General features: G+C 75.7%; 51 protein-coding genes (2 of these 51 running past the window's edge). 30 read left to right on the top strand and 21 right to left on the bottom strand.

Annotation, left to right across the window (positions count from 1 at the left end):
* From ACFPK1_RS23550 to groL, 8 genes are all read left to right on the top strand, one after another.
* On the top strand, positions 1 to 548 hold the end of the coding sequence (locus tag ACFPK1_RS23550; RefSeq protein WP_378023383.1) for an NAD(P)H-hydrate dehydratase. The gene continues 916 nt to the left of window position 1, outside the view; 548 of the gene's 1,464 nt are visible here — the last part of the coding sequence; the start codon falls outside the window, past its left edge; the stop codon is at positions 546 to 548.
* Entirely contained in the window at positions 545 to 1,699 is a 1,155-nt protein-coding gene (gene alr, locus ACFPK1_RS23545) for an alanine racemase (RefSeq protein WP_378023382.1), read from the top strand. The genes ACFPK1_RS23550 and alr overlap by 4 nt, the downstream gene beginning before the upstream one ends.
* A complete protein-coding gene (locus ACFPK1_RS23540; protein WP_378023381.1) occupies positions 1,696 to 2,895 on the top strand; it encodes an alpha/beta fold hydrolase in 1,200 nt (399 codons plus the stop codon). The genes alr and ACFPK1_RS23540 overlap by 4 nt, the downstream gene beginning before the upstream one ends.
* On the top strand, positions 2,892 to 3,416 hold the full coding sequence (tsaE, locus tag ACFPK1_RS23535; protein WP_378023380.1) for a tRNA (adenosine(37)-N6)-threonylcarbamoyltransferase complex ATPase subunit type 1 TsaE: 525 nt from the start codon (positions 2,892 to 2,894) through the stop codon (positions 3,414 to 3,416). The genes ACFPK1_RS23540 and tsaE overlap by 4 nt, the downstream gene beginning before the upstream one ends.
* 11 nt (positions 3,417 to 3,427) lie before the next feature.
* Positions 3,428 to 4,087: a tRNA (adenosine(37)-N6)-threonylcarbamoyltransferase complex dimerization subunit type 1 TsaB gene (gene tsaB, locus ACFPK1_RS23530; RefSeq protein ID WP_378023379.1), complete on the top strand. Its 660-nt coding sequence runs from the start codon at positions 3,428 to 3,430 to the stop codon at positions 4,085 to 4,087.
* Positions 4,084 to 4,572: a ribosomal protein S18-alanine N-acetyltransferase gene (gene rimI, locus ACFPK1_RS23525; protein WP_378023378.1), complete on the top strand. Its 489-nt coding sequence runs from the start codon at positions 4,084 to 4,086 to the stop codon at positions 4,570 to 4,572. Before tsaB ends, rimI begins: the two co-directional genes overlap by 4 nt.
* Positions 4,573 to 4,700: 128 nt before the next feature.
* A complete protein-coding gene (gene groES, locus ACFPK1_RS23520; RefSeq protein ID WP_116709688.1) occupies positions 4,701 to 5,012 on the top strand; it encodes a co-chaperone GroES in 312 nt (103 codons plus the stop codon).
* Between the two features lie 89 nt (positions 5,013 to 5,101).
* Entirely contained in the window at positions 5,102 to 6,721 is a 1,620-nt protein-coding gene (gene groL / locus ACFPK1_RS23515) for a chaperonin GroEL (protein ID WP_378023377.1), read from the top strand.
* Positions 6,722 to 6,785: 64 nt separating this feature from the next.
* Here the strand turns inward: groL and ACFPK1_RS23510 are convergent, their stop codons facing one another.
* The gene (locus tag ACFPK1_RS23510; RefSeq protein ID WP_378023376.1) at positions 6,786 to 7,076 is read right to left on the bottom strand and encodes a WhiB family transcriptional regulator; all 291 of its coding nucleotides are present in this window, start codon (positions 7,074 to 7,076) and stop codon (positions 6,786 to 6,788) included.
* Positions 7,077 to 7,711: 635 nt separating this feature from the next.
* On the opposite strand from ACFPK1_RS23510, the gene ACFPK1_RS23505 reads away from it, so the two are divergent.
* The 3 genes from ACFPK1_RS23505 to ACFPK1_RS23495 all read left to right on the top strand — a co-directional run bounded on the left by ACFPK1_RS23505 (position 7,712) and on the right by ACFPK1_RS23495 (position 10,080).
* Positions 7,712 to 8,308 (top strand): response regulator transcription factor, encoded by a 597-nt coding sequence (locus tag ACFPK1_RS23505; protein ID WP_116709579.1) that lies wholly within the window; start codon positions 7,712 to 7,714, stop codon positions 8,306 to 8,308.
* A gap of 323 nt (positions 8,309 to 8,631) precedes the next feature.
* Complete coding sequence (locus ACFPK1_RS23500) at positions 8,632 to 9,210, top strand: sigma-70 family RNA polymerase sigma factor (RefSeq protein ID WP_285648660.1); 579 nt, start codon at positions 8,632 to 8,634, stop codon at positions 9,208 to 9,210.
* Entirely contained in the window at positions 9,211 to 10,080 is an 870-nt protein-coding gene (locus tag ACFPK1_RS23495; protein WP_378023375.1) for an anti-sigma-D factor RsdA, read from the top strand.
* 61 nt (positions 10,081 to 10,141) lie between these two features.
* Here ACFPK1_RS23495 and ACFPK1_RS23490 read toward each other — a convergent pair whose 3' ends face one another.
* Entirely contained in the window at positions 10,142 to 10,528 is a 387-nt protein-coding gene (locus ACFPK1_RS23490) for a DUF5319 domain-containing protein (RefSeq protein WP_378023403.1), read from the bottom strand.
* 87 nt (positions 10,529 to 10,615) lie between these two features.
* On the opposite strand from ACFPK1_RS23490, the gene guaB reads away from it, so the two are divergent.
* From guaB to ACFPK1_RS23460, 6 genes are all read left to right on the top strand, one after another.
* Positions 10,616 to 12,121, top strand: a complete 1,506-nt coding sequence (gene guaB, locus ACFPK1_RS23485; protein ID WP_378023374.1) for an IMP dehydrogenase — start codon at positions 10,616 to 10,618, stop codon at positions 12,119 to 12,121.
* Between the two features lie 28 nt (positions 12,122 to 12,149).
* Positions 12,150 to 13,283 carry a GuaB3 family IMP dehydrogenase-related protein gene (locus tag ACFPK1_RS23480; RefSeq protein ID WP_378023373.1) on the top strand — a complete coding sequence of 378 codons (1,134 nt, stop codon included), beginning with the start codon at positions 12,150 to 12,152 and terminating at the stop codon, positions 13,281 to 13,283.
* Positions 13,284 to 13,407: 124 nt separating this feature from the next.
* A complete protein-coding gene (locus tag ACFPK1_RS23475; protein ID WP_378023372.1) occupies positions 13,408 to 16,140 on the top strand; it encodes an AAA family ATPase in 2,733 nt (910 codons plus the stop codon).
* A gap of 83 nt (positions 16,141 to 16,223) precedes the next feature.
* The gene (locus ACFPK1_RS23470; RefSeq protein WP_378023371.1) at positions 16,224 to 16,385 is read left to right on the top strand and encodes a hypothetical protein; all 162 of its coding nucleotides are present in this window, start codon (positions 16,224 to 16,226) and stop codon (positions 16,383 to 16,385) included.
* Positions 16,382 to 17,092 (top strand): hypothetical protein, encoded by a 711-nt coding sequence (locus ACFPK1_RS23465; protein WP_378023370.1) that lies wholly within the window; start codon positions 16,382 to 16,384, stop codon positions 17,090 to 17,092. The genes ACFPK1_RS23470 and ACFPK1_RS23465 overlap by 4 nt, the downstream gene beginning before the upstream one ends.
* A complete protein-coding gene (locus ACFPK1_RS23460; RefSeq protein WP_378023369.1) occupies positions 17,089 to 20,340 on the top strand; it encodes a bifunctional cytochrome P450/NADPH--P450 reductase in 3,252 nt (1,083 codons plus the stop codon). The genes ACFPK1_RS23465 and ACFPK1_RS23460 overlap by 4 nt, the downstream gene beginning before the upstream one ends.
* A gap of 52 nt (positions 20,341 to 20,392) precedes the next feature.
* On the opposite strand, the gene ACFPK1_RS23455 is transcribed toward ACFPK1_RS23460, so the two are convergent.
* From ACFPK1_RS23455 to ACFPK1_RS23440, 4 genes are all read right to left on the bottom strand, one after another.
* Positions 20,393 to 21,559: an RtcB family protein gene (locus ACFPK1_RS23455; protein ID WP_378023368.1), complete on the bottom strand. Its 1,167-nt coding sequence runs from the start codon at positions 21,557 to 21,559 to the stop codon at positions 20,393 to 20,395.
* Between the two features lie 85 nt (positions 21,560 to 21,644).
* Complete coding sequence (locus ACFPK1_RS23450) at positions 21,645 to 22,436, bottom strand: IclR family transcriptional regulator (RefSeq protein ID WP_378023367.1); 792 nt, start codon at positions 22,434 to 22,436, stop codon at positions 21,645 to 21,647.
* Between the two features lie 22 nt (positions 22,437 to 22,458).
* A complete protein-coding gene (locus tag ACFPK1_RS23445) occupies positions 22,459 to 23,715 on the bottom strand; it encodes an MFS transporter (protein WP_378023366.1) in 1,257 nt (418 codons plus the stop codon).
* 40 nt (positions 23,716 to 23,755) lie between these two features.
* On the bottom strand, positions 23,756 to 25,357 hold the full coding sequence (locus ACFPK1_RS23440; protein ID WP_378023365.1) for a bifunctional 3-(3-hydroxy-phenyl)propionate/3-hydroxycinnamic acid hydroxylase: 1,602 nt from the start codon (positions 25,355 to 25,357) through the stop codon (positions 23,756 to 23,758).
* A gap of 93 nt (positions 25,358 to 25,450) precedes the next feature.
* On the opposite strand from ACFPK1_RS23440, the gene ACFPK1_RS23435 reads away from it, so the two are divergent.
* Positions 25,451 to 26,410 (top strand): amidohydrolase family protein, encoded by a 960-nt coding sequence (locus ACFPK1_RS23435; protein WP_378023364.1) that lies wholly within the window; start codon positions 25,451 to 25,453, stop codon positions 26,408 to 26,410.
* A gap of 29 nt (positions 26,411 to 26,439) precedes the next feature.
* Complete coding sequence (locus tag ACFPK1_RS23430) at positions 26,440 to 27,504, top strand: maleylacetate reductase (protein ID WP_465252227.1); 1,065 nt, start codon at positions 26,440 to 26,442, stop codon at positions 27,502 to 27,504.
* A gap of 24 nt (positions 27,505 to 27,528) precedes the next feature.
* Here the strand turns inward: ACFPK1_RS23430 and ACFPK1_RS23425 are convergent, their stop codons facing one another.
* A complete protein-coding gene (locus ACFPK1_RS23425; RefSeq protein WP_378023363.1) occupies positions 27,529 to 28,131 on the bottom strand; it encodes a TetR/AcrR family transcriptional regulator in 603 nt (200 codons plus the stop codon).
* A 73-nt stretch (positions 28,132 to 28,204) separates the two neighbouring features.
* Here ACFPK1_RS23425 and ACFPK1_RS23420 point away from each other — a divergent pair, with 73 nt between their 5' ends.
* A complete protein-coding gene (locus ACFPK1_RS23420; RefSeq protein ID WP_378023362.1) occupies positions 28,205 to 29,374 on the top strand; it encodes a cytochrome P450 in 1,170 nt (389 codons plus the stop codon).
* A 50-nt stretch (positions 29,375 to 29,424) separates the two neighbouring features.
* Here ACFPK1_RS23420 and ACFPK1_RS23415 read toward each other — a convergent pair whose 3' ends face one another.
* Both ACFPK1_RS23415 and ACFPK1_RS23410 read right to left on the bottom strand, forming a co-directional pair.
* On the bottom strand, positions 29,425 to 30,756 hold the full coding sequence (locus ACFPK1_RS23415) for an FAD-dependent oxidoreductase (RefSeq protein WP_378023361.1): 1,332 nt from the start codon (positions 30,754 to 30,756) through the stop codon (positions 29,425 to 29,427).
* A complete protein-coding gene (locus ACFPK1_RS23410) occupies positions 30,753 to 31,367 on the bottom strand; it encodes a PadR family transcriptional regulator (RefSeq protein ID WP_378023401.1) in 615 nt (204 codons plus the stop codon). Before ACFPK1_RS23410 ends, ACFPK1_RS23415 begins: the two co-directional genes overlap by 4 nt.
* A 78-nt stretch (positions 31,368 to 31,445) precedes the next feature.
* On the opposite strand from ACFPK1_RS23410, the gene guaA reads away from it, so the two are divergent.
* From guaA to ACFPK1_RS23390, 4 genes are all read left to right on the top strand, one after another.
* Entirely contained in the window at positions 31,446 to 33,008 is a 1,563-nt protein-coding gene (gene guaA / locus ACFPK1_RS23405; RefSeq protein ID WP_378023360.1) for a glutamine-hydrolyzing GMP synthase, read from the top strand.
* Positions 33,009 to 33,063: 55 nt separating this feature from the next.
* Positions 33,064 to 34,185, top strand: a complete 1,122-nt coding sequence (locus tag ACFPK1_RS23400) for an aminotransferase class I/II-fold pyridoxal phosphate-dependent enzyme (RefSeq protein ID WP_378023359.1) — start codon at positions 33,064 to 33,066, stop codon at positions 34,183 to 34,185.
* Positions 34,186 to 34,205: 20 nt separating this feature from the next.
* Positions 34,206 to 34,355 (top strand): hypothetical protein, encoded by a 150-nt coding sequence (locus tag ACFPK1_RS23395; protein ID WP_378023358.1) that lies wholly within the window; start codon positions 34,206 to 34,208, stop codon positions 34,353 to 34,355.
* 102 nt (positions 34,356 to 34,457) lie between these two features.
* The gene (locus ACFPK1_RS23390) at positions 34,458 to 35,681 is read left to right on the top strand and encodes an FAD-dependent monooxygenase (protein ID WP_378023357.1); all 1,224 of its coding nucleotides are present in this window, start codon (positions 34,458 to 34,460) and stop codon (positions 35,679 to 35,681) included.
* A gap of 49 nt (positions 35,682 to 35,730) precedes the next feature.
* Here the strand turns inward: ACFPK1_RS23390 and ACFPK1_RS23385 are convergent, their stop codons facing one another.
* The 4 genes from ACFPK1_RS23385 to ACFPK1_RS23370 are packed head-to-tail and all read right to left on the bottom strand — an operon-like array spanning position 35,731 to position 40,996.
* Positions 35,731 to 37,059 (bottom strand): MFS transporter, encoded by a 1,329-nt coding sequence (locus ACFPK1_RS23385; protein ID WP_378023356.1) that lies wholly within the window; start codon positions 37,057 to 37,059, stop codon positions 35,731 to 35,733.
* Positions 37,056 to 38,717, bottom strand: coding sequence for an amidohydrolase (locus tag ACFPK1_RS23380; RefSeq protein WP_378023355.1), 1,662 nt, complete (start codon positions 38,715 to 38,717; stop codon positions 37,056 to 37,058). The genes ACFPK1_RS23385 and ACFPK1_RS23380 overlap by 4 nt, the downstream gene beginning before the upstream one ends.
* Positions 38,718 to 38,720: 3 nt before the next feature.
* The gene (locus ACFPK1_RS23375) at positions 38,721 to 40,409 is read right to left on the bottom strand and encodes an urease subunit alpha (RefSeq protein ID WP_378023354.1); all 1,689 of its coding nucleotides are present in this window, start codon (positions 40,407 to 40,409) and stop codon (positions 38,721 to 38,723) included.
* On the bottom strand, positions 40,406 to 40,996 hold the full coding sequence (locus tag ACFPK1_RS23370; protein ID WP_378023353.1) for an urease subunit gamma: 591 nt from the start codon (positions 40,994 to 40,996) through the stop codon (positions 40,406 to 40,408). The genes ACFPK1_RS23375 and ACFPK1_RS23370 overlap by 4 nt, the downstream gene beginning before the upstream one ends.
* A 98-nt stretch (positions 40,997 to 41,094) precedes the next feature.
* On the opposite strand from ACFPK1_RS23370, the gene ACFPK1_RS23365 reads away from it, so the two are divergent.
* The gene (locus ACFPK1_RS23365) at positions 41,095 to 42,252 is read left to right on the top strand and encodes a PucR family transcriptional regulator (protein ID WP_378023352.1); all 1,158 of its coding nucleotides are present in this window, start codon (positions 41,095 to 41,097) and stop codon (positions 42,250 to 42,252) included.
* A gap of 78 nt (positions 42,253 to 42,330) precedes the next feature.
* Here ACFPK1_RS23365 and ACFPK1_RS23360 read toward each other — a convergent pair whose 3' ends face one another.
* Both ACFPK1_RS23360 and ACFPK1_RS23355 read right to left on the bottom strand, forming a co-directional pair.
* A complete protein-coding gene (locus ACFPK1_RS23360; RefSeq protein WP_378023351.1) occupies positions 42,331 to 43,059 on the bottom strand; it encodes an IclR family transcriptional regulator in 729 nt (242 codons plus the stop codon).
* The gene (locus tag ACFPK1_RS23355) at positions 43,056 to 44,534 is read right to left on the bottom strand and encodes an APC family permease (RefSeq protein WP_378023350.1); all 1,479 of its coding nucleotides are present in this window, start codon (positions 44,532 to 44,534) and stop codon (positions 43,056 to 43,058) included. Before ACFPK1_RS23355 ends, ACFPK1_RS23360 begins: the two co-directional genes overlap by 4 nt.
* Before the next feature lie 328 nt (positions 44,535 to 44,862).
* Here ACFPK1_RS23355 and ACFPK1_RS23350 point away from each other — a divergent pair, with 328 nt between their 5' ends.
* A complete protein-coding gene (locus ACFPK1_RS23350; protein WP_378023349.1) occupies positions 44,863 to 46,266 on the top strand; it encodes an APC family permease in 1,404 nt (467 codons plus the stop codon).
* A 37-nt stretch (positions 46,267 to 46,303) separates the two neighbouring features.
* Entirely contained in the window at positions 46,304 to 48,238 is a 1,935-nt protein-coding gene (locus tag ACFPK1_RS23345) for a primary-amine oxidase (protein WP_378023348.1), read from the top strand.
* Positions 48,239 to 48,309: 71 nt separating this feature from the next.
* On the opposite strand, the gene ACFPK1_RS23340 is transcribed toward ACFPK1_RS23345, so the two are convergent.
* Together ACFPK1_RS23340 and ACFPK1_RS23335 are read right to left on the bottom strand one after the other, a co-directional pair.
* Positions 48,310 to 48,576 (bottom strand): hypothetical protein, encoded by a 267-nt coding sequence (locus ACFPK1_RS23340; protein WP_378023347.1) that lies wholly within the window; start codon positions 48,574 to 48,576, stop codon positions 48,310 to 48,312.
* Complete coding sequence (locus ACFPK1_RS23335; RefSeq protein WP_378023346.1) at positions 48,569 to 49,801, bottom strand: PspC domain-containing protein; 1,233 nt, start codon at positions 49,799 to 49,801, stop codon at positions 48,569 to 48,571. Before ACFPK1_RS23335 ends, ACFPK1_RS23340 begins: the two co-directional genes overlap by 8 nt.
* Before the next feature lie 156 nt (positions 49,802 to 49,957).
* Here ACFPK1_RS23335 and ACFPK1_RS23330 point away from each other — a divergent pair, with 156 nt between their 5' ends.
* Together ACFPK1_RS23330 and ACFPK1_RS23325 are read left to right on the top strand one after the other, a co-directional pair.
* A complete protein-coding gene (locus ACFPK1_RS23330) occupies positions 49,958 to 51,325 on the top strand; it encodes a PspC domain-containing protein (RefSeq protein WP_378023345.1) in 1,368 nt (455 codons plus the stop codon).
* Complete coding sequence (locus tag ACFPK1_RS23325) at positions 51,322 to 52,005, top strand: response regulator (RefSeq protein WP_378023344.1); 684 nt, start codon at positions 51,322 to 51,324, stop codon at positions 52,003 to 52,005. Before ACFPK1_RS23330 ends, ACFPK1_RS23325 begins: the two co-directional genes overlap by 4 nt.
* A 7-nt stretch (positions 52,006 to 52,012) precedes the next feature.
* On the opposite strand, the gene ACFPK1_RS23320 is transcribed toward ACFPK1_RS23325, so the two are convergent.
* The 4 genes from ACFPK1_RS23320 to ACFPK1_RS23305 form a co-directional block, all read right to left on the bottom strand.
* On the bottom strand, positions 52,013 to 53,698 hold the full coding sequence (locus tag ACFPK1_RS23320) for a serine/threonine-protein kinase (RefSeq protein ID WP_378023343.1): 1,686 nt from the start codon (positions 53,696 to 53,698) through the stop codon (positions 52,013 to 52,015).
* Between the two features lie 100 nt (positions 53,699 to 53,798).
* Positions 53,799 to 55,754 carry a hypothetical protein gene (locus ACFPK1_RS23315; protein ID WP_378023342.1) on the bottom strand — a complete coding sequence of 652 codons (1,956 nt, stop codon included), beginning with the start codon at positions 55,752 to 55,754 and terminating at the stop codon, positions 53,799 to 53,801.
* 256 nt (positions 55,755 to 56,010) lie between these two features.
* Positions 56,011 to 56,328 carry a hypothetical protein gene (locus ACFPK1_RS23310; RefSeq protein ID WP_378023341.1) on the bottom strand — a complete coding sequence of 106 codons (318 nt, stop codon included), beginning with the start codon at positions 56,326 to 56,328 and terminating at the stop codon, positions 56,011 to 56,013.
* A 90-nt stretch (positions 56,329 to 56,418) separates the two neighbouring features.
* Positions 56,419 to 56,691: a chorismate mutase gene (locus ACFPK1_RS23305; RefSeq protein ID WP_378023400.1), complete on the bottom strand. Its 273-nt coding sequence runs from the start codon at positions 56,689 to 56,691 to the stop codon at positions 56,419 to 56,421.
* 542 nt (positions 56,692 to 57,233) lie between these two features.
* On the opposite strand from ACFPK1_RS23305, the gene pcrA reads away from it, so the two are divergent.
* On the top strand, positions 57,234 to 57,483 hold the beginning of the coding sequence (pcrA, locus tag ACFPK1_RS23300; protein WP_378023399.1) for a DNA helicase PcrA. It continues 2,081 nt past the right edge of the window; the window shows 250 of its 2,331 coding nt (coding positions 1-250); it begins with the start codon at positions 57,234 to 57,236; its stop codon lies off the right edge, out of view.

Here is a 57,483-nt window from a genome sequence, read left to right as displayed (position 1 = left end):
GCCCCGGCCTCGGCACCGACGACGCCGGCGCGCGGACGCTGGGCGACGTCCTCGACGCCGGCCTGCCCGTGCTCGCCGACGCCGACGCGGTGACGCTGCTCGGGACGCACGCGGAGCTGCGGGAGCGCGCGCGGAACGCCCCGGTGCTCATCACCCCGCACGCCGGCGAGTTCGCCCGCGTCGCCGAGCTGACCGACGACCGCGTCGCGTCCGCGCAGCGCGCCGCCGCCGACCTCGGCGTCACCGTGCTGCTCAAGGGCAACGCGACGATCGTCGCCGCCCCCGACGGGCGGACCCTCGTGCACCCCGCGGGGAGCGCCTGGCTCGCCACCGCGGGCTCCGGCGACGTGCTCTCCGGCGTCGCCGGGGCGCTGCTCGCCGCCGGGCTCGACCCCTGGTGGGCGGGCGGCTGCGCCGCGTTCGTCCACGCGCGGGCCGCCGACATCGGGGCCGGCGCCGCCGACGGCCCCGGCTCGCCGGTGCCGGCGTCGTTCGTGCAGCAGGCCCTGCCACGGGCCATCCGCGAGGTCCGGGAGGCCGTCCGGTGACCAGACCACGGGTCGAGGCCCTCATCGACCACGACGCCCTGGCCCACAACGTCGGCCTGCTCGCCGGCCTCGCCCGCGCCTCGGGCGCCGCGACGATGGCGGTGGTCAAGGCCGACGGCTACGGGCACGGGGCCGTCGAGGCCGGTCGCACCGCGCTGGCGTCCGGGGCGACCTGGCTCGGCGTCTGCACCCTCGAGGAGGCCGCGCAGCTGCGCGCCGCCGGCATCGACGCGCCCGTGCTGTCCTGGCTGCACCTGCCCGACGAGGACTTCGCCCCCGCCGTCGCCGACGGGGTCGACCTCGGTGTCTCCTCCCGCGCGGAGCTCGGCGGCGTCGTCGCCGGGGCCGGGCGCGCGGGGCGGCCGGCGCGCGTCCACCTCAAGATCGACACGGGGCTGAGCCGGAACGGCTGCCCGCCCGCCGCGTGGTCGGAGCTCCTCGACGCCGTCGAGGCGGCCCGCGCGGCCGGCGACGTCGAGGTGGCCGCGGTGTGGTCGCACCTCGCGCACGCCGACGCCCCCGACCACCCCACGATCGACGTCCAGGCGAAGCGCCTCGAGGAAGCCTGGCGGATCGCGGGCGAGCGTCTCGGCGGGCCGCGCCCGTGGCGGCACCTCGCGAACTCCGCCGCCACCCTCACCCGTCCGGACCTGCACCTCGACCTCGTGCGCCCCGGGATCGCGGTCTACGGGCTCGACCCCCTCGAGGCGCCCGACGGTCACGGTCTGCGCCCGGTCATGACCTTCCGCACCCGCGTGGCGCTGGTCAAACGGGTGGCCGCCGGGGAAGGTGTGTCCTACGGGCACGAGTGGGTGGCCCCCGACGAGCGGGTGCTGGCGCTGGTGCCGACGGGATACGCCGACGGGGTGCCGCGACGGCTCGGAGGGACGATGACAGTGCAGCTCGCCGGCCGGCGCCGACCGGTCGTCGGTCGCGTGTGCATGGACCAGGTCGTGGTCGACCTCGGTCCCGCCGCCGCGTTCACCGACGACGTCGCCCCCGGCGACGAGGTGCTGCTCTTCGGCCCGGGCGACGCGGGCGAGCCGACCGCGCCCGACTGGGCCCGCTGGCTCGACACGATCCACTACGAGGTCGTCACCGGTGTCGGCTGCCGCCCGCGCGTGACGCGGACGAGGGGGTCGACGGCGTGAGCGCCGACCACCGGCCCCGCCAGCCCCACCACCTCTCGCCCGGCGCCGTCGCCGGGGCCGTGGCGGGCACGGTGCTGGGCGGCGCGGCCGCGGCCGGCGCCGTCGGGGCGGGGCGGGCCCGGTCGCGGATCCTGCGCCAGCGCGAGCGCCTCTCCGAGGAGGAGAAGGCCCATCCCTCGATGCTCGGGCTCGTCCCGGCCGGGCGCGAGTCGTCGGTGGCGGCCGACGACGGGGTGCGGCTCTCGGTGGAGGAGGTCGACCCCGTCGAGGGCGGGACGCCGGAGCTGACCGTGGTGCTCGTGCACGGCTTCGCGCTCGACCGCAAGTGCTGGCACTTCCAGCGCCGGATGCTCTCGGAGCTCACCGAGCCGACGGTGCGCACCGTCCTCTACGACCAGCGCCGCCACGGCCGGTCCGCGCAGGCGAGCGCGCGGTCGTGCACGATCGCCCAGCTCGGCGCCGACCTCGACGCGATCCTGCGCGCCGTGGTGCCCGAGGGGCCGATCGTGCTCGTCGGCCACTCCATGGGCGGCATGACGATCATGGCGCTGGCCGAGCGGAACCCGAAGCTCTTCCGGGAGCGCATCGTCGGGGTGTCGCTGCTGTGCACGTCGGCGGGCGACGTCATGGCCGGCGGGCTCAAGCAGGCCGTCCTGTCGCACCGCAACCCGACGGTCAACGTCCTGGGCCGCATCGCGCACTGGCAGCCCGCCTTCGCCGACCGCGTGCGCCGCGCCGCCGGCAACGTCATCTGGGCGTTCGTGCAGGGCCTGTCGTTCGGCGACCGCTCCACCGACCCCGCGCTGGTCGACCTCGTCGACCGCACGATCGCCGCCACGCCGCTGGACGCGCTCACGTCGTTCGCCAACACCCTGTCGACCCACAACCGCCGCGCCGCGCTCGCCGGCCTGTCGCAGTGCGAGGTGCTGGTCGCCGGCGGCACGCGCGACCGGATGATCCCCTACGAGCACTCCGAGCTCATCGCCGCGGAGATGCCGCACGCCGAGCTGCTGCCCCTCGAGGGCGCGGGGCACATGGCGATGCTCGAGCAGCCCGGCGAGTACGACGCCGCCCTGCTGGAGCTGCTGCGCCGCTGCACCCACCGCAGCCAGGTCCTGCGCCGCCTGCGCCCCGGCGGGGCCCCGCGGACCGACCGCCCCCGCCGCGGGCTGCGCCGACCCCGGCGGCGGGCATGACCGCGGGCCCCGAGGTCGTCACCGACCGCCGCGTCGACCTGCCCACCGCCGCGGACACCACCGCGCTGGGACGCGAGATCGGCACGCGCCTGCGGCCCGGGGACCTCGTCGTGCTCGCCGGCCCCCTGGGCGCCGGCAAGACCTGCCTCGCCGCGGGCATCGGGGAGGGCCTGGGCGTCGAGGGCCCGGTCACGTCGCCGACGTTCGTCATCGCGCGCGAGCACCCGCCGCTGCCCGGGGCGCTCGGCGGGCGCGGGGTCGTCCTCGTGCACGTCGACGCCTACCGGCTCGGGGTCGGCACCGCCGCCACCCCGGACCCGCGCGAGGTCGCCGCGCAGCTCGACGACCTCGACCTCGACACCGACCTCACCCGCGCCGCCGTCGTCATCGAGTGGGGCGAGGGCGTCGCCGAGCACCTCGTCGCCGAGCACCTGCTGGTCCGGCTCGACCGGTCCGGCCCCGACGAGCGGCGCGACGCCCACCTGCACGGCCCCGCCCGGCTGGTCGGCGGGGGTCCGTAGGGTTCACGGCCGTGCTCGTCCTGGCCCTCGACACCGCGACCGCCCGCATCACGGCGGGTGTGGTGCACCTGTCCGACGACGGCCCGGTCACCCTGGCCGCCCGCGACGCCGAGGGTGCCCGCGCGCACGCGGAGCTGCTCGCGCCCGCGGTCGCGGAGGCCCTGGCCGAGGCCGGGCGCACCCGCGCCGACCTCGACGCCGTCGTCGCCGGCCTCGGCCCCGGACCCTTCACCGGCCTGCGGGTGGGACTGGTGACGGCCGCGGCGATGGGCGACGCCCTCGGGCTGCCCGTGCACGGCGTCCCGACCCACGACGCGCTCGCCGCCGGGGTGCCCGGGCGCCTGCTGGTGGTCACCGACGCCCGCCGCCGCGAGGTCTACTGGAGCCGCTACGCCGACGGCGTGCGCACGCACGGGCCCGAGGTCGTCGCGCCCGCCGAGCTCGCGGCGCGCGTGGACCGTGACCTCGGTCCGGTCGACCGCGTCGTCGGCGACGCCGCCGAGAAGGTGGGCGCGCCGGCCGGCATGCCCGGTCCCCGACCCGGCGGCCTCGTCGCCGTCGCCGCGGCGGCCCTGCGCGCGGGCACCGTCCCCGGCCCGCTGGTGCCGCTCTACCTGCGCCGCCCCGACGCCGTGCCGCCCGGGGCGCCGAAGGCCGTGACCCGCGCGTGAGCGCCGTCGTCCTCGACGCGCTGACCGAGGCCGACGCGCCGCGGTGCGCCGAGCTCGAGGCGATCCTCTTCCCCGGCGACGACCCCTGGAGCGCGCGGGCCTTCCGCGAGGAGCTGCGCGCCGGGCACCGCTACCTCGCGGCCCGCGACGGCGCCGAGCTCGTCGGCTACGGCGGGGTCGCCCTGCTGCCCGGACGCCTGGGGCAGCAGGCCGAGGCCGAGATCCACACCATCGGGGTCGACCCCGCCCACCAGCGCCGGGGCATCGGGCGCGCCCTGCTCGACGGCCTGCTCGCCGCCGCGGACGCGATCGGTGCGACGACCTACCTCGAGGTCCGCGTCGACAACGCGCCGGCGCGCGAGCTCTACCGCGCCGCCGGTTTCGAGGTCGTCGGCACGCGCCGCCGGTACTACGCGTCGGGCGCCGACGCCCACACGATGCGGCGGTTCCCCCACGGCGAACACGCGGGCGACGCCCCTCGTTGATGCCTTGGCACTCTCGGCGCTAGAGTGCCAATCAGCACGGCGCCGGAGCCGCCTCGGCTCCCGCGACGGCGGGGCGGACCCCCGGCGCCGTGAGGACAACAGGACGCATCCGCTCCGACCGCAGACAGGTGGAGGTCACCGACGTGGCCAGCGTGAACATCAAGCCGCTCGAGGACAAGCTCGTGGTGCAGGCCAGCGAGGCCGAGACCACGACCGCTTCCGGCATCGTCATCCCGGACACGGCGAAGGAGAAGCCCCAGGAGGGCAAGGTCCTCGCCGTCGGCCCGGGCCGCGTGGACGACAACGGGAACCGCATCCCGCTCGACGTCGCCGTGGGTGACGTCGTCATCTTCTCGAAGTACGGCGGCACCGAGGTCAAGTACAACGGCGAGGACTACCTGATCCTCTCCTCCCGCGACGTGCTGGCGGTCGTCAACTAGGACCCCGCGCACGAGCACAGCGATCGCCGCCCCGGTGGCCCCACGGGGCACCGGGGCGGCGTCGTTCCCGCGGGACAGGAAGGAAGCCAGTGCCCAAACAGATCACCTTCGACGAGACCGCCCGCCGCGCCCTCGAGCGCGGGGTCGACCAGCTGGCCCACGCGGTCGTGGTGACCCTCGGGCCGCGGGGCCGTCACGTCGTGCTGGAGAAGAAGTTCGGTGGTCCCACGATCACCAACGACGGCGTCACCATCGCTCGCGAGATCGAGCTCGACGACCCGTTCGAGAACCTCGGCGCGCAGCTGGCGAAGAACGTCGCCACGAAGACCAACGACGTCGCGGGCGACGGCACGACGACGGCCACCGTCCTCGCGCAGGCGCTCGTGTCCGAGGGCCTGCGCAACCTGGCGGCGGGCGCCAACCCGACCGCGCTCGGCGCGGGCATGGTCGCCGCCACCGAGAAGGTCACCGAGATCCTGCGGTCGAAGGCCACCCCGGTGAACGGCCGGCAGGGCATCGCCGCCGTCGGCGCGGTCGCCTCGCGCGACCAGACGATCGGCGACCTCATCGGCGAGGCCATGGAGAAGGTCGGCGAGGACGGCGTCATCACGGTCGAGGAGGCCTCGACGCTGGCCACCGAGCTGGAGATCACCGAGGGTCTGCAGTTCGACAAGGGCTACATCTCGCCCTACTTCGTCACCGACAACGACTCGATGGAGGCCGTGCTCGAGGACGCCCAGATCCTCCTGCACCGCGAGAAGATCAGCTCCATCCAGGACCTGCTCCCGCTGCTGGAGAAGGTCGTCGAGTCGGGCAAGCCGCTGCTGATCGTCGCCGAGGACGTCGAGGCCGAGGCCCTGTCGACCCTGGTCGTCAACTCGATCCGCAAGACGGTCAAGGTCGCCGCGGTCAAGGCGCCGTTCTTCGGCGACCGCCGCAAGGCGTTCCTCGACGACCTCGCGGCCGCCACCGGCGCCACGGTGGTCAACCCCGAGGTCGGCATCAAGCTCGCCGAGTCGGGCCCCGAGGTGCTCGGCAGCGCGCGCCGCGCGGTCATCACCAAGGACGCCACCACCCTCGTCGAGGGCGGCGGGCGACGGGAGGACGTGGACGCCCGCGTCACCCAGATCCGGCGGGAGATCGAGGAGACCGACTCCGACTGGGACCGCGAGAAGCTGCAGGAGCGGCTGGCGAAGCTCGCCGGCGGCGTCGCGGTCATCAAGGTCGGCGCGGCCACCGAGACCGAGATGAAGGAGCGCAAGCACCGCATCGAGGACGCCATCGCCGCCACCCGCGCCGCGGTGGAGGAGGGCATCGTCCCCGGCGGCGGCAGCGCGCTGCTGCACGCCTCGGCCGAGCTCGCCGACGGCCTCGGCCGCACCGGCGACGAGGCCACCGGCGTGGCCCTCGTTCGTCGCGCACTCTCGGCGCCGCTCAAGGCCATCGCCCGCAACGCGGGGCTCGAGGGTGCCGTCGTCACCGCCCGGGTCGCCGAGGCGGGCTGGGGCCACGGCTACGACGCCGCGAGCGAGCAGTACGGCGACCTCATGGCCACGGGGATCATCGACCCGGTGAAGGTGACGCGCTCCGCCCTGGAGAACGCCACTTCCATCGCCCGCATGGTGCTCACCACCGAGAGCGCCGTCGTGGACAAGCCCGAGGACGAGGAGCCGGCGGCCGCCGCCGGTGGCCACGGGCACGGCCATTAGCCGGTAGAACGCGCAACGGGCCCCCAGCCGGCCGGCTGGGGGCCCGTTCTGCGTCCTGCGTGGCTCAGCCCAGGCGGCGGGGGCGGCCGGTGGCCACCGCGACGCGCTCGGACTCGGACATCCCGCCCCAGATGCCGTAGGGCTCCCCGGCGGCGATGGCGTGCCGGCGGCAGGGCTCGATGACGGGGCAGTCGCGGCAGACCGCCTTGGCGCGCCGCTCCCGGTGGGCCCGGGCCGGGCCGCGCTCACCGTCGGGGTGGAAGAAGAACGTGCTGTCCATGCCGCGGCAGGAACCGAGTCGCTGCCAGTCCCACACGTCTGCGTTGGGCCCCGGCAGCCGGCGGACGTCCGCCATGTGCCACCTCCACGTCGCGAGGACCCGCGGGTCCGGCTCCACGCACGTCCCGTGCGGACCGCGACCGGCTCCGCAGCGCGCCGTGCACCTGCGGATGGTCACCCTGTGTACGCACCTCGGCGCGTACCGCGACCACCCTCGTGGACCCTATGGCGGTTGTGCACGACCCGACAAGGACATGCGACGTGCGCCATTCCCCGATGTATTCATCGGCGAGCGGTTCCCTACATGTCGGGGTGCTTGCCGAACCGGCTCCGATCCGTGATCATTCCCCGCACGCGGAGTACACGGGAGTGTCGCCGGACGGTCGTATCCGGTGGATCTCCGGTCGTCACCGTAGGGTCGCCCGCACGTTGAACAGGGGGAGGGTCGCCACATCGGCCGGTCGGTCCGCCGACCGGCGCCGACACGGCCGTGGAGGCCCTCGGCCCCATCGAGGCGTGGCACGTCCTGCGCCCGTCGACCAAGGAGAGCGCATGGACCGGCACGCCGAGCGGCCGGCCGACCGCGGACGCGAACCGGCCGGACGTCGTACCGAATTCGCTCCGGGCGGCGGGTCAAGCTCGTCGGTCGGCGCGCCGATGGGGGAGAGTGCTCGCTCATCGGCTGCAGGGTCGCTGCAGAAAGGAGCTCCCGTGACCACGGTGCTGATCTGCGACGACCGTCGCAGCGTCCGTGAAGGCCTCACCAGGGTGATGTCCGCGGTCCCGGGTGTCCACCGCATCGACTGCGTCGCCCACGGCGACGAGCTGCTCACCCGCTTCTCGCGGCAGACGGTCGACGTCGTCCTGGTCGGCACCCAGCGCGCCGTGCCGACCGGCGTGGAGGCCACCCGGCGTCTCGTCGCCGCGCACCCGCAGGCCAACGTCATCGTCTTCGGCGCCCCCGACGACTCCGGCAGCATCGCCGCGGCCATCGCCGGCGGCGCGCGCGGCTACCTGCGCTGGGACGCGTCGCGGCCCGAGCTGGTCGCCGCGCTCGCCCACACGCTGGCCAGCACCTCGGTGCCCGCGCCGCGCACCCCCGCCGACTCGGGCGTCCAGCTCACCGAGCGGGAGCTGCAGGTGCTGCGCGGCATGGCGCAGGGCAAGAGCAACGGCCAGATCGGGCGCGAGCTCTACCTGTCCGAGGACACCGTGAAGACCCACGCGCGCCGGCTGTTCCGCAAGCTCGGCGTCCGCGACCGTGCGCAGGCCGTGGCGCACGGCTTCCGACGGGGCCTGGTCTCCTGACCGCCTCCCGGAACGACGGCCGTTCGGGGGGTCCGGCCGGCGCCCCCCACGGGGTCCACGCCGACGACGTCCCGACGCCGGTGATCGGCATCCCGCGGGCGGTCCACCGTGCCGCGGACCGGTGGCGGGGCCCGGATCGGGCGAACGTCGCCCCTCCGGCCTCCTGGCCCGCGCCGGGTCCCGGGACCGCCCGCTACGCTGAGACGACCTTGTCGGCGCCCGGCCCCCTCACCTCGGCCGGCGTGCCGGACCGTCCGGCGGTGGCCCCGACGCCGATGCACGCGTCGCCACCGCCCCGCGTAACACCGGGGCCACGTGGAGCGATGACCGACGCAGGGAACGATCTCGAGGGACTCGTGGCCGCCGCCAACGACGGCGACCGCTCGGCCCTCAACCGCGTTCTCGCGATCATCCGGCCGCTGGTCGTGCGGTACTGCCGCGCGCGCATCGGCCGGCAGGAACGGTCGTCGGTCTCCGCCGACGACGTGGCCCAGGAGGTGTGCTTGGCCGTGCTCACCGCGCTGCCGGGATACCGCGACCAGGGCCGCCCGTTCCTCGCCTTCGTCTACGGCATCGCGGCCCACAAGGTCGTCGACGCGCACCGGTCGGTCGCGCGCAGCCGGTCCGAGCCCGTGGAGGAGCTCCCCGAGGAGCTCGATCCCCGGGACGGACCCGAGCAGCGAGCACTCAACGGAGCGTTGTCCGTCCAGATGGGTCAACTCCTCGACACACTGCCGCCCAAACAGAGGGAAATCCTCGTGCTGCGGGTCGTCGTTGGACTGTCGGCGGAGGAAACCGCGGAAGCGGTCGAGTCCACCCCCGGAGCGGTGCGGGTGGCCCAGCACCGGGCGTTGTCAAAGTTGCGGACCGCGGTGTCCGCGATCTCGGAAGAGGTGAGTTGAGTGGGCGGCCACCGGGCGTCGGGCGGGTCCGAGGGAGACCTCGTCGACGGCCCCGTCGACCTCGCGGCGGTCCGGGCGGACGACGCCCTGATCGACGCTCTCGCCGGCGGTGCCGGCGCTGCGGGTGACACCGGCGCGTACGGCTTCGGCGGCACCGATGACGACCGCCTCGCGGCGATCCTCGCGGCGTGGCGGGCCGACATCGAGTCCGATCCGATGCCCGAGCTCGTGACCCTCGACGAGGCGGCCGAGGCCGTCACGGCGGGCCACGAGAGCCGCGACCGGCTGCGCTCGCGCGGGCGCCGGCGGATGCCGTTCGCCATCGCCGCGGTCGCCGCCGCGGTCGCGTGCGCGGGGCTCACGGTCGCCGTCCACGGCGCCATGCCCGGCGACACGCTCTGGGGCGTCTCCAAGGTCTTCTTCTCCGAGCGCGCGGCCGGTGTCGAGCGCGTGGAGGAGGTCCGCAACCGGATCGAGGCCGCCAACGGCGCCCTCGCCCGCGGCGACACCCAGGCCGCGCGCAACGAGCTGGCCCAGGCCAACGTCGCCATCCCGCAGGTCGCCCCCGAGCAGCGGGCCCCGCTGGTGGCCGAGCGCGACCGGGTGCAGACCTCCATCGAGAGCGACCCGTCGCCCTCGAGCCGCGAGCCCTCCTCGGGGTCGTCGCAGCGCACGTCCGAGCCGTCGGGCGCGGCGCAGACGCCGGAGGAGACCCCGGCCCCGAGTCCCGCGGAGCCCGCGGCCCCGCCGGTCGAGGAGTCCCCGGCCCCGGAGCCGCAGACGGTCGAGCCGACGACGCGTGGCGACGACGGCACGACCACCAACGGCCAGTCGTCGTCGACCGGCCCCACGTCGCCCACCACGGGCTGACACCCGCAGAACGCCGAACGGCCCGGTCCCCGAGGGGGCCGGGCCGTTCGTGTGAGTCGTGCTACTCGGCGAGCGTGGCGTCCGCGAAGCCCCGGCAGTACTCCCACGTGACGTAGGCGGCCGGGTCCGGGTCGAACGGGGGCTCGTGCGGGCGCATGTGGCCCTCGTCGAGCAGCTGCTGCAGGCTCGCCCGCAGCAGGTCCCAGTCGTGGTAGTGCTGCTCGGAGCAGTCCTCGCAGTCGACCACCACGCCGCGGATGCCCCGGGGCGCGAGCAGGGCCTCGAACACCGCGAGGTCGCCGAGGTCGGCCACCACCTCGTCGCGCTCGGCGTCGTCGAGGGGGGCGTCGTCGGGGGCGTCGCCGTCCGGTCCCCCCAGCGCGCGGGCAGGGTCCGCGGGGTCTCCCGCGAACGGATCGGGCGGCAGCGCTTCGTAGGCCACGACCAGCAATTTACCCGTGTCGCGACGCGCGACACCCAGCGGCGGTGTGCGCGCCCGGGGGACCTCGTCGGAGGGCGGACTACGATTGGTCCCATGGTGCTGACGGAGCCCGGTCTGCCCGAGAAGTTCGCGTTGCTGGGACTGACCTTCGACGACGTCATGCTCCTGCCGGGCGAGTCCGACGTGGTGCCCTCCGAGGCGGACACGTCGGCGCGCCTGACGCGCCGGGTCACGCTGCGGGTCCCGCTCGTCAGCTCCGCGATGGACACCGTCACCGAGTCGCGCATGGCGATCGCGATGGCGCGCCAGGGCGGCATGGGCGTGCTGCACCGCAACCTCCCGGCCGAGGAGCAGGCGGCGCAGGTCGAGGTGGTCAAGCGGTCGGAGGCCGGCATGGTCACCGACCCGGTGACGTGCTCGCCGGACGACACGCTCGCCGAGGTCGACGCGCTGTGCGCGAAGTTCCGCATCTCGGGGCTGCCCGTCGTCGACGAGGGCGGGCACCTGGTCGGGATCATCACCAACCGGGACATGCGCTTCGAGGTCGACCACTCGCGCCGGGTGCGCGACGTCATGACCTCCGAGGACCTCGTCACCGCCCAGGTCGGCGTCACCGCGGAGGCGGCGCTCGGGCTGCTGCGCCGCCGCAAGATCGAGAAGCTGCCGCTGGTCGACGGCGCCGGCATCCTGCGCGGCCTCATCACGGTCAAGGACTTCGTCAAGACCGAGCAGTACCCCCTCGCGACCAAGGACCCCGACGGCCGGCTGCTCTGCGGCGCGGCGGTGGGCGTCGGCGACGACGCGTGGTCGCGGGCGATGGCGCTGGTCGACGCCGGGGTCGACGTGCTCGTCGTCGACACCGCCCACGGCCACTCGCGGGCGGTCACCGCGATGGTCGCCAAGCTCAAGCAGGAGCTCGGCGAGCGCGTCGAGGTCGTCGGCGGCAACGTCGCCACGCGCGCGGGCGCCCAGGCGCTGGTGGACGCGGGCGCGGACGCGGTGAAGGTCGGCGTCGGCCCGGGCTCGATCTGCACCACGCGCGTCATCGCCGGCGTCGGCGTCCCCCAGATCACCGCGATCCACGAGGCCGCGGCCGCCGCGCACCCGCACGGCGTGCCGATCATCGGCGACGGCGGCCTGCAGTCGTCCGGAGACATCGCCAAGGCGCTCGCCACCGGCGCGGGCACCGTCATGCTGGGCTCGCTGCTCGCCGGCACGGCCGAGACGCCCGGCGACCTGGTGCTGCTCGACGGCAAGCAGTTCAAGACCTACCGCGGCATGGGCTCGCTCGGTGCCATGCGCAGCCGCGGCCAGCAGGGCTCGTACTCCAAGGACCGGTACTTCCAGGACGACGTGCTCTCCGACGACAAGCTGGTGCCCGAGGGCGTCGAGGGCCGCGTACCCTTCCGGGGGCCCCTCGCCCAGGTGGCCCACCAGCTCGTCGGCGGACTGCGGGCGGCGATGGGCTACACGGGGTCGCGGACCATCGACGAGCTGCAGCGTGCGCACCTCGTCCGGATCACCGCGGCGGGGCTCGCCGAGTCGCACCCGCACCACGTCACGATGACCGCCGAGGCGCCGAACTACGGCGCGCGCTAGCCGTACGAGCCAGGGAAGGGACCGCCGCGTGCGCGAGCAGGTCGAGATCGGGCGGAACCGCAGCGCCCAGCGCAGCTACGTCTTCGACGACCTCGACATCGTCCCGTCGCGGCGCACGCGGTCGTCGTCGGCGGTCTCGACGGCCTGGCAGCTCGACGCCTACCGCTTCGAGCTCCCGCTGCTGACCCACCCGACCGACGCGGTGGTCAGCCCGTCCACCGCGGCGCGCGTCGGCGAGCTCGGCGGCCTGGGCGTGCTCAACGCCGAGGGCCTGTGGGCCCGGCACGCCGAGGCGGAGAAGGCGCTGGGCGAGGTCGTCGCCCGCGCCGCCACCGACCCCGCCGAGGCCGTCGCGGAGCTGCAGCGCCTGCACGCCGCGCCCGTGCAGCCGGCGCTGCTCACCGAGGCGCTCGACCGCGTCCGGACCGCGGGGGCGACGGTCGCCGCGCGCGTCAGCCCCCAGCACGCCCGCGAGCTCACGCCCACGCTGCTGGCGGCGGGCGTCGAGGTGCTGGTGGTGCAGGGCACGATCATCTCGGCGGAGCACGTGGGGCCGGACGAGGGCGGTGAGCCGCCGCTGGACCTCGAGGACTTCATCGAGGGGCTCGACATCCCCGTCGTCGCCGGCGGTGTGGGCGACTACCGCACCGCCATGCACGTCATGCGCACCGGCGCCGCCGGCGTCATCGTCGGTTACGGGCAGTCGGCGGCGACGTCGACCGACGCGGTGCTCGGCATCGGCGTCCCGATGGCCACCGCGCTCGTCGACGCGGCCGCCGCGCGTCGCGACTACCTCGACGAGACCGGCGGGCGCTACGTCCACGTCATCGCCGACGGCGCGATGAGCACCTCCGGCGACATCGCCAAGGCCATCGCCTGCGGCGCGGACGCGGTGATGCTCGGCGAGCAGCTCGCCGCGGCGGAGGAGGCCCCGGGCGGCGGCTGGTACTGGACGCCGTCGGCGGCGCACCCCTCGCTGCCCCGCAGCGGCATCACGCGCGTGCCCACCGTCGCGACCGACCTCGCGACCGTGCTCACCGGCCCCGCCCGCTCCGGCGCCGGGACGATGAACCTCTTCGGCGCGCTGCGCCGCGCGATGGCCAAGACGGGCTACTCCGACCTCAAGGAGTTCCAGCGCGTGGGGCTCTCCGTGCGGCGCTGACCAGGCCCGACACGCACCGCGACCGGGCGGTGTCCCACGGAAGTGTTCCTGGACAGACCGCGAACGGTGCGCTTCGTTCTGGACCATGACGTCGCGCCCCGATCCGGTGTGGTCGCGGCGTGCCGTGACCGGCCCGGTCTTCGTGGGGCGCCGGGGCCCGCTGGCCGTCGTCGAGCAGGCGTGGGAGGACGCGCGGACCGGCCGTCCGGCCGTCGTGTGGGTCGAGGGCGAGGCCGGGGCGGGCAAGACGGCGTTCCTGGCGCGGGCCGCCGCCGGGCGGCGCGCGGCCGCCGTGCTCACCGCCACCGGCGACGCCGCCGAGAGCGGGCTCGCGCACGGTCTGCTCGACCAGGTGGTCGCGGGCCTGCCGTCCGGGATCCTCGAGCGCTTCCCGCTCCTGCGCCCCGACCGCGCGCCGCGCGCCGACCCGCTCGCCGTCGGCGCGGACCTGCTCGGGGCGCTGGGCGCGGTGCCCGACGACGACCCGGTGCTCGTCGTGCTCGACGACGTGCAGTGGGCCGACCCGGCGTCGGTGCGCGCGCTGGTGTTCGCGCTGCGCCGCCTGCGTCACGACCGGGTGCTCGTCCTCGCGGGCATCCGCCACCCCGCGGCCGGGCCGGGCGACACGGCCGACGACCGGTCCGTCGACGCGTGGTGGGAGCGGCTGCCCGCGACCGGGGAGACGGTGCGCCGGGTGCGTCTCGAGGGCCTGGACCCCGGCGAGCTCTCCGAGCTGGCGGCGGCGCTGGGCCGGCCGCTGGGCTCGACGGGCGCCGCCGAACGGCTCTGGCGCCACACCCGCGGGCACCCGCTGCACGCACGCACGCTGCTCGAGGAGCTCCCGCCCGAGGTCCTCGCCGGCACCGCCGACGTCCTGCCCGCCCCGCGCAGCCTGCCCTCGGTGCTGCTCGTGCGGCTCGCGCGGGCGGCCCCGGGCACCGAGGCGCTCGTGGTGGCCGCGGCCGTGCTGGGGGAGAGCGCCCCGCTCGCGCTCGCCGCCGCCGTCGCGGGCCTCGAGGACCCCTCCGATGCGCTCGACGAGGCCGTCGGGCTCGGGCTCGTCGAGGAGCTCCCAGGCGGGCCGGCGGTGCGGATCGGGTTCGTGCACCCCCTGGTGCGCGCCGCCGTCCGCGGCGACCTGCCGCCGGCGCGGCGCCGGGCCCTGCACGCCGGCGCGGCCGCGCGCCTGGCGGGACGGGTCGCCCTCGACCACAGGATCGCGGCCGCCGCCGGCCCCGACCCGGCGCTCGCCGCCGAGATCGAGGAGCTGGTCGCCACGCCGGGCGCCGCCCTCGCCGGCGCGGAGGCCGCCGACCTGCTGCGCGCGGCGGCGGACCTGAGCACCGACCCCGACGACCGCGAGCGCCGGCTGCTGGCGGCGACGTCCCGGCTGATCGGCGACGGCGAGATCGCGCGGGCCGTGGCGCTGGCCGACGCGGTGGAGGGCTGCCGGCCGGGACCGTGGCGCTCGGCGGTGCTGGGCCAGCTCGCCCTGTTCACGGGCCGGTTCGGCGTCGCGCGGGAGTGGTTCGAGGCGGCCCAGGCGACGGAGCCGGGTGCGCCCGGCGAGGAGCGCCCCGGCGACCGGGCCCGCGCGGGCGCCGCCGCGCACCTCGCGATCCTGCACCTGCTGCACGGCGACCCGGAGCGCGCCGTGGCGACCGCGGGCGTCGCGCTGTCCCAGGGCGCGCGCGGGGACGACGTGCGCCTGCCGGGCGGGCTCGCGCTCGTCCTCGGGCTCGCCGCCCTGGGCCGGGGCGCCGACGCCCGCGCGGTCCTCGACCGGGCCACCAGCGGCGACGGCCGCCCGCCCCTGGTGGACGCGCTCATCGTGCGCGGCGTGCTCGCGGCGCTCGCCGGCGACGACCCGGCGGCGGCGGTGGACCTCGACGAGGCCGTGCAGCGGGCGCGGGCGGGCGAGCCGGTCCGGGGCCTGGCGCTCGCGCTGGCGTTCCGGCCCGCGGTCGCCGACCGCACCGGCGCGCCCGACGGGGTGATCGAGGGCTTCGAGCTGGCCGTCACGCTCGCCCGCGACGGGGGCACCGCCCTGCCCGGGGCGCTCGCCCACGCCTTCGCCGCCGAGGCCCTGGCCGTGCGCGGACGCGCCGACGAGGCCCGCGCACACCTGGCGTCGGCGGCGGCGTCCGGGCCGCGCTGGTGGGGGATCGACGTCTGCGCGGCGATCGCGGCGGCGCGTCTCGCCGAGGTGTCCGACGACCCCGCCGGCGTCCTCGAGGCCCTCGCGCCGACCCGCGCCCCCGGCGTCCGCGCGCTGGCCGACGGGCTGGGGATGCTCGCGCCGCGGGTCCTCGAGACCGAGGCGCTCCTGGCCCTGGGGCGCACCGACGAGGCGGCCGCGGCGCTCGCCGCGCTCGAGGAGCAGGCCGTCGGGCGGCACCGCGTCGACGTCGCCCGCCTGCGGCTGTGCCTCGACGGCGGGCGCCCGCACGCGGTGGCCGAGCTCGGCGTCGCGGACGTGGCGGCGCCGCACGCGACCGCCCGGCTCGAGACCGAGATCGGGCGCCGCCTGCTCGCGGCCGGCGAGCGGCGGGCGGGCGTCGACCTGCTCCGCGGCGCCCGCGACACCCTCGCTCGGCTCGGCGCGGCCCCGTGGCGGGCGCGCTGCGAGGCCCTCCTGCACGGCGCCGGCCTCACCCCGGCGGCGGCGGACGAGGCGCTCGGCCTCACCCCGCACGAGGAGGCCGTCGTCGCCCTCGTCGCCCGCGGTTTGACCAACCGCGAGATCGGCCGGGACCTCTACATCACCCCGCGCACCGTCGCCTACCACCTGTCCAACGTCTACGCGAAGCTCGGCGTCGCCTCCCGGCGCGAGCTGGTCCGCCTGCGGGAGCACTGACTGGAAACCGGACTGGAAGGTCCGGACGGGGTGCCCGACCCCTCCCGCGGCGCACGCTCGACGGCGTCGAGGAGGAGGTCCCCATGCACCTGTCGGTCGATCTCCTCCGCACGTCCGACGGACGGCTGGAGGGCACCGTGATCACCGAGACCGGCCGGGAGCAGGCCTTCTCCGGCACGCTCGACCTGCTGCGGATCCTGGAGGACCTGCAGCCCGAGCCGTCCGACGAGTGGTGGTCGCGGTGAAGCCGGCGACACCGCGCGTCGCCGCGGTCCTGGGCATCGTCTTCGCCGCCCTGTTCGTCGCGGCGCTGGTGACCGTCAACGGCGTCCCGCACCTGGACGACCCGGTCGCCGACTACGGCGCGTTCTACGACGGCCCCGGCGACACGCTCGTCACCGCCGTCGCGATCTACCTCGTGCCGCTGGCCGGGATCGCGTTCCTGTGGTTCGCGGTCGCGCTGCGCTCGGTGATCGACGGGCTGGGGGCCGCGCCGTCGGCGATGGCCCACGGGCTCAACCTGCTGTCCGGCGTGCTGTTCGTCGGGCTGCTGTTCGCCGGCACCGCGGCGATGGCGACCCCGGTGCTGCTGACCACGATCGGGGGCGGCGCGCCGCTCGACCCGGAGATCGCGCGCGGGCTCTCCGCGCTGGGCTACGGCCTGGTCTTCCTGTTCTCGGTCCGCGGCGCCGGCATGTTCGCGCTGACCACGACGACGATGCTGCGCGGCGCGGGCGTCATGCCCCGCGGCGCCGCCGTCGTCGCCTACCTCTTCGCGACCTGGCTGCTGCTGACCGCGACCGACCACCCCGCGAGCCTGCTCGTGCTGCCCGCCTGGGTGCTGCTCGTCGCCGTCGTCCTGCTGCGCCACGACCGCCGGCAGCGCCGTGCTCCGACCGAGCCGTCCGAGGCGCCACCGACCCCCGTCCTGACCCCGAGGAGCGAGCCATGACCACCACGCCGGACGCCCCCGCCCGGTCCCTCGCGGACGTCCCCGGGCCGAAGCCGCTGCCGATCCTCGGCAACGCCCGCGACATCGACACGCACCGGCTGATCCAGAGCATCATGGAGCTCGCGGACCAGTACGGCCCGATCTTCCAGCTGCACACCCCCGGCGGGACGACCTACGTCGTCTCCGGCCTGGAGATGGTCCAGGACCTCTGCGACGACAGCCGCTTCGACAAGCTCGTCGGCACCGGCCAGCGCGAGCTGCGCAAGACCCACACGAGCGCCGGGCTGTTCACCGCGGACACCGCCGACCCGCTGTGGAAGTCGGCGCACGACATCCTGCTGCCCAGCTTCTCGACCTGGGCGATGAAGGGCTACCTCGACCCGATGGTCGACATCGCGCAGCAGCTGATGCTCAAGTGGGAGCGGCTCAACCCCGACGAGCCGATCGACGTGGCGGGCGACATGACCCGGCTGACGCTCGACACCATCGCGCTGTGCGGCTTCGGCTACCGCTTCAACTCCTTCTACCGCGACACCCAGCACCCCTTCGTCGAGGCGATGATGGAGTCGCTCTCGGAGAGCCTCAAGCGCCAGCAGATGCTCCCGATCCAGGTGAAGATGCGCCGGGGAGCCCAGCAGCGCTTCCTCGCGAACGCGGAGTACATGGACAGCACGATCGACAAGATCGTCAAGGAGCGGCGGGCGTCCGGGGATCCGGGCACCGACCTGCTCGGGCACATGCTCGTCGGCACCGACAAGCAGGGGAACACGCTGCCCGACCACAACATCGTGGCGCAGTGCGGCACGTTCCTCATCGCCGGGCACGAGACGACGAGCGGCCTGCTGTCGTTCGCGATCGCCTACCTGCTCAAGAACCCCGACGTCGTCGCGCGCGCCCAGGAGGAGGTCGACCGGGTGCTGGGCACCGACCCGGGTGCGGCCCCCACCGTCGCCCAGGTCGGCCGGCTCACCTACGTCCGCCAGATCCTCGACGAGACGCTGCGGCTCTGGCCGACGGCGCCCGCGTTCACGCGCCAGGCCCGGGCCGCGGGGGAGACCGTCGGCGGGTACGGCCCCTTCGACCCGGGGACCGGGATCGTCGCGCTGACCCCGATGCTGCACCGGCTGACCGAGGTGTGGGGCCCCGACGCCCGGGAGTTCAACCCCGACCACATGGCCCCGGAGCGCCTCGACGCGCTGCCGCCGAACGCCTACCGGCCCTTCGGGTCCGGGCAGCGGGCGTGCATCGGCCGGCAGTTCGCCCTGCAGGAGGCCGTCCTGGTGCTCGGCATGGTCCTGCAGCGCTTCGACCTCGTCGACCACGCGAACTACCAGCTGAAGATCAAGGAGTCGCTGACGATCAAGCCCGACGGCCTGACGATCACCGTGCGGCCACGGGAGGGGCGCACGTGGGGGTCGGCCGCGCGACCGGCGGCCGTGGCGGCCGCCGAGCCGCGCCCCGCGACGCTGCCCGTCACGCCGACCGACCGGCACGGCACCCCGCTGCTCGTGCTGTTCGGCTCCAACCTGGGCGCCGCCGAGGACCTCGCCACCCGGGTCGCCCGCGACGCCTCGGACCGGGGGTACACCGCGCGCACGGCCGCGCTCGACGAGGCCGTCGGGGAGCTGCCGACCGAGGGCGCCGTGGTGGTCGTGACGTCGTCGTACAACGGCGAGCCCCCGGACAACGCCGGGAAGTTCTGCACCTGGCTGGACTCCGACGCGGCGTCGGCGACCGGGGTGCGGTTCACGGTCTTCGGGTGCGGCAACCGCGACTGGGCGGCGACCTACCAGGCGGTGCCGACCCGCGTCGACGCCGGGCTGGAGACCAAGGGCGGGACGCGCGTGTACCGGCGCGGCGAGGGCGACGCGCGCGGTGACTTCGACGCGCAGTTCGAGGACTGGTACTCCGGCCTGTGGGACGCCCTGGGCGCGGCGCTGGGCCTCGCGGCCTCGGCGACCGCGACGGCCGGCGGCGGCCCCCGCCTGGCGGTGGCGCTCGAGCAGCGGCGGACCGCGAGCCCCGTGCTGCAGTCCTACCGGGGGCAGGCGGCGACGGTGCGCGTCAACCGCGAGCTCACCGCCCGGGCGGGGACGCCGGGCGGGCGCTCGGTGCGCCACCTCGAGATCGCGATGCCCGCCGGCGCGACCTACGGGACCGGCGACCACCTCGGGGTGCTGCCGCGCAACCCGATGGGCCTGGTCAACCGGGTCATCCGGCGCTTCGGGCTCGACGGCGGCCAGTTCGCGACGCTGACGGCCAACGGCAGCGCACCGACCCACCTGCCCGTCGGGGAGCCGTACCCGCTGCTCGCGATCCTGGCCGGCTGTGTCGAGCTGCAGGACGTGGCGAGCCGGGCCGGGCTCGCGGCGATGGCGGCGGCGACGCCCGAGGGCGCCGCGCGCGACGAGCTCGCGGCGCTGGCCGGCACCGACGACGAGAGCAAGGCGCAGTACCGCGAGCGGGTCGCCAAGCCGCGGCGCACGCTGCTCGAGCTGCTCGAGGCCCACCCCGACTGCGCGCTGACGTTCGCGGAGTTCCTGGACCTGCTGCCCCCGCTGCGCCCGCGCTTCTACTCGATCTCCTCGTCGCCACAGGCGTCGTCGGACGTGGCGCTGACGGTCGGGGTGCTCGAGGGGCCGGCGCGGGCGGGCGACGGGTCGACCTACCGCGGCGTGTGCTCGGGCCACCTCGACGAGGTCCCCGAGGGCGGCACGGTGTTCACGTTCGTGCGCAGCCCCAGCATCGCCTTCCGCCCGCCGGAGAACCCGCACATCCCGATGATCATGGTCGGTGCGGGGACGGGCATGGCGCCGTTCCGCGGGTTCCTGCAGGAGCGCGAGTCGCTGCGGGCCAAGGGCGTGCCGATCGCGCGGTCGCTGCTGTTCCTCGGCTGCCGCGACCCCGAGGACGACCTGCTCTACGCCGACGAGCTCGCCGCGTTCGAGAAGGCCGGCGTGGCGACGCTGTTCCCGGCGTACTCGCGGGTGGCGGGCTACCCGTACCGCTACGTCCAGCACGCGCTCGAGGGCGCCGCGGACGAGGTGTGGGCGGCGATGCAGCAGGACGCCGTCGTCTACGTGTGCGGCAACGCCTCGACCATGGCGCCCGGGGTGCGGGCGGCGCTGGTCGCGGTGTTCCGCGCGAAGACGGGCGCGGGCGAGGCCGACGGCGAGGCGTGGCTCGCGGGCCTGCGCGCCTCGAACCGCTACCTCGAGGACATCTGGGGCGAGACCGCGGTGGTGTAGGCGCGGGGCGCCACCGCGCCGCTCAGAACCGGTCGGTGGCCCCGGCCCGGTCCTAGGTGCCCTTCACGTTCACGATCTGCCGCAGGGTGTGCCGGACCTCGACGAGATCGGCGGCGTCGGCCATCACCACGTCGACGTCCTTGTAGGCCGCCGGGATCTCGTCCAGGAACGCGTCGGTGTCCCGGAACTCGATGCCCGCCATGGCCTCCCGCAGCTGCTCGTGGGTGAAGGTCTTGCGGGCCTTCGTCCGCGAGTACGCCCGGCCCGCCCCGTGGGGCGAGCTGTGCAGCGACTCCGGTTCGCCCTTGCCGGTCACCACGTACGAGGCCGTGCCCATCGACCCGGGGATCAGGCCGGCCCGGCCCGCCGTGGCGTCGATGGCGCCCTTCCGCGACACCCAGACGTCCTCGCCCGCGTGGGTCTCCTGCACCGTGTAGTTGTGGTGGCAGGAGATCCGCTCCTCCTCGACCACGTCGGTGCCGACGAACTCGGCGGTCTGGCGCACGACCCGGTCCATCATCTCCTCGCGGTTGAGCAGCGCGTAGTGCTGCGCCCACCGCAGCTCGCGGACGTAGGTCCAGAACTCGTCGGTGTCCTCGGTGAGGTAGGCGAGGTCCTGGTCGGGCAGGTCGACGCCGGCGCAGGCCTCGCGGGCGACGGCCGTGTGCCGCTGGGCGATCTTGTTGCCGACGCCGCGGGAGCCGGAGTGCAGGAACAGCCACACCCGGTCGGCCTCGTCGACGGTGACCTCGATGAAGTGGTTGCCGCTGCCCAACGTGCCGAGCTGCGCCTCCCACCCCTTCTTGTCCCGCGACGGGTCGAACCCGGCCTCCTCGGCGAGCGCGGTCAGCTCCTCCACCCGCGGCACCGAGGTCGCCACCACCTTGCGGTTGTGGTGCCCGGCGCCCAGCGGGATCGCCCGCTCGATCGCCTCCCGCAGCGGGGCGAGCGAGCCCTTCGCCCGCAGCTCACCGACGTCGAACTGCGTCCGCACCGCCGCCATCCCGCAGCCGATGTCCACGCCGACCGCGGCCGGCATGATCGCCCGCAGCGTCGGGATCACCGAGCCGACGGTCGCGCCCCGGCCCAGGTGCGCGTCGGGCATCAGGGCGACGTGCGGGTGGATGAACGGCATGGCCGCCGTGCGCTCGGCCTGCTCGCGCGTGCCGTCGTCGAGGATCGACGCCCAGTTGAGCAGCCGCTCGCTGATCTTCTCCATGGCGGTGTGCCGTCTCCTCCCCGCGGCTCGGGTGCCGGCGGACGAGACGGGACGGTAGCCACGGGGCGCGCGGCGCACCTCCGGATTACGCGACCCCGAGCTCCGCGGACATCGCCGCCGTGGTGGCCAGGAGGTCGGCGGTGACGGCGCGCAGGACCTCGTCGTCCGCCGTCCGTTCCGGCAGGGCCAGCGCGACGACCAGGGGCAGCGAGTCGCCGGTGGTGAACACGGGCGCGGCGACCGACGCGATGCCGGGGATGACGCCGCCCGAGGTCAGCGCACAGCCCTCGCGGCGGACCTCGTCGGTGATCCGGTCGATCTCGGCGAGGGGCGGGTCGGCGCCCTGGGCCCGCAGCACCGGCTCGGTCAGCGCCCGCGGGAGGTGCGCGAGGTACACGCGGCCGACCGACGACGTCAGCAGCGGCATCGTCGCCCCGACCCGCACGGTGATCGGGAGCGCGTAGGCGCCGTAGTCCCAGCGGACGATCACGGGCCCGTGGTCGCCCCAGACCGCGAGGTTGACCGCGTGCCCGGTCCGGTCGCGCAGCCCGGGGATGTACTCCGAGACCAGGCCGACCTCGTCCATGCGCCGCAGCGACTCGGCGCCGAGGCGGCGCAGCGCCGGGCCCATGTCGTAGAGACCGGAGCTCGGCGACTGCGCCACCATCCCCGCCCGCCCGAGGCTCACGAGGTAGCGGTGCGCCTTGCTCGCGCCCATGCCGCTGGCGTTCGCGATCTGGGTGAGGCTCATCGGCCCGCCGCCCCGCTCGAGGGCGTCGAGGACGGTCATGGCGATCTCCACCGACTGGATGCCCTGACGGGTGCTGCCCGACGGGCCGGGGGCGTCGGTGTCGTCGTCGCTGCCGGCGGGGGCCACGTCGAGACCCTAGCGACCGGCTCTACGCACTGACCCGTGGCGCGTCGGGGTCTGCGGTGTCGGCCGTGCGGGCGCGGATCGCGGGCACGGCGGCGGCGAGGAGCGCGCCGAGGACGCCCGGGATCGCGAACAGGTAGAAGTTCCACGCCACGCCGAGCCCGGAGGACAGGATCGCCGCGCCCATCAGCGGCCCGGCGATCGCCCCGAGGCGCCCGACCGACAGCGCCCAGCCGATCGCGCGCCCGCGCAGCTCCGGCGGGTGGTGGCCGACGATGTAGGCGTTGGTGAGCACCTGCGAGCCGATGAGCCCGAGGCCGCTGACGAACATGAGCAGGAACAGCAGGCCGAGCGCCGGGCGGGCGCTCATCACCAGCAGGGCCGCGGCACCGGCGAGGAAGGCGACGGCGACGACGGGCTTGATCCCGACGCGGTCGGCGACCTTCCCGCCGAGCACCATGCCGACGCCCGCGCCGACCCACATCGCGGCGGTCTGCAGCAGCGAGGAGCCGAGGGAGTAGCCGGCGGCCTGCATGATCGTCGGGAGCCAGGTGCTGATGCCGAACACGAGCAGCAGGCCACAGAACGACATCGCCCAGAACAGCAGCGTCGCGCCCCGCACGCCCGGGGCGAGCAGGGGCCGCAGGCCGAGCAGGTCGCCGCGGGTCGAGCGGCCGCCGGACTCCTCGTGCACCGGGCTCTCGGGGAGCAGCCGCAGGGCCAGCGGGAGCAGCACCAGGGCCGGGGCCGCACCGATGACGTAGATCCAGCGCCAGCTGCCGCCGGTGAGCAGCGCCGCCCCGAGCAGCGGGGCGAGCAGGGCGCCGCCGGCGTAGCCGGACATCATGATCCCGACGTTGCGGGCCCGGCGCTCCGGTGCCGAGAGGTCGGCGACGTAGGCGGTCACCGTCGGGAGCACGATGCCCAGCCCGATGCCCACGGCGAACCGGGCGGCGCCGAACAGCGCGAAGCCCGGGGCGAGCGCGCACACGAGCATGCCCAGGGAGAACAGCGCCGCGCCGCCGAGGAGCAGCCGCCGGCTGCCGGCGCGCCGGATGGTCGCCGCGCAGATCGCGGCGCCGACCAGCATCCCGATGGCCACCAGGGAGCCCACGGTGCCCGCGGAGGCCTTGTCCGCGCCGATGGCGGGGTCGGCGAGCAGCGACGGGACGGTGACGCCGTAGCAGGCGAGGTCGTAGCCCTCGAGCGCGGCGAACCCGGCGGAGAGGACCAGGACGAGGCGTTCGATGGCGCGGGTGGGTGGTGCGGACGGACGGGACACGGGGGCTCCTGACGGCTGCGGCGGGAGGGCGGCGGGAGGATCAGGGGGTGGCGAGGGCCGGTGCCGGCGCACCGAGGGCGGCGGCCAGCGCGCGGGCCAGGGCGTCGGCGCCGGCCGCGTCGGGCGCGGTGCCGAAGACGTAGAAGTCGGGCCGCACGGCGGCGGCCACGGCGTCGTGCGCGGCGAGCCACGCGAGGTGCGTGCCGTCGACGTCGACGACGTGACCGGGATCGAGGCCAACAGCGGCCGCGACACCGGCCTCGTGCAGCGGCACGACGCGGACGCCGGCGTCGGCGAGCAGGGCGACCGCGTCGTCGGCGAGGGTCACGCGCCGGGCGTCGAGCAGCAGGTGCGCGGGGTGCCCGACGACCTGGTCGAGCCGGTCGCGCCGCGTCCCGTCGTCGACCCAGCCCTGGTCCACGAGCTGCCCGGCGCCCGGTGACGGGACGAGCATGCCCTCGACCAGGCCCGGGAACGCGATCTTCTCCGGGTGCTGGTGCGCGGCGCGGCGGCCCAGCAGGACCCGGTCGCGCTCGGCGGCGCGCGCGGGGTCGCGCACCGTCTGCTGGCGGCCCAGCTCGATGCCCTTCTCGATCACCGCGCGGACGTGGGGCTCGCGCTCCTGCTGGTAGGTGTCCAGCACCTCCTCGCCGCGGCGCCCGCGCAGCACGGCGTCGAGCTTGAAGGCGATGTTCTGCGCGTCGCGGATGCCCGAGCACATGCCCTGGCCCAGGAACGGCGGCATCTGGTGCGCGGCGTCGCCCGCGAGCAGCGTGCGCCCGACCCGCCAGCGGTCGGTGACCAGGGAGCGGAACGTGTAGGTGGCGACGCGGATGAGCTCGGCGTCGTCGGGGGAGAGCCAGCGCCGCGTGCGCGCCCAGACCTTCTCGGGGTCGCGCTCGGTGGCGAAGTCGCCCTCCGAGTCGAGCATGTAGCTGAACCGGTGGTGTGCGGGCCCGAGCGAGATGATCGAGGTGGGGCCCGCGGGGTCGCCGACCTGGCGCGCGGTCGGCACCGCCGGCGGGGCGGCCGGGTCGCGGAACCGGAAGTCGCAGACCATCCAGGGCTCGGAGAACCCGTAGTCGTCCATGGTGCGCCCGAGCGCGGAGCGCACGAAGCTGTTGCCGCCGTCGCAGGCGACGACCCAGCGCGCCCGGACGGTCTGCGCACCGCCGACCTGCAGCTCGACGTGGTCGGCGTGCTGGACCAGACCCGTCACGGGGCTGGAGAGCCGCACCTCGACGCCGGCGGCGCGCACGCGCTCGTCGAGCGCCGACTCGAGATCGGGCTGGTACATCATGTACCACTCCGCCCAGCCGCTGCGTCCGCGCGCGGCGAAGTGGTGCTCGATGAGCAGCTCGCCCGCCGCGTTGCGCCATTCGTAGTTGCGCTGCACGTGGAGCTTCGGGAGCAGGTCCTCGGCGATGCCGACGCGCGCGAAGGTCCGCATCGTCTCGTCGTCGAAGATCGCCGCCCGCGGCAGGTTGTAGAGCCCGGCGTAGCGCTCCAGCACGATGACGCGGTGCCCGGCGGCGCCGAGCAGCGCGGCCGTGACCATCCCGACCGGCCCGTAGCCCACGACGGCCACGTCGAACTCGATGGTCGAGCTCCGCTCCGCTCCGTCTCGGGCGGTGTCCTCCATGCGCTCTCCCCCTGTGAGGTTTGACACCGCCGAACCGTAGGATTCATCATTGGGTAAGTCAATGCACGATGGTGAAACAGGAGCGAGGGCAGGATGCGGACGATCGGCCTGGAAGAGCACTTCGTGACCCCGGAGCTCGCCCCGTACGGCAAGGGCACGGCGACGATCGCGGAGCCGCACGTGTGGGAGGAGATGTCGCGCCGGCTCCTCGACCTCACCGGCGCCCGGCTCGAGCGCATGGACGCCGCCGGGCTCGACGTCCAGGTGCTCTCGCTGAACTCGCCGGGGCTGCAGGCGGAGCCGGACGCCGCGCTCGCCGTCTCCCGCGCCACCGCGGTCAACGACCTGCTCGCGTCGACGATCGAGGCGCACCCGACCCGCTTCGCCGGGTTCGCGGCGCTCCCGCTGCAGGACCCGCAGGCCGCGGCCAAGGAGCTCGAGCGCTCGGTGACCCAGCTGGGGCTGCGCGGCGCGCTGGTGAACGCGCACACCCACGGGCGCTACCTCGACGACCCCGAGCTGCGGGTCGTCTGGGAGTACGCGCAGGGCCTCGACGTGCCGCTCTACCTGCACCCGGCCAACGGCGTCGACGCCGCCCACGTGCTCTCCGGGCACCCCGAGCTCATCGGGCCGATGTGGAGCTGGGGCACCGACACCGCGTCGCACGCGCTGCGGCTGATCTTCGGCGGCGTGTTCGACGACTTCCCCGAGGCGAAGCTGCTGCTCGGGCACATGGGCGAGGCGCTGCCGTTCACGCTCTGGCGCCTCGACTCGCGCTGGGACTTCCACGCCCACCACGGCATCGAGCTCGCCCGCGGCCGCCCGTCGGAGTACCTGCGGCACAACCTCTACATCACGACCAGCGGCGTGTGCTCCGCCGCGCCGCTGCTGTGCTCGCTGCTCGCGCTGGGGTCCGACCACATCCTCTTCGGCACCGACTACCCCTTCGAGGAGATGGACGTCGCCACCGAGTTCCTGCGCACCGCCCCGATCAGCGAGGCCGACCGGGAGAGGATCGCGCACGGGAACGCCGAGCGGCTGCTGCGGCTCTGAGCGGGGACGGCGGTCGTACCGTGACCGGCGTGAGCCTCTCCTTCGTCCACGACGCCCTGCCCATGCGCGTGGTCTTCGGTCCCGGTCGTCTCGCCGAGCTGGGTGCGGAGGTGGAGCGCCTGGGGCTGCGGTGGGTGCTGGTGCTCGGGACGCCCGAGCAGGAGGCGACGCTGCGGGCGACGGCGGACGGGCTCGACGGGCGCGCCGCCGGGGTCTTCCCCGAGGCGCGCCAGCACGTGCCGGCGGCGGTCGCGGCCGCGGCGGCCGACCGGGCCCGCGAGCTGGGCGCCGACGGGTGCGTCGCGGTGGGCGGCGGGTCGTCGGTCGGGCTGGGCAAGGCCGTCGCGCTGCGCCACGGCCTGCCCGTGGTCGCCGTGCCGACGACCTACGCCGGCTCGGAGATGACGCCCATCTGGGGGCTCACCGAGGACGGCGAGAAGCGCACCGGGCGCGACCGTGCGGTGCTGCCGCGCACGGTCGTCTACGACCCGGAGCTGACGCGTTCGCTGCCCGTCGGGCTGTCGGTCACCAGCGGGCTCAACGCCGTCGCGCACGCCGTCGAGGCGCTGTGGGCGCCGGACGGCACGCCGATCACCGCGCTGATGGCCGAGGAGGGGGCACGCTCGCTGCTCGCGGCGCTGCCGGCGATCGTCGAGCAGCCCGACGACATCGACGCCCGGTCCGGGGCGCTGCAGGGTGCGTGGCTCTGCGGCGCGGTGCTCGGGGCGACGACGATGTCGCTGCACCACAAGCTCTGCCACGTGCTCGGCGGCTCGTTCGACCTGCCGCACGCCGAGACCCACGCGGTGGTGCTCCCGCACGTCGTCGCCCACAACGGGCCGTCGGCACCCGCGGCGGTCGCCGCGCTCGGCCGGGCGCTCGGCGTGGCCGCCGACCCGGAGACCGTGGCGAAGGCGCTGGCCGACCGGGCCCGCGAGCTCGGCGCGCCGACCTCGCTCGCCGCGATCGGGATGCCCCGCGACGGGCTGGCGCTGGTCGTCGAGCGCGTGCTCGCGCAGCCCTACGCGAACCCCGCGCCGGTCACGCGCGCGAGCCTGACGGCGCTGCTGGAGGGATGCTTCGCAGGTGAGTGATCTGGGTCGTCATGACGACCCATGTCACTCACGAGGCCGCAGGCCATCCGGGCCGAACGCCAGGTCGAGGTGGCCGTCGAGCGTCGCGAGCGCGTCGTCGGCGGCGAGGTGGCCGCCCAGGACGTGCACGGCGAGGCCCTCGACCAGCGCCAGCAGGCCCGTGGCGGCGACCTCGGGGTCGAGCGGGCCGGGGTGTCCTGCGGCGCGGATGTGCTCGGCGACGGCCGCGCGCATCCCCCGGGTGTCCTCGCGCAGCCGGGCCGCGACGTCGGGACGGGTCGCCGCGTAGGCGTGGTAGGCGACGGCGACCCGGCCCTCGAGCTCGCGGTCGGCGTCGAGGGGCAGGAGCTGGACGAGGAGCGACCGGACGAGACGGCGGGGGTCCCGGCCGGCGGTGTCGGGATCGTCCTCGAGCCGGGCCTGCACGCGCGCGGCGACCACGTCGAGCGCGAAGACCATCATCTCGTCCTTGGTGCGGAAGTAGTGCTGCACCATCCCCGCGGTGACGCCGGCCTCTGTCGCGACGTGGCGCAGGCTCACGTCCATCAGCCCGTCGCGGGCGGCCACGCGCAGCAGCGCGTCGGCGAGGAGCGTCCGGCGCTCGTGGGGGTCGACCTGCTTCGGCACGCGGCCACCCTGTCACATTGCGCTCGCAACGCCACCTCCGTTACGTTGCACCTGCAACGTGAAGGAGGCTCCCGTGGAGACGACGCTGCCGCTCGAACGGCCCGACCCGACGACCCCGCCGGCGCGGTACAGGTGGCTGCAGGAGCACGAGCCGGTGGCCCGCGTCGTCGGCGCCGACGGGACCCCGGCGTGGCTCGTCACGTCGTACGAGCTGGTCGCGGCCGGGCTCGCCGACCCGCGCCTCGGGCTGACGCCGCCCGGCGTCGAGGTCGACGAGCGGGCGTCGCTGTTCCGGGACGGCCCCGCGCACACCCGCCTGCGCCGCCTCGTGGCGCGCGCGTTCACCCCGCGGCGGATCGCCGAGCTGGCGCCCCGGATCGAGACCCTCGCCGACCGGCACGTCGCCGCCCTGGTCGCCGCGGCGCAGGACGGGCCCGCCGACCTCGTCGACCTGCTCTCGGCACCGCTCGCCGTCGGCTCGCTCGGGCTGCTGCTCGGCGTGGACCTCGACGACCACCCGCGCTTCCGGGGGCTGGTCGACGACGCCCTGCGCGCCGACCCGATGGCCGCGGCCGGCGACCCCGCCCTGCTCGCCGAGGCCGAGCGGGCGTGGGGCGCGCTGACGGCGTTCACCGCCGACCTCGTCGTGGCGGCCCGCGAGCGGCCGGGCGACGACCTGCTCTCCGCGCTCGTGCAGATCCGCGACGCCGACGACGGGCGTCTCGGCGACGGCGAGCTGGTCGCGCTGGTCACGGTCCTGCTCGCGGCCGGGGGGCTCACCGTGCAGGGCGGGCTCGCGGTCGCGGTGGTGCGGTTGCTGGCCGACGACCTGCTCGCCGGGCTCGCGGACCGTCCCGACGTCCCGGAGCTCGTCGACGAGCTGGTCCGGCGCGCCGGCGTCGAGGTGTTCCCGCGGTGGGCCCAGGAAGACCTCGTGCTGGGCGACGTGACGATCGCGGTCGGCGAGAAGGTGCTCCTGCGGCTCGAGGCCGCGAACCACGACCCGGCGCGCTTCGCCGACCCCGAGGCGCTGCGCCCGGGGCGCGCGGGCCCGCACCTCGGGTTCGGGCGCGGGCCGCACCACTGCCTCGGTGCCGCGCTCGCCCGCGTCGAGCTCACCGCGGCGCTGACGGCGCTGTCCCGCCGGGCCCCGGGCCTGCGCCTGGCCGTCCCGGTCGCAGACATCCCGTGGCACCGCGGCGAGGTCGACTCCGGGCCGATGATGCTCATGCTTCGCACGTGAGTGATATGGGTCGCCCTGGCGACCCATACCACTCACGTGGGCTCCGCCCCTCACACCAGCTCGGAGTCGCGCACCTTCTGGAAACCGCGGGCCATGCGGCGCTTGGCGGGCGGGAGGTGGTCGACGAGCCGCATGCCGGTGCGCTGCGCGAACACCGACAGGGGGCCGATCACCGGGCGGCGCGCGGTGCCGTTGTCGTTCATGAACTCCAGCGACTCGCGGACGGCGAGCGCGGAGTAGCGGCGCATCAGGTCCTCGTACTCGCCGACCGCCTCGAGCAGCGTCATCTCGCCGTCGCGGACGCGGACGAGGCGGTCGCGCAGCTCGCGGGCGTCGCGCAGCGCGGTGTTGGCGCCGGCGCCGCGGCCCGGGGTCATGGTGTGGGCGGCGTCGCCGAGCAGCGTGACCGTGGTCGGGGTCCACGCCGGCACGGGGTCGGCGGTGCGGATGGCGAGGGCGACCGCGGCCCCGGGGTCCGACGTCGCGATCAGGTCGAGCCAGCGCGGGTCCCAGCCGGCGCTGAGCTCCCCGGCGAGGGTGACCAGCGCGCTGTCGGTGCGGTCGAGGAGGTCGGCGGGCGCGAGCGTCCGCGACGTGGTGATCGCCCAGGACACGTGGTCGGTGGTGTTGTCGAAGCGCAGCCCGGGCCAGCGGGCGAGGAGCTCGTCGTCGCTGGCGCCCACACCAGTGACACGGCCCCACGGCATGCGCATGACGTGCGAGATGCCGAACTGGCCGCGCCGGTCGAAGTACATGCCGAACCCGTTCCGGACGGGCTCGGGCAGCAGCGCCGCGGTGCGCTCGGTGAGCCGGGTCTTGCCGCCGATCGCGACGAGCCCGGTCTCGGTGTGCGTCGCGTGCGGCAGGTACTGGCGGCGCACCGGCGAGCTCGCCCCGTCGGCGCCGACGAGCAGGTCGCCGGTGTCGGTGCCGCCGTCGGAGAAGTGCGCGGTGACTCGCCCGTCGGGGCGCGTCTCGTAGTGGGTGAAGCGCCGGTCGAACGTGACCACGTCCTCCATGCCCGTGAACAGGACCTGGCGCAGGGTCATCCGGCTGACGTTGTGCTCGCCGTCCTCGGGACCGTCGCCGGTGTGCGGGAAGTCGGCGACGTCGAGGCGGAGCAGCGTGCGGTACCGCTCGGTGAGCATCGCGAGCGTCTCGTAGGGCGCCGCGGTGGTCGCCACGAACGTCGCGAACAGCTCCGGGCTCAGGCACGCCTTCAGCGCGCGGGCGCCGTTGGGCGAGATGCCGACCCGGTAGCCGTGCAGCCCGCTGCTGCGCGTGCGGTCGCGCTCGTGCACGGCGACCTCGATGCCCGCGTGGCGCAGGCCGTGCGCGAGGCACATCCCGCCCGTGCCGCCGCCGATGATGATGACCTTCATGGTGGGTCCTCCCCGCCGGCCTCGAGCCGGCGTGCCTGGTCGAGGAGATCGGCGCGGTCCCATGAGAGGGCGCCGGAGTGCAGGTCGTCGACGAGCCCGGCGATCCAGGCGACGTCGGTCTCGAGGTGTGCGAGCGCGTACTCGGCCTCGACGAGCACGATCCGCGGCAGCGCCGCGGGGAGGTGCTCCAGCTCGCGGCGCAGGCGCTCGAGCTCGCCGCGCCGGTCGGACAGCCGCAGGGCCAGCGCGTCGGCGGCGACCTCGGGGTCGAGCAGCGGCAGGTAGGCCAGCGCGGCGGTGAACTCCGCGAACTCGTGGCGGGGCGCGGTGAGCATGTCGAGGGTCCACGTGACCGCCAGGTCCCGGCCCGCGTCGGTGACGGCGTAGACGGTGCGCTCGGGTCGCGCGGACGCCCGCTCGGTGCCCTGCGCGACGAGCAGGCCGTCGCGGACGAGGCGGTCGATCGTCTTGTAGAGCTGCGAGCGCTGCCCGACGTTGACGACCTGGTCCTTGCCGCGCTCCCGGATGAGCTGCTGCATCCGGTACGGGTGCATGGGCTCCTCCGCGGCGAGGGCGAGGACGGCGAGGGCGAGACCGGAGCGCTGCGTCATGGTGCGCACGACACTAGTGTCGTCGACACTAAGCGGCAAGCGTCGGGCCGGTGGGGCCCGTCGGGCACGATGGTGGGCGTGACCGCCAGTGGTGACCGCCCCGTCCTCGTCGTCGACTACGGCGCCCAGTACGCGCAGCTCATCGCCCGTCGGGTGCGCGAGGCGCAGGTGTACTCGGAGGTCGTGCCGCACACGACGCCGGTGGACGAGATGCTCGCCAAGGACCCGGCGGCGATCGTGCTGTCGGGCGGGCCGGCGAGCGTCTACGCCGAGGGCGCGCCGAGCATCGACGCCGCCCTGTTCGACGCCGGCGTGCCGGTGTTCGGCATCTGCTACGGCTTCCAGCTGATGGCCGGCGCGCTGGGCGGCACGGTCGCGCACACCGGCGACCGCGAGTACGGGCGCACCGAGCTCTCGGTCGCGGGCGACGCCGGGCGGCTGCACGGCGACCTGCCCGACGCGCACCCGGTGTGGATGAGCCACGGCGACGGCGTGACGAAGGCGCCCGAGGGCTTCACGGTCACCGCCTCGTCGCCCGGCGCGCCCGTGGCCGCGTTCGAGGACGTCGACCGGCGCTTCGCCGGCGTGCAGTACCACCCGGAGGTCGGGCACTCGCCGCACGGCCAGGAGGTGCTGCGCCGCTTCCTGCGCGACGTCGCCCGCGTGCCCGCCGACTGGAACACCGCCAACATCATCGACGAGACGGTCGAGGCCGTCCGCCGCCAGGTCGGTCCCGAGGGCCGCGCGATCTGCGGGCTGTCCGGGGGCGTCGACTCGGCCGTCGCCGCCGCACTCGTCCAGCGCGCGATCGGCGACCGGCTGACCTGCGTGTTCGTCGACCACGGCCTGCTGCGCGAGGGCGAGCGGGGTCAGGTCGAGCGCGACTTCGTCGCCGCCACCGGGGTCGATCTCGTCACCGTCGACGCGGCGGAGACCTTCCTGCGCGAGCTCCAGGGCGTCGTCGACCCGGAGGAGAAGCGCAAGATCATCGGGCGCGAGTTCATCCGCGCGTTCGAGGGTGCGGCGCGCGACGTCGCGCAGGGCAAGGGCGCGGACTTCCTCGTCCAGGGCACGCTCTACCCCGACGTCGTGGAGTCCGGCGGCGGGTCGGGCGCGGCGACGATCAAGTCGCACCACAACGTGGGCGGGCTCCCCGACGACCTGCAGTTCTCGCTGGTCGAGCCGCTGCGGGCGCTGTTCAAGGACGAGGTGCGCCGCGTCGGCGCCGAGCTCGGGCTGCCCGAGACGATCGTGCGCCGCCAGCCGTTCCCGGGCCCGGGGCTCGCGATCCGGATCATCGGGGCGGTCGACGCCGAACGGCTCGCGACGCTGCGGCGCGCCGACGCGATCGCGCGCGAGGAGCTGACGTCGGCCGGGCTCGACGACGTCATCTGGCAGTGCCCGGTGGTGCTGCTCGCCGACGTCCGGTCGGTCGGGGTGCAGGGCGACGGCCGCACCTACGGGCACCCGGTGGTGCTGCGGCCGGTGTCGAGCGAGGACGCGATGACCGCGGACTGGACGCGCCTGCCCTACGACGCGCTCGAGCGCATCTCCACCCGGATCACCAACGAGTGCGCCGAGATCAACCGGGTCGTCCTGGACGTGACGAGCAAGCCGCCGGGGACGATCGAGTGGGAGTAGGTGAGCACTTTCTGGTGCTATAGGGCCCGGAAGTGCTCACGAGACCGGAGGTCACATGGCTGAGACGATCTTCAGCGAGATGTCCCGGCTCGCGCTGGAGCACGACGCGATCAACCTCGGCCAGGGCTTCCCGGACACGCCGGGCCCGCGCGAGGTCGTGGACTCCGCCGTCGCCGCGATGCACAAGGGCTGGAACCAGTACCCGCCCGCGGTGGGCATCGCGTCGCTGCGGCACGCGATCGCCGACCACCAGCGCCGCTGGTACGGGCTCGACGTCGCCGCCGACGGCGGGGTCGTGGTGTGCTCCGGTGCGTCCGAGGCGCTCTCGTCGGCGATGACCGGGCTGCTGCGCCCGGGCGACGAGGTCATCGCGCTCGAGCCCTACTACGACCTCTACGGCGCGACGGCGGCGCTGCTCGGCGCGACGCTCGTGCCGGTGCGCATCCACGCGCCCGACTACGCGCTGGACGCCGCGGCGCTGCGAGCCGCGGTCACCGAGCGCACGACGATGATCGTGCTCAACACGCCGCACAACCCGACCGGCGCGGTGCTCTCGCGCGCCGAGCTGCAGTCGATCGCCGACATCGCGATCGAGCACGACCTGGTCGTGCTGTCCGACGAGGTCTACGAGCACCTCGTGTTCGACGACAACGTGCACGTCCCCATCGCCACGCTGCCCGGCATGTTCGAGCGCACGATCACCGTCGGCTCGGGCGGCAAGACGTTCTCGGTCACCGGCTGGAAGATCGGCTGGGCGACGGGGCCCTCCTCGCTGGTGGAGAAGGTGCTCGGCGTCAAGCAGTGGTTCTCGTTCGCCGCCGGCACCCCGCTGCAGCACGGCATCGCGACCGGTCTCGAGCTCCCCGACGACCGCCTCGCGCACCTCGGCGACGACCTCGCCCGCAAGCGCGACCTGCTCACCGACGGCCTGCGCGAGCTGGGCCTCGAGGTGTTCCACTCGAAGGCGACCTACTTCGTCACCGCCGACGTGGCGCCGCTGGGCGTCACCGACTCCCTGGAGTTCTGCCGCTCGCTCCCCGAGCGCGTCGGCGTCGCGGCGGTGCCGAACCAGGTCTTCCACGCCTCCCCGGAGGGCGTGGAGACCCAGGTCCGCTTCGCCTGCTGCAAGCGCGACGAGATCCTCGCCGACGCGCTCCTGCGTCTCCGCAAGCTCTAAGTCGGCGTGGTGTTGTCAGCGTGGGGGCCACGCTGACGCTCGACGTCACCAGATCCCCCACGATCTTGAACCGCTCGGAGGGCCTGCTGCACCTCGGCGCGCAGGCGCCGGAGCCGATCGATGATCGCGGCCATCTCCGCGTCGATGCTCTGCACGGGCGTCCTCCCTGACGAGACTCGGTGTCGTGCCGGCGCGCCCATTGCGCACCATGCCGTCGGGGCACGGTCAAGACGGCCCCCGATGTCTCCATCATCGAGAGGTATCGTGGTGGAGTGAGTGACGTGGTGGTCGTCGGCGGCGGACCCGGCGGCGTGCTCCTGACCTACCTCCTGGCGCGGGGCGGCGCGTCGGTGACGCTGCTGGAATCGCGGCACGACTTCGCCCGCCGCTTCCGGGGCGACACGCTCGCGCCCGGCGTCCTGGAGTACCTCGACACGCTCGGGCTGGCGGAGCCGCTGCTCGCCGAGGTGCCCCACACCCGGTCCGACGCCTTCCGCTGGCACACCGCCGAGCGCACCTGGACCCTCGTCGACTACCGCGGCGCGAGCCGCCGGTTCCCCTTCTACGCCCTGATCCCGCAGGCGGCGTTCCTGCCGTGGCTCGCCGACCGGGCCCGCGCGCACGGCGCCGACGTGCGGATGGGTGCCCGGTTCTCGCGGCTGCTGACCGACGACCGCGACCGCGTCAGCGGGGTCGAGTACACCGTCGAGGCCGCGAAGCACGAGCTCGACGCGGCGCTGGTCGTCGGCGCCGACGGGCGGAACTCCAAGGTCCGTGCCGCGTCCGGCCTCGCGGCCACCGAGCTCGGCGCGAGCCTCGACATCCTGTGGCACGCCTTCCCGCGTCGCGCCGACGACCCGTCGTACTCCGGCCTCGACCTGTTCGGCACCCCGACCGGCAGCGTCGCGCTGCTCGACCAGCGCGGCGACTGGCAGCTCGGGTGGACGATCCGCGCGGGCTCGGTCGGCGAGGTCCGCGCGCGGGGGATCGACGCGCTGCGCGACGCGGCGGTCGGGGCCCTGCCCTGGCTCGCGGGACGGCTCGACGACCTGCGCGACGTCGCCGACCTGACGCTGCTGCCGGTGCGGATCACGACCGTGGAGCGCTGGTCGCGCCCCGGGCTCGTGCTGCTGGGCGACGCGGCGCACGTCGTCTCGCCGGTGGGCGGCAACGGGATCAACCTCGCGCTCGCCGACGCCGCCGACCTCGCGAACCGGCTCGTCGGGCCCCTGCGGCGCACACCGCCCGACCCGGCGCAGCTCGACGACGCCGCCGCGGGCCTCGAGGCCGCCCGCCGGCCGGGCGTCGAGCGCGAGCAGTACGCCCAGGTGCGCACCGAACGCCTCGCCGCGGAGCGGATCGGGAACGGCGACGACGGGCCGCCGACCGCGTTGCGCACGCTCGCCCGGATCCCAGGCTTCCCGCGCTTCGCAGGCCGGCGCAACCGTGTCGACGTGCCGGCGCCGGTGCCGGTGATCGCCGCCGGGTCCCCGTGATCGTGGGGGCTTTCCTGACGTTGAACGCGAGCGTGGCCGCCACGCTGACTCACCCCGTGCGTCCCGCCCGTCCCGCCACGCCCTCGGTCGTCAGTTCGGTGTCCGGGACGTAGAGGCGCGGCGCCGCGAGCCCGCTGACCACGGTGACCAGGGCGATCCCGACGAGCAGCAGGCCCGGCGCCCAGGAGGACCCGCCGGCCGCGGCGAGGACCGCCGTGGCGGCCAGCGGCACGAACCCGGAGGCGATGCCGGCGAGGTTGGCGGCGAGCGCGATGCCGCTGTAGCGCACGCGGGCGGGGAAGAGCCGGGCCAGGAGGTCGCCCGAGACCGCGTAGGGGACCGAGAGCGCCGCGACGCCGAGCGTCACCCCGAACACGACGGCGGCGGCGTTGCGGGTGTCGAGCAACCAGAACATCGGCAGCGCGACGATCGCGGACAGGACCCCGCCGACCACCGTCACTCGCGCGGCCCCGAAGCGTTCCGCGAGCCGGCCGCCCAGGATGAGCACGCCGATCTCCACGACGGCGGCGACGAGCGTCGCGCCGAGCACCAGCGGGCGCGGCAGGTCGAGCTCGCCGGTGGCGTAGCTGATGACGAACGTGGTGGCGAGGTAGAAGCCGCCGACCCCGAGGACCGCGGAGCCCGCGCCGACGAGCAGCGCCGGCCACGCGTGGGCGACCACGTCGCGGACCGGGGCCGACGCGCGGGCGTCCTCGGCGAGCAGCCGGTCGAACAGCGGCGACTCCTCCACGCGGCGGCGCAGCCACAGGGCCACGCCGAGCAGCGGGAACGCCGCGAGGAACGGCAGCCGCCAGCCCCAGGTGTCGAAGTCCTCGGGCGGCAGCAGCGCGACCAGCAGGAACGCCCCGGACGACAGCAGCGTGCCGACCGGCGAGCCGATCTGGGGCATGGCGGCGTAGCGCCCGCGCTTGCCGGGCGGGGCGTGCTCGACGGCGAGCGTGATCGCGCCGCCCCACTCGCCGCCGACCGCGACGCCCTGCAGCAGCCGCAGCAGGGTCAGCAGCACCGGCGCCGCGACGCCGATGTCGGCGAACGTCGGCAGCACGCCGATGAGACCGGTGACCGCGCCGATCATCACCACCGTGATCAGCAGACAGGCGCGCCGGCCGATGCGGTCGCCGAGGTGGCCGAAGACGATGCCGCCCAGCGGGCGGGCGGCGAAGCCGACGGCGAACGACGCGAACGCGGCGAGGGTCGCGACGACGGGGTCGCCGGTCGCGAAGTACAGGCGGTTGAACACCAGCGACGCGGCGGTGCCGTAGAGGAAGAAGTCGTACCACTCGAGCGCGGTGCCGACGAACGCGCCGACGGCGACGCGGCGGGCGTCGGCCTCGGTGGGCTGCGGTGTGGTGGTCATGGTGTGTCTCCGTCCGGAGGCAGGCCCAGGACGTCCGCGCCGTGGGTGGCGCGTCCGCCCCGGAGGGTGGCGACGACCTCGATGTCGCCGAGACGGTCGGGATCGGTGCGCAGGGGGTCGTCGCCGAGGACGACGAGGTCGGCGGCGAAGCCGGGGGACAGGCGGCCGCGGACGTCCTCGTCACCGGCGACCCAGGCGGCGTCGACGGTGCCGGCGCGCAGGGCGGTCTCGACGTCGACGGCCTCGTCGGGGCCGAGCGTGCGCCCCTCCGCCGTCCGCCGCGCCACCATCGACGCCATCCCGCGCAAGGGGTGGCCGTCGGACACGCACGGCCGGTCCGAGCTGGCGGGCACGCGCAGCCCGGCGCGCAGGAACGACGCGTGGCGGTAGAGCAGGTCGGCGCGGTCGTCGCCGACGGCCGCGGCCATCGAGTCCCCGATCTCGTACAGGAACCGGGCCTGCGGCACCGGCGTGACCCCGAGGGCCGCCATCCGCCGCAGCGCGTCGTCGTCGACGACCCCGGCGTGCTCGAGGCGGTGCCGGGGCGGCCGGACGCCGGGCCAGGGGCGGCGCGCCGCGTCCTCGAACGCGTCGAGAGCGACGTCCACCGCGCGGTCGCCGATGGCGTGCGCGGCGACCGTCCAGCCCCCCGCCACGGCCTCGACGAGGGCGCGCCGCAGGAGCTCCGGGTCGTCGCCGAGGTAGCCCGCGTGGTCGCGATCGGCGTACGGCTCGCGCATCGCCGCCGTGCGCGCGCTGAGCGCGCCGTCGAAGAAGATCTTCATCGGTCCGACACGGAGGTCGAGGTCGCCGAGCCCCGGGCGCAGGCCCAGGTCGAGGCCCCGGCCGGGCCCGCCGTCGGTGTCGCGCAGGACGGAGGTCTCGGGCATGAGGTCGACGCGCACCGCGAGGTCGCCGCGCTCGCGGGCGAGCTGGTAGGCGGCGAGCTCGCGGGGGGAGCGCCCGATCCAGCCGCCGCCGATCCCCGCCTCGGTGACGTGGGTGAGGCCCTGGCGCGCGAACACGGCGGTGGCGGTCCCGATGGCGTCGGCGAGACCCTCGACCGAGTAGGGCCGCAGCAGGTCGCCGGCCAGGGCCTGGGCGGCCTCGAGGAGGACCCCGGTGGGGTCGCCGCCGTCGTCGCGGACGACGACGCCGCCGGCCGGCACGTCGGCCGACCCGTCCAGGACCCCGGCCCGGCGCAGCACCTGGGTCGACACCGCGCAGACGTGCGCGGACCGGTGCTTGAGCCACACCGGGCGCCCGCCCCCGGCGCGGTCGAGCGCGCGCCGCTCCGGCGAGCCGCCCAGGGCGACGTCGTCGTAGCCGCTGCCGACGACGAACGCGTCGGCCGGCAGCTCCGCGGCCCGCGCCGCGACGGCCTCGTACAGGGCGTCCAGGTCGCGCATGCCGCCCAGCGGGATCTCGGCGAGCGACTGCCCGAACCACGCGGCGTGCTGGTGGGCGTCGTCGAACCCGGGGACCACCGTGGCGCCCCCGGCCCCCACGACCCGGCGGGCGCGGACGCCGGCCGGGAGCTCGCCGTCGTCCAGCACGGCCAGGACGCGGCCGTGGTGCACGGCCACCGCGCGCCCCTGGGGGTACGCGTCGTCGAGGGTGCGGACGTGGGCGTCGCGCAGCAGCAGGTCGATCTCCACTTCTCACCCCAGGTGGTGCAGTCGGGTCAGGGGCAGCGTGACGGCGTGGTGCAGCGGCACCTCGCGGCCGTCGACACGCACGGGGGCCGGCTCGCCGGGGATCTCGACGTCCGGGGTCGCGGTGTTGAACAGCATGTCGGCGGACCCGAGCCCCCGGCTGCCCGCGATCGGCGTGTAGCGCGGCCCCGGCGGGAGCTCCGCCCGGGCGGTGGCGTCGTCCAGGCAGGCCGCGGCGACGAACTGGTGTGCCAGCCGCGCCGGCGCGCCGCCGCGGGCGCCGTGGAACCCGCGCATCCGGCGGGGCTGGCCCAGGCGCGTCGACCCCGACCCCGACCCGGCCGCGCCCCACGCGACGAACCCGGACTTGATCACGAGGTCGGGCACCGCGCCGAACCACGCGGGGGACCACAGCACGATGTCGGCGATCCGGCCGGCGCGCAGCGACCCCACGTGGCCGGCGAGGCCGTGGGCGACCGCCGGGTTGTGCGTGAGCTTGGCCAGGTAGCGCAGCACCCGCGCGTTGTTCGCGACGTCGGGGCCCGTCTCGCCGGCGAGGTGGGCCTGCACGTGGGCGAGCTGCCAGGTGCGGCGCACCGTCTCGCCGATGCGGCCCATGCCGAGCGCGTCGGAGTTGACGATCGCGATGGCCCCGTCGTCGTGGAGCCGGTTCTCGGCGGCGATGGCGTGCTCGCGGATGCGGCTCGCGGCGATGCTGCGGTCGCTGGGCAGGTCGGGGTGCCCGCGGTGCACGGTCATGGTCATCGGCCCCAGCTCGCGCACGGTCGCCGCGGTCAGGGGCAGGGTGGGGGTCGTGGAGGACGTCAGCACCGACTCGAGGCCGACGATCCGCAGCAGGTCGGGGTGCCCGCCGCCGCCCTCGACGTGGTACGCGTGCACCGTGCGGCCGCCGACCGCGTCGAGCGTGTCGTCCAGGTAGCCCGACTCGTTCAGCGTGTCGGTGTGCAGGGCGACGGGGAGGTCGGCCTGCTCGGCGACGCCCAGGCACGTGTCGATGGCGTCCGGCCCGGCGCCCCAGTCCTCGTGGACCTTGAACCCGCCCGCCCCGGCGAGCACGGCGCGCTCCAGCAGCTCGGCCGAGCCGGACGACCCGCGGGCGAGGAAGGCGGCGTTGACCGGCGCGCCGGTCCAGGAGGCCATCAGCGTGTGCAGGTTCGGCGCGGGGTTGGCGCCGACGTCCCACACCCCGCCGATGCCCATCCCGACCAGCGTCGTCACCCCGGCCGAGAGGGCGGCGGGGGCGAGGTCGGCGTTGGAGAGGTGGACGTGCGAGTCGACGGCTCCCGGCGTCGCGACGAGGCCCTCGCCCGGGATCATCGCGGTGTGGGCGTCGACGACGAGCTCGACGCCGTCCTGCACGTCCGGGTTGCCGGCGCGCCCCACGCCGACGATCCGCCCGTCCTTGACGCCGATCGACGTCTTGCGGACCCCGAGCACGGGGTCGAGCAGCAGGACCCCCAGGACGACGAGGTCGAGGGCGCTGTCGCGCGGCGCGCGGTCGGTGACCAGCGCGCCCTGCCGGGCCGTCTTGCCGCAGCCGCCGAGCATCTCCTCGCCCGGCTCGGTGTCGTCGGCGTCCACCTCGACCCACAGGTCGGTGTCGCCGAGGCGGACGCGGTCGCCGGTGGTGGGGCCGTAGAGCCGGGCGTACTCGGTGCGGTCGAGGCTGGTCATCGGACGGCGCCTCCGAGGCGGACTGCGGTGGCGTTCAGCGTCGTCCCGACCTCCACGCGCAGGGCGGTGCCCGCGGCGATGTCGAGGCGCAGGTGCGCGGGGTCGGTGCCGTCGGCGACGTCGACGCGCAGCCGGCGGTTGAGCCGGTCGAGCGGGACGTGCGAGGTCACCCAGACCGGCTGGTCGCCGTCGTTGCGCAGGACGACCTCGTGGCGGTCGCGCCCCGGGGCCAGCTCGACGGTCCCGCCGGCGGGCCGCACGGCACCGGGGTGGTCGGGGGTGGGCGGGCCGAACGGCCGGTCGACGTGCACGAGCGTGGTGCCGTGCGGGAAGAGCGCCTCCACCTGCAGCGACGGCACGGCCGCGGCGACGCCCGCGACGAGCCGGTCGGGCGGGACGATCTCCGCGGCGCGCCGCACCACCTCGTCGAGGTCGTGGCCGTCCCAGGCGAGCTCGCAGATCTCGTCGCAGACCAGCGCGACCGCCTCGGCCGCACCCAGCACGGACCCGCGGGCGAGGCGGCGGCGCGCGAGCTCGGCGGCGCTGTGCAGCAGCACTCTCTCCTGCTCGCGCGGGGTGAGGTGCACGGTTCCTCCGGGTGCGGGGTGGGCTGACCAGCGTGCCCGGTGAGCGTCGGCGTGTGAAAGGCGTGTTCGTCGCGTCCTGTTCGCCCTAGCTTGGGCAGATGCACAACGAGTCGGCCTGGCGCGACCTGGTGGAGCGGGTCCGCGACGACGCCGACGCGCTGCGGGCCGCGTTCCTCCACCGCCTGCGCCTCGTGCCCGCCTACGCCCGGGGACTCGTGCCCGCGGCGCGCCTCGAGGCCGACGCCGACGACACGTTCGCCTACCTGCTCGGACGCCTCGCGGGGCGGCCGGTGCCGGACCGGCTGGGCGAGGTGGGCCCGGCGATCGGGCGGGACCGGGCGCGGCGCGGCGTCCCGCTCGACGACCTGCTCACCGCGGTCCGCCAGGACTTCCGGGTGCTGTGGGAGGCGTTCCGGGCCCGCGCGGCGCCGGGCGATGCGGCGCTGCTGGTGGAGCACGTCCAGACGGTGTGGTCGGTGGTCGAGGAGTACTCCACGCAGATCCGGGTCGCCTACGAGGAGGAGCAGGCGATCCTGGCCCGGGAGCGCCAGGGCGAGCGCACGGCCCTCGTCGCCGCCCTGCTCGCGGTCGACGACCCCGCGCCCGAGGACGTCACCCGCGCGGCGATCGCGCTCCAGATGGACGAGGGCGACGACGTCCTCGTCGTCGCGGCGGTGGGCGAGGACGCGGCGGTCCTGCGGCGGGCCGCCGACCGGTTCGCCGGCGACGGGCGCCCGGTCCACGTCCAACCGGCCGGCCGGCACAGCGTGCTGCTCGCGCGGTGGGAGGGCGCCGAGGGCGCCCCGGTGCGTGCGGCGCTCGAGGGGGTGCGGTGCGGGGTGGGCCCGACGGCGCACGGCCTCGCCGCCGTGCCGCGCAGCGCCCGGCTGGCCGCGGAGCTCGCCGACGTCACCGCGGGCGGGCCCGTCGCGCCGCGCACCCTCGCGTCGGTCTGGCTGCCGCTCGCCGCGGCACGCCTCGGGGACGTCCGCGCCGACCTCGTGGCCGCGGAGCTCGGCGGCCTGGAGGGGGTGGCGCCCGCGGAGCGTGACCGCCTGGTGGCGACCGTGCGGCGCTACGCCGTGGACGGGTCGGTGCGCGGCACGGCGGCGGCGCTGTTCTGCCACCGCAACACGGTGCTGAACCGCCTGCGCCGCGTCGCCGAGCTCACCGGCCGCGACGTCACGGTGCCGGCGGACGCCGCGGTGCTGCTGCTGGCCCTGGCGAGTGATCGTGGGGGCTTTCCTGACGCCTGACGACGGTGATGCGCCTCCGGCGCGGCAGCTCCGCTGCGCTGCGTGCCGCCCGTGGCCGCCAGGCGGACACGGGGAGCACTACGCCAGGAGCGGGGCCAGTTCGGTGGCGTGGTCGCGGAGGAGCTCGATCAGCTCGGCGTTCGGGGCCGCGACACGCTCGGCGGGGCCGGTGAGCGCGAGGCCCGCGACGAGGCGGCCGTCGCCCGGCGCGCGGATGGCGACGGCGAGGCAGCCCAGCGCGGCGTGGAACTCCCCGCACTGGCGCGCGAACCCCGACGCCCGCACCTCCGCCAGCACCTCGCGCAGCCGGTCCCGGTCGACGGTGGTGTGCGGGGTCAGGCGGGTCAGGGGGCCGTCGGGGAGGTCGTGCTCGGCGAGCAGGAGGCGCCCGAGACCGCTCGCGTGCAGGTGGCGGGAGAGCTCGTCGGCGTCGGTCGGGGGGTGGTCGGGGTCCGGGTCGAGGAACTGCAGGCGGTGGCGGTCGAACGCGACGAGGTGCGCGCCCCACCGCACGCGCTCGCGCAGGCGGCGCATCACGGTGCGCGCGGCGGTCGGTGTGGCGAGCGGGAGCGGGGCGAGGTTCGCGCTGCGCCGGCCCAGGGCGAAGCCGCCGAGGTCGGGCAGGCGCACGAGGTACTCCTCGGCGACGAGCAGGTTGAGCAGGCGGTAGGTCGTCGCGGGCGGGATGCGCAGCGCCACCGAGATCTCCTTCGCGGTGATCCCGACACCGGCCGCCGCGACCTCCTCGAGGATCAGCAGCGCGCTGCGCACCGCCTGGGGCTGGCGACCGCTGATCGGCGAGGTCACCGGGGCTGGGTGGTCGTCGGGGCGGCCAGCACGTCGGCGGTGGTCGTCTCGTCGTAGACCCCCATGGTGCGCAGGGCGGCGGCGCGGCGGCGCCGGAGCACCGCCCACCCGCCGGCCCCGACGGCGACCAGCGCGGCGACGGTGATCAGCAGCCCGGTGCCCGCGTGCACCAGGACCACGACCACGATCGCGACGAGCGCCGCGGAGGCGAGGACCGAGGCCACCACGATCCCGCGGGTCAGCTCCCCGATCCGGGCGAGGAAGCGGGGCGCGGCCACGCAGACCAGCAGGTAGGCGGCGAGGAAGCCCAGGGTCGCCACCGACACCAGCGCGCCGAACACCGTCGCCGGCGGGACCCCGGCGACCGTGCCGGCGACCACCACGGCGGCGATGACCGGCACGGTCACCGTGACGGCGACGGCGGGGGTGAGGTGGCGCCGGTGGGTCCGCCCCAGCACCGCCGGCGCGACGCCCTCGCGGGCCAGCGAGAACAGCACCCGCACCAGCGTGTTCAGCGCCGCCAGCGCGCACGCCCCGAACGACGCGACGATGCCGAGGTCCATGAGCACCGAGGCCCAGCTGAGGTCCTCCGACGGTGCCCCGGCGGGCGGGCTGGTGGCGCCCTCGGTGGCGCCCGGGGCGGCGAGGACCACGAGGGTGGCCACGAGGTAGAGCACCGCCGCGACCGTGGCCGTCGCGACGATCGCGCGGGGCACGGACGCGAACGGGCGCCGCGCCTCCACGCCGAGCGAGGCGGCGCTGTCGAACCCGATGAACGCGGCGAGCGCGGGGAGCACGCCGACCGCGACACCGCCGATGCCGCCGCCGGCACCGCCCGCACCGACCCCGACCGGCGCGGCCGGCAGGCTCGGGGCGGTCGTGAGGGCGAGCGCCACGAGCACGAGCAGGATGAGGCCGATCGACACGGCCTCGATCACCAGCATCACCCGCCCGGCCAGCCGCACGCCGCGGATCGCGCACACCGCGACCGTGACCGCGAGGGCGACGACGAGCACGACCCCGGCGCCGGCGGCCACGGCATCGGTGCCGGTGGAGGAGGGGGCCGCGACCAGGCGCGCGACCAGCGCGCCGCCGTACCAGGACGCCCCGGCGAGCGCGACGGCGACGAGCACCCCGTACCCGACGATCATCGCCACCGCGCACGCGTAGGCGCCGCCGGCGCCGAGGCCCTTGGCGGTGAAGCTGTACAGGCCGCCGGCGGCCGCCATCCGTCGCGCGAACGCCGTGATGCACGCGGCGACCAGCGCCACGACCACCGCCGCGATCGCGAACGACCACGGCGCCCCGCGGCCCGCGACGGCGATGACGAGCAGCGGCGTCGAGGCCATCGCGCCCGCCGGGGCCGTCGTCGCCACCGACTGGGCGAACACCCCGAGCGGGCGCAGCGTGCGCCGGTGCAGGCCGGCGACGGGCGAGCGCGACCGCAGCCCGGGAATCCGCCCCTTGCCTGGCACGGACGACACCGTAGAGCCCCGGGCCGCCGAAACGAAGCACCCGCGGACGCCGAACGAGAATCGGACACCCGCCATTCTCGTTCGGCCCCGCGGAATGGGGTCGCGTTCTCCGTTCGGAGAAACCCGCAGCTCGTCGGGCCCCTGCACCGAGAATGCGGATCTCATTCTGCCCCGCGCTGCTCAACGAGGGGTTGACCCCGCGGGAACGGCTCCGCAAACGTGACCCGCGACATTTTCCGGGTCCCCCCACCGTTTCTCTCCGGGAGTCGCCATGGCTGCACCCGCCGAATCCACCGCGCCGGCATCGCGTCTCTCCGGCACCCTCGGCGTGGGTTCGATCGTCTTCATGGTCATCGCCGCCGCGGCGCCGCTGACCGTCATCGCCGGCACCATCCCGCTGGGTGTCGGTGCCGGGAACGGCGCCGCGTTCCCCATGACCTTCGTGCTCTGCGCCGTGGTGCTGCTGCTGTTCGCGGTGGGCTTCTGCGCGATGAGCCCGCACGTCCCCGACGCCGGCGCCTTCTTCACCTACATCCGCCACGGCCTGGGCCGCCCGCTGGGGCTCGGCGCCGCGTTCCTCGCCCTCGCCACCTACACCGCCGTGCAGGCCGCGGTCTACGGCTACATCGGCGCGGCCATCGACGAGCTCGTCGCGAGCCTCGGCGGTCCGAGCGTGCCGTGGTGGGTCTGGACGCTCGCGGTCGTCGCGATCGTCGGCGTGCTCGGCTACCGCCACATCGAGCTCTCCAGCCGCGTCCTCGGGGTGCTGCTGCTCGCCGAGATCGCGATCGTGCTGGTGCTCGACGTCGTCGTGTTCGCCAGCGGTGGCGGCCCGGAGGGGCTCTCGACCGCCCTGTTCGACCCCACGCAGGTGATCTCCGGCGAGGTCGGCATCGCGATCATGTTCGCGATCGCGAGCTTCATCGGGTTCGAGGCCACCGCGGTGTTCCGCGACGAGGCGCGCGACCCGCAGCGCACGATCCCGCGGGCCACCTACCTCGCGCTCGTCGTGGTCGGCGTCTTCTACGCGGTGTCGACCTGGGCGATCGTGTCGGCCTGGGGCGACGAGGCCGCCGTCACCGAGTCCGCCGCGAACCCCGCGACGTTCCTGCTCACCACGGTGACCAACTGGCTCGGCCCGGCCGGCGGCCTGATCGTCACGATCCTGCTGGTGACGAGCCTCTTCGCGGCGATCCTGGCGTTCCACAACGTGGCCGCGCGCTACTGGTACGCCCTCGGCGGGCACGGCGCCTTCCCCGGTGCCGTCGCGCGCACCCACACCCGCCACGGCTCGCCGCACATCGCCTCGCTCGCGCAGACGATCCTCGCCGCCGTGCTCGTCGTGATCTTCGCGCTCGCCGGGCTCGACCCGGTCGCCCAGGTCTTCGCCTGGATGGCCGGCACGGCGACGCTCGGGGTCCTCGTCCTCATGGTGCTGACCTGCGTGGCCGTGCTCGCCTTCTTCGCCCGCAGCGGCGTCGACCGGCGCGTGTGGCACACCCGCATCGCGCCGGCGCTGGGCCTCGTCGGCCTGCTCGTCTGCCTGGCCCTGACCATCAACAACTTCGCGACGCTCATCGGCGGCTCGACCGGCCTCGCCCTCGCGATCGGCGCCGTCCTCGTCGTCGTGTTCCTCGCCGGCGTCGTCGTCGCCCTCGTCCGGCGGCCCACCGGGCCCGAGCGGTCCGGCGACCGGGTGACCCCGGGCGGCGCCCCGCGCGAGAACGCCTGACCCAGCGACCCGACCCCCCAGAAGGAGGGAACGACCCGTGACCGCCACGGCCCCCGCGGACGTCCACACCGGCGCCGCCACCCACCCCCTCGACCTGCCCACATCCGAGGAGTTCCGCGCCGTCCGCGAGGTCCTCGACGACGCCGGCCTGCTCGGCGAGTCCGTCCGCTACTGCTTCGCCGGGCTCGAGGAGCCCGCCAAGGCCGAGGTCCTCGCGTTCACCGAGGGCGACCGCGTCGACCGTCGCTTCCGCGTCCTGCTGCTGGACATGAGCGGCGCGCCCTCGCGCGACGTCGTCGTCTCCGCGTCCCGCCGCGAGATCGACAGGGCGACCGAGCTCGACCCGGCCACCAGCGGCCAGCTCCCGATCATCGACTCCGAGTTCGAGATCATGGAGGAGATCGTCCTCGCCTCGCCGGAGTGGTGCGACGCCCTGCGCCGCCGCGACATCGACCCCGCGACGGTGCGGGCGGTGCCGCTCTCGGCGGGGGCGTACTACCCGGAGGAGACCGGGCGCCGCATGGCGCGGGTGCTCGGGTTCCGCCAGGACCACGAGAAGGACTCGCCCTGGGCCCACCCCGTGGACGGCGTCGTCGCCTACGTCGACCTCACGCTGCGGCAGGTCACCCGGGTCATCGACCACGCGCCGCTGCCGGTCCCCGACGAGCCCGGCAACTTCGACGACCCCGATCAGGTGGGACCGCAGCGGACCTCGCTGAAGCCGATCGAGATCACCCAGCCCGAGGGGGTCAGCTTCACCCTCGAGGGCAACCGGCTGCGCTGGGAGGGCTGGGACCTGCGCATCGGCTTCAACGAGCGCGAAGGCCTGACCCTGCACCAGATCGGCATCCACGGGCGGCCCGTGGTCTACCGGGCCTCGATCGCCGAGATGGTCGTGCCCTACGCCGACCCGTCGCCGGTGCGGTTCTGGCAGAACTACTTCGACGCCGGCGAGTACATGTTCGCCCGGTACGCCAACTCGCTCGAGCTCGGCTGCGACTGCCTGGGCGAGATCCGGTACGTGGACGTCGTGGTGGCCGACGACGACGGCTCGCCGCGCACGATCAGCAACGCGATCTGCCTGCACGAGGAGGACTACGGGATCCTCTGGAAGCACTCCGACCTGTTCACGGAGGCCTCCGAGACCCGCCGCCAGCGCCGCATGGTGATCTCGTTCTTCACCACGATCGGCAACTACGACTACGGCTTCTACTGGTACCTCTACCTCGACGGCACGATCGCGTGCGAGTCGAAGCTGACCGGCATCCCGTTCACCTCGGCCTACCCCGCCGAGGGGCACCCGTTCGCCACGCAGGTGGCCCCCGGGCTCGGGCTGCCCTACCACCAGCACCTGTTCTCGGCCCGCCTCGACATGGCCGTCGACGGCACCCGCAACGTCGTCGAGGAGTGCGAGGCCGTCGCGCTGCCGATCGGGGAGGGCAACCCCTGGGGCAACGCCTTCACCGAGTCGCGCACGCGGCTGACCCGGGAGGGCGAGGCGCAGCGCGTCGCCGAGCCGGGCCGCGGGCGCACGTGGCAGGTGGTCAACCCGGGGTCGACCAACCGGCACGGCCGCCCCGTCGCGTACGCCCTGCACGCCGAGGGCACCCCGACGCTGCTCGCCGACGAGAGCTCCGTCGTCGCCGGCCGCGCCGCGTTCGCGACCAGGCACCTCTGGGTCACCGCCTACGACGCCGACGAGCGCTATCCCGCCGGCGACTACGTCAACCAGCACGCGGGCGGCGCCGGCCTCCCGACCTGGACCGCGGCCGACCGTCCGCTCGACGAGGACGGGCAGGGCGCCGACGTCGTCCTGTGGCACACGTTCGGGCTGACGCACGTGCCCCGCCCGGAGGACTGGCCGATCATGCCCGTCGACTACGCCGGCTTCCGGCTCATGCCCGTCGGGTTCTTCGACCGCAACCCCACGCTGGACGTGCCGCCGTCGTCGAACGGGCACTGCCACCGCTGACCGAGAACGCACTACTGGCTGGTATCTCTCGCTCAGCGAGGGATACCAGCCAGTAACGCGTTCGAGCCCGGTCAGGACCGGCGGCGCAGGGTCATCCAGAGCACGGCGGTCCCGACGCCGACCGCCCCGATGACGAGCACCCAGCGCGGGTCGACGCTCGCCAGCGCGCCGGTGAGGGCGAGGACGGCGATGACGATCGCGGTCAGCCCGGCCACGAGACCCAGCGGGTCGGGTCCGGGGCGGGTCGCCGGCGGGGTGTCGGCGGTGTCCCCGGGGCCCTCGACGACGTCCACGTCGCGGTGGATGGTGTAGGGCTGGTCAGGGGTCTTCTCATCCACGGCGCACCTCCACGTCGCCGCCGCCGCTGACGGCCTGCAGCTCGATCCGGGGTCCCCCGGGCCCGTCCGGGCCGAGGTCGGTCACGGGGCCGGCGCCGCGTCCGAGGCAGTCGGCGTCGCCGCCGCCGGACTCGCACGTGGCCGTCACGTCCGCGGTCGCGGGCACGATCACGGTGACGTCCCCGGCGCCGCTCTGCACCTGGGTGCGCACCGGGGCCGCGCCGGCGACGAGGCCGCGCAGGTCGAGCTCCGCGTCGCCGTAGGCGGTCTCGTAGGCCGGCGCCACCGCGGCCGGGCCCGGGCGCCACTGCGCGTCGCCGAGGGTCTGGACCGCGCCCGGCTGGTCCCACGGGGCACCGTCGCCCCAGGGGGCGCCGCCCCGGCCGTCGCCCCCGCCGTTGGCGGCGGCCACGAGCACCAGCGCGAGCGGCACGGCGGCCACGATCAGGCTGCGGCCCTGCCGCCGGAAGGCGCCGACGACCAGCCCGGCGCCGACCACGGCCAGCGCGGTCCCGACCACGGCGCTCACGCCGAGCGGGACGAGCCCCAGCAGGCCGAGCCCCGCGACGAGCGCGGAGGCGACCAGCGCGGCGGCGAGGGTCAGCGGCGCGAGCTTCGAGCGCGGCGGCTTCGGCACGGGCGGGGCGGCCGGCTCGGGCAGGTCCCACGCGAACGGCGCGGCGCCCAGCGGGTCCCAGGACGGCGGGCGGGGTGACGCCGTGGTCCCGTCCGGGTCCGCCACCGGCTCCGACGCCGCGTCCCCGGTGACGACCGGGCGCTGCGGGTCGCGCAGGTGCCCACGGCTGCGGTGCAGCACGTAGACCAGGGCCAGCACGGTGACCACGGCGATGACGGTGCCCAGGTCGCCGGAGAAGGCCCCGAACACCGCGCCGACCGCGAGCAGGGTGCCGATGACGATCGCCCAGACCGGCGTCTCGCGGCGGCCCTGCGCGTCGACCCGCGGCAGCACCAGCATGCCGGCCAGGTAGACGAGCAGGCCGAAGCCGTAGAACGCCGAGACGACGAACGCGACCCGCACCAGTGTCGGGTCGATCGCGTACCGCCGCGCGATCGCGGCGCAGACGCCGCCGATCTTGCGGTCCTCCTTGAGACGCGCGGGACGCGTCACCCACATCTCGCGCAGGGTCGCGCCGACGTCGGCCCCCGCCGGCGCCCGTGACCCGCTCCCCGGACTGCTCCCCGGACTGCTCCCCGGACTGCTCATCGCCCCTCATCCTCCTCGCTGCGGTCGATCCGGACACCGACACTGCGCGAGCGCCCGGCCCGGGGAATCCGGGAGCCACCCCGGTCCTGCCCCCGAGGCGACCCCGAGGACCTCGGGGGTCGAACCGGGTCCACCGGGGGTCGGCGACGTGTGACGATGGGCGGCGTGGACGAGGCGACGACCCTGCGCACCGGCACCCCGCCGGTGCCGGAGGAGACGCCTGCGCCCGGCCCGGACCCCGCGGCCGAGGCACCCGCGCCACCGGCACCGGCGGGCCCGGTCGTCCACCGCATCCGCCGCCGGCGGCAGGGCTCGGTGATCGCGGGCGTCACCGGCGGGGTGGCCGACCACCTCGGCGTCGACGTCCTGCGCGTGCGCCTGGTGTTCGTGCTGCTCGTCGCCGCCGCGGGCGCGGGCTTCGTCGCCTACGCCGCGCTGTGGCTCTTCTGCCCGATCGAGCCGCGGGGGGTGCAGCGCCCGGTCCCGCCCCGCGAGCGCAGCCAGGGCCTCGGGCTGGCGACGCTCGGCGTGCTGCTCGCGTTCGTGGTCTCCGGGCTCGGCGGCCAGCTCTCCGGCTGGGTGATCGGGCCGCTGGCGGTCGTCGTCATCGGCGTCGCGCTGGTGTGGCGCGAGGCCGACACCGGCGGCGCGACCGTCGTGGGCGAGACGGGGTGGCGCGCGCGGTGGCTCGTCGGGCGCCGGCTCGGCCTGCTGCGGCTGCTGGCGGGCGCGCTGCTGGTCACGAGCGGCATCGCGGTGTTCCTGCTCGGCAACGTCGACCTCGGCCAGGTCCAGTTCGGCGTCCTCGCCGCGCTCGCGACGCTGGCCGGCGTCGTGGTCATCACGGTGCCGTGGTGGATGCGGCTCGTGCGCGAGCTCGGCGTCGAGCGCCGCGAGCGCATCCGGGGCCAGGAGCGCGCCGACATCGCCGCGCACCTGCACGACTCGGTGCTCCAGACCCTCGCGCTGATCCAGAAGCAGGCCGGCGAGGACGTCGCGGGCCGCGAGGTGCGCCGCCTCGCGCGCAGCCAGGAGCGCGAGCTGCGCGCGTGGCTCTACGGCCCGCCGGGCGGCGACGCCGGACGCCCCGCGGGGTCCACGGACGCGACGCTCGCCGCCGCCCTGGCGAGCGCCGCCGGCGAGGTCGAGGACGACTACGGGGTCCGGGTGGCGCCGGTCGTCGTCGGCGACGCCGAGCTCGACCCGAACACCACCGCGCTCGTCGCCGCGGCCCGCGAGGCGATGGTGAACGCCGCCAAGCACGCGGGGGTCGACGAGATCGACGTCTACGTGGAGGTCGAGCCGGAGACCGTCGAGCTCTTCGTGCGCGACCGCGGCCGCGGCTTCGACCCCGACGCGGTGCCCGAGGACCGGCGCGGTCTCGCGGGCTCCGTCCGCGACCGCATGACCCGCCACGGCGGGCGCGTGCACCTGCGCACCGCGCCCGGGGAGGGCACCGAGGTCGGCCTCGTGCTGCCCCGCGCCCGCCGCGGCACGCCCGTCCCCCAGGAGGAGTCCCGATGACCGAGCCCGCAGGTGCGGCGCCCGACGAGCCCGTCACCGTCGTCCTCGTCGACGACCACGCGCTCTTCCGGCGCGGCGTCCGCGCCGAGCTCGAGTCGCTGGCCAGGCGCACCGTCAGCGTCGTCGGCGAAGCCGGCTCGGTCGACGAGGCCGTCGCCGTCATCGGGCACCGCAAGCCCGACGTCGTGCTGCTCGACGTGCACATGCCCGACGGGGGCGGGGCCGCGGTGCTCACCCGCACGCGGCCCGATCACCCCGACGTCGTGTTCCTCGCGCTGTCGGTGTCCGACGCGGCCGAGGACGTCATCTCGGTGATCCGCGCGGGCGCCCGGGGCTACGTCACCAAGACGATCTCGGGTCGCGAGCTCGCCGACGCCGTCGTGCGCGTGCGGGCCGGCGACGCGGTGTTCTCGCCGCGGCTGGCGGGGTTCGTTCTCGACGCCTTCGCCGACCGCCCCGGCGCGACGGGCGTCGTCGACCCCGAGCTCGACCAGCTGACCCGCCGCGAGCGCGACGTCCTGCGCCTGCTGGCCCGCGGCTGGTCGTACAAGGAGATCGCCGCCGAGCTCGTCATCTCGGTGAAGACCGTGGAGACCCACGTGTCGAGCGTGCTGCGCAAGACGCAGTCGTCGAACCGCCACGAGCTCTCGCGCTGGGCGACCGACCGCCGCCTCGTCTGAGCGGACGCTAGCCGTCGTCCTCGGCGTGGTCGTCCCCGCCGTGCCCGTCGTCGCCGTGGTCGTCCCCGCGGTCGCCGTGGCCGTCGTCGCCGTGGCCGGAGCGGTGGTCCTCGGCGGCGCGCGAGGGCGACGCCGACGTGGTGGGCGGCGCCTCGGCGAGGGGGGTGTCGAGGGTCAGACCGGTCGCGGCGGCACGCGGGCTCGCCCCGTCGACGCTCTCGTCGGTGTCGATCAGCCAACGGCCGTCGGGGCCGCGGACCATGCCCAGCTCGTGCACCTCGCGGATGCGCTCGCGGCCCTCGGGGACGAAGTCGAGGGTGGCGCGCACGGTGTCGGCGTCCAGCGCGCTCGCGTCCACCACCTGCACCGACGAGATCGTCGTCCAGAACGCCTGGTAGCGCGCGAACCCGCCGGCCTGCGACTGGAGGTTGGGGCCGAGGCGCGCCCAGCCGGCCGCCTCGTTGCCGGTGACGACGCCGTAGTAGTCGCGGACCGCGGCGACCATGGCGGCCTGCGGGTCGTCGGGCGTCGCGGTGCCGGGGGAGGCGACGCTCGCGCCGGTCGAGTCGGAGCCCGACGACGACAGCAGCGCGACACCGACCACCCCGCCCGCGGCGAGGGCGACCAGCAGGACCAGGACGACGATCGCTGTCGTGGGCCGCCGGGCGCGGCGCCGCCGCGGCGGGAGGTCCGGGGCGGGCATGCCCTGCCGGGTCGGGGGACCGGCCGGACCGGCGCCGCCGGACCCCGACCCGGTCCCGACGCCGGCCGGACCGGGCATCCACGGGTCGGAGGAGTGCCGCGCCTCGGGCACCGACGCGGGCGCGGGGGCACCGAGCGGGACGAGGTTGCCGAGCGGCTCCTCGGCCCGGCCGCCCGCGTGCGCGATGCGGCCCAGCTCCTGGCGGGCCTCGGCGGCGGACGGGCGCTCGGCGGGATCGTCGCGCAGCAGCCGCATGAGCAGCGCCGTCAGCGGCCCGGCCTGCGACGGCGGGACCACCTTGCCCGCGGCCACCGAGTGGAGCAGGGCCAGCGCGTTGTCGTCCGCGCCGAACGGGGGCATGCCCTCGACCGCCGCGTAGAGGGTGGCGCCGAGGGAGAAGACGTCGGACGCGGACGTCGAGTCGTCGCCGCGGGCGACCTCGGGGGCGAGGTAGGCCGGGGTGCCGGCGAGCATCCCCGTGCGGGTCAGCGTGAGGTCGCCGGTCGCGCGGGAGATGCCGAAGTCGGTGATCTTGACGGTGCCGTCGGCGCCGAGCAGGACGTTGCCGGGCTTGACGTCGCGGTGCACGATCCCGGCCTGGTGCGCGGCGTCGAGCGCGTCGGCCACCTGGCGCCCGATGCGCGCCACCGTCCGCGGCTCGAGCGTGCCCTGCTCGCCGAGCACGTTGGCGAGGCTGCGCGAGGGCAGGTACTCCATCACCAGCCACGGCTCGTCGCCCTCGATGGAGGCGTCGAACACCGAGATCGCGTGCGGGTGCTGCAGACGCGCGGCGATGCGGCCCTCGCGCAGCGTGCGCTGGCGGACCTCCTCGGCCTCGCGGTCGTCCAGTCCCGCGTGCAGGAAGACCTGCTTGACCGCGACCACCCGCCCCAGGCGCTCGTCGGTCCCGCGCCACACCACGCCCATCGCCCCCGAGCCGATGCGCTCCTCGAGGCGGTACCGCCCGGCGACCACGCGGGGAGAGCTCACCGGCCGCTCCCCGATCGTGTGTGCACGGGGGTCACAGTAGAGGTCCCGACCGGGTGACGACCACGCGCCCGTGGGTCGGCGCGCCCCACGCCGACCCCCGTCAGTCGTCGCCGCCGAGCAGGCCGTCGACGGTGTCGCCGACGGCGTCCGTGGTGTCCTCGACGGTGTCGCCCGTGTCGTCGACGGCGTCGGAGACGGACCCGACGGTCTCGTCCACGGAGTCGCCGACCGCGTCCGTCGTGTCCTCGACGGTGTCGCCCGTGTCGTCGACGGCGTCGGACACGGACTCGACGGTGTCGTCGACGGAGTCGCTCACCGTGTCGGTGGTGTCCTCCACGACCCGCGAGGTCGTGCGGCCGGCGGCGGGCACGTCGTCGAGGGCGTCACCGGCGGTCCGGCCCGTGTCGCGCACGGCGCCCGTCACGGTGCCGGAGGCGGGCTCGACGACCTCCTCGGCGGTGTTCCGCAGGGTGGTGCCGACCGTGTCCCCGGTGTCGCGGACGGCGCCGGTGACGGTGCCGGTGGCGGGCGCGGCGACCTCCTGGGTGGTGTTCCGCAGGGTGGTGCCGACGGTCCGGCCGGTGTCGCGCAGGAGGCCGGACGTCGTGCCCGCCAGGGGCGCGACGACCTGGTGCTGGACCGTCCCCACCGTCGTGTCGACCGTGGTGCCGAGCGCCTCCACCGGCACACCGAGCGGACCGGGCAGGACGGCGGCGACGCCGCTGGTGGTGCCGTCGACGAGGGTGCCGACGCGTCCGACGAGACCGGGGTCGCCGGGCGGCGCGTCGTTGTTCCCGATGGCGCCGAGCCCGCCCGCGAGCCCGTCCACGGTGGTCCCGAGGCCGCCGGTCAGGCCGGTCACGGAGGTGCCGACGCCGCCGACGGTGGTGCCGAGGCCGGTCCCGGCGTTGCGGACGGTGGTGTCCAGGCCGCCGGTGAGGCCGGTGACCGTGGTGCCGACTCCGCCGACGGTGGTGCCGAGGCCCGATCCGACGTCGTCGACGGTGTCGCCCACGTTGTCGACGAGGTCGGGGACGAGGCCGCCGCCGGTGCCGCCACCACCGCCGCCACCACCGCCACCGCCGGGAGCGCCGCCACCGCTGCCACCGCCGGGGGCGGGCGGGGTGATCGGCCCGCCGGGCGCGCCCCCGGCACCGGGCGCACCCGCGCCCGGTGCCGGGGCGCCGGGGAGCACGCCCGCCGTGGCGCCGCCGCCGAGGGCACCGCCGACACCGGCGAGGCCGGTGCCGCCGGCGGCACCGGGTGCGCCGAGACCCAGGTCGCTGATCGAGGAGCTGAGCGCCACGCCGCCCGGGACGACGACGCCGCCGGCCGTCGCGCCGAGCACCGAGCCCGGCTGCCCCGGCAGGCCCGGGACCAGGGCGGCGCCGGGCGGGAGGGCCCGCGGGTCGCCCGGGTAGGGCACGTCCTCGATCGGCAGGCCGGGCAGCGGCATGCCGGCGAGGCTCGCGATCGTGCCGGCCACCAGGAACGCGCCCGTGCTCGCGCCCAGCGCCCGCCCGCGTCCGGTACGGAACGGGTTGGTGCGGCGGCGCGCGCTGCGTCCGGGCGTCGGCTGGGGACGCACCGGCGCGGCGCGGGGCGGGCGGGGCTCCCGGACGACGCGGGCCCGCTCCGGGGCGGCGGTCTCCTGCGCCTCCGCGGCGTCGAGGGCGGCGGCGAACGCGAGGGCGCGGAGCTCGTCGGCGTCGGTCGTGCCGGTGGCCTGCTCGGTCCCGGCGTCCTGCGCCACGGCGGCCGCGGGCTGCGGGCCCGTCAGCCGGGCGAGGATCTCCGAGACCGGGATGCCGCCGGTGTGGCGGGGCTCCTCCTGCACCGGCACGGGCGGCAGGTCGTCGGCGGGCGGCCGGGGCACGGGGACGAGCTCGATCCAGTGCTCGCCGGTGTCCGCGCCGGGGGCCTGCGCGGTCTCGACGCCGTCGGGGTCGACGTCAGCGGGGAGCGCGGGTGGCGGGACGGTCGGCGGGACCAGCAAGGTGCCGGTGGCCTCGCTCGGGTCGTCGAACCACGCGTGCCGCCCCTCACGCTCGTTCATCTCGTCCGTGCTCCTCGTCCGCAGCTGTCCGGTGTCCCCGACCGGTGACGGCGTCTCCACTCCGCGTAGGTGAATAGCTACTCGGACGTCACCCGACGGGGGAGACGTCGTCCGGGGGACGAGTGGCCATCGTTCGTGTCCCGTCGCCCAACGGGCGTGTCGACGAGACCGATCGAGTGCGGACGAAATCGGACGTTCGCTGACCGGACAGACGGCTGATCATGCGCCGTCCGGCGCGAGAAGGGGACCGTCCGGCTCAGCGCGGGGGTGCGGCGAGGCGCTTGCGCGCCCCCTGGAGCTGGTTCGTCGCGACGAGGCCGACCCCGCCGCCGACGAGCAGCCCGATGACGTCGAGCGGGATCCCGCCACCCGTCAGGAGCAGCGCGACGAGCGCACCGAGGGCGAGCCCGCCCGCGGCGGGCAGCCGCTTGCGCGCATCCGTGGCCAGGTGCGAGGCCCCCGGGCGCTTGGAGGCCACCGACGAGATCATGAGGAGGTAGCCGCCGTAGCCGACGGCGGCGAGCAGGCTGAGCACCGTGACGATCGTGGCGATCAGGTCGATGACCGTTCCCATGCCACCAGGGTGCCACCGGTGAGGTGTGGTCGGCGCTCGCCGCGACCCCGGTGTTGCTCGGGGTCGCGCCTCAGGGCTCAGGGGCGTGCGTCAGCTCCGCCCGCCGAGCCGGCCCCGGCCGAGGCGCAGGAGCAGCATGCCGAGCTCGCGGCCCTCGGCGCCGAGGGCGCGGAAGCGGGCGAGGACGGCCATCTCGCGGTTGTAGACGATGCGCGGGCCGCCGGCGGCCATGCGCGCCAGCCCGATCCGCTGCGAGATCTCGGTGCGCCGCTGGATCAGGCGCAGGATCTCCGCGTCGATGCTGTCGATCTCCTCGCGCAGCGCGGGGATCTCCTCGGCGCTCGCGGGGGAGAGCGCCGGCATCGACGCGGGCCCGGCGTCCCCGTCGGTGGTGCCGTCGGCGGTGGCGGGGGAGGAGTCGCTGGTCGCAGCACTCACGGGTTCGGCCTCCAGGGTGTGTCCGGGTGGTACCCGGGTGGGGTGGGTCCGCAGGACCCCGGACACGAGAACGCCCCGGGGTCCGTGGACTCCGGGGCGGCGTGGGTCGGGCGCGACAGGCGCGTCAGGTCTCCACGGGCACCGGGGTCCGGTACCCGTAGAAAAATCGAACGGTCTGCTCGTGCACGACGAACATCATGCCACTGCGCTCCCGTGCCGCCAACCGCCCGCTGCGCCGCCCGTCCGCTGTCAGGGGTCCCCGGTAGCGTGGACCGACGATGAGCACCGGTCCCGCCACCCGCCCCGCCGCGTCCGCCGCCGGGTCCGGTCCGCCTGTGCCCTCGGCGGCCTCCGCCCTGTCGAAGCGGCTCGCCGCGGCCGCCGCCGGCGGGGGTGACGCCGCGGCCGGCGGCGCGCTGCGCCGCGACGCCGGGCCGGACCCCGCCGACGATCCCCTGCTCGAGGGCATGAACCCCCCGCAGCGCGAGGCCGTGGTGCACACGGGCTCGCCGCTGCTCATCGTCGCCGGTGCCGGGTCGGGCAAGACGCGGGTGCTCACCCACCGGATCGCCTGGCAGATGCGCCACCAGGGCGTCGGTCCGGGGCAGGTCCTGGCGATCACGTTCACCAACAAGGCGGCCGCCGAGATGCGCGAGCGCGTGGCCGCGCTGGTGGGCCGGCGCGCGAACGCGATGTGGGTGTCGACGTTCCACTCGA

Source organism: Actinomycetospora rhizophila, assembly GCF_042657905.1.
GTDB classification, from domain to species: Bacteria; Actinomycetota; Actinomycetes; order Mycobacteriales; family Pseudonocardiaceae; genus Actinomycetospora; species Actinomycetospora rhizophila.
Note: the sequence above shows the minus strand (reverse complement) of the source record. Positions and strands in the feature narration are given on the sequence as shown.

Bases quoted from the DNA above. Each gene is read 5' to 3' on its own strand.
- tsaE (WP_378023380.1), top strand. From the start codon at position 2,892: ATGACCGCGGGCCCCGAGGTCGTCACCGACCGCCGCGTCGACCTGCCC.
- ACFPK1_RS23510 (WP_378023376.1), bottom strand. From the start codon at position 7,076: ATGGCGGACGTCCGCCGGCTGCCGGGGCCCAACGCAGACGTGTGGGAC.
- ACFPK1_RS23500 (WP_285648660.1), top strand. From the start codon at position 8,632: ATGACCGACGCAGGGAACGATCTCGAGGGACTCGTGGCCGCCGCCAAC.
- guaB (WP_378023374.1), top strand. From the start codon at position 10,616: ATGGTGCTGACGGAGCCCGGTCTGCCCGAGAAGTTCGCGTTGCTGGGA.
- ACFPK1_RS23470 (WP_378023371.1), top strand. From the start codon at position 16,224: ATGCACCTGTCGGTCGATCTCCTCCGCACGTCCGACGGACGGCTGGAG.
- ACFPK1_RS23460 (WP_378023369.1), top strand. From the start codon at position 17,089: ATGACCACCACGCCGGACGCCCCCGCCCGGTCCCTCGCGGACGTCCCC.
- ACFPK1_RS23455 (WP_378023368.1), bottom strand. From the start codon at position 21,559: ATGGAGAAGATCAGCGAGCGGCTGCTCAACTGGGCGTCGATCCTCGAC.
- ACFPK1_RS23440 (WP_378023365.1), bottom strand. From the start codon at position 25,357: ATGGAGGACACCGCCCGAGACGGAGCGGAGCGGAGCTCGACCATCGAG.
- ACFPK1_RS23435 (WP_378023364.1), top strand. From the start codon at position 25,451: ATGCGGACGATCGGCCTGGAAGAGCACTTCGTGACCCCGGAGCTCGCC.
- ACFPK1_RS23415 (WP_378023361.1), bottom strand. From the start codon at position 30,756: ATGAAGGTCATCATCATCGGCGGCGGCACGGGCGGGATGTGCCTCGCG.
- ACFPK1_RS23410 (WP_378023401.1), bottom strand. From the start codon at position 31,367: ATGACGCAGCGCTCCGGTCTCGCCCTCGCCGTCCTCGCCCTCGCCGCG.
- ACFPK1_RS23400 (WP_378023359.1), top strand. From the start codon at position 33,064: ATGGCTGAGACGATCTTCAGCGAGATGTCCCGGCTCGCGCTGGAGCAC.
- ACFPK1_RS23385 (WP_378023356.1), bottom strand. From the start codon at position 37,059: ATGACCACCACACCGCAGCCCACCGAGGCCGACGCCCGCCGCGTCGCC.
- ACFPK1_RS23375 (WP_378023354.1), bottom strand. From the start codon at position 40,409: ATGACCAGCCTCGACCGCACCGAGTACGCCCGGCTCTACGGCCCCACC.
- ACFPK1_RS23365 (WP_378023352.1), top strand. From the start codon at position 41,095: ATGCACAACGAGTCGGCCTGGCGCGACCTGGTGGAGCGGGTCCGCGAC.
- ACFPK1_RS23335 (WP_378023346.1), bottom strand. From the start codon at position 49,801: ATGAGCAGTCCGGGGAGCAGTCCGGGGAGCAGTCCGGGGAGCGGGTCA.
- ACFPK1_RS23330 (WP_378023345.1), top strand. From the start codon at position 49,958: ATGGGCGGCGTGGACGAGGCGACGACCCTGCGCACCGGCACCCCGCCG.
- ACFPK1_RS23325 (WP_378023344.1), top strand. From the start codon at position 51,322: ATGACCGAGCCCGCAGGTGCGGCGCCCGACGAGCCCGTCACCGTCGTC.
- ACFPK1_RS23315 (WP_378023342.1), bottom strand. From the start codon at position 55,754: ATGAACGAGCGTGAGGGGCGGCACGCGTGGTTCGACGACCCGAGCGAG.
- ACFPK1_RS23310 (WP_378023341.1), bottom strand. From the start codon at position 56,328: ATGGGAACGGTCATCGACCTGATCGCCACGATCGTCACGGTGCTCAGC.
- ACFPK1_RS23305 (WP_378023400.1), bottom strand. From the start codon at position 56,691: ATGCCGGCGCTCTCCCCCGCGAGCGCCGAGGAGATCCCCGCGCTGCGC.